The 56866-nt window shown below is 58.6% G+C and carries 52 protein-coding genes and 1 other RNA gene (1 of these 53 cut by a window edge); 32 read left to right on the top strand and 21 right to left on the bottom strand.

The genetic code is table 11. The features are described from left to right. Positions 1 to 645, bottom strand: the 5' portion of a protein-coding gene (locus tag ERE07_RS10330) for a M23 family metallopeptidase (protein ID WP_245153618.1). The gene continues 114 nt to the left of window position 1, outside the view; 645 of the gene's 759 nt are visible here — the first part of the coding sequence; it begins with the start codon at positions 643 to 645; its stop codon lies beyond the left edge, outside the window. 142 nt (positions 646 to 787) lie between these two features. On the opposite strand from ERE07_RS10330, the gene ERE07_RS10325 reads away from it, so the two are divergent. The 4 genes from ERE07_RS10325 (at position 788) to ERE07_RS10310 (ending at position 5246) form a co-directional block, all read left to right on the top strand. Further along, positions 788 to 1426, top strand: coding sequence for an FMN-binding negative transcriptional regulator (locus ERE07_RS10325; RefSeq protein ID WP_130008748.1), 639 nt, complete (start codon positions 788 to 790; stop codon positions 1424 to 1426). Between the two features lie 237 nt (positions 1427 to 1663). After that, positions 1664 to 2755 (top strand): TRAP transporter substrate-binding protein, encoded by a 1092-nt coding sequence (locus tag ERE07_RS10320; protein ID WP_130008747.1) that lies wholly within the window; start codon positions 1664 to 1666, stop codon positions 2753 to 2755. A 116-nt stretch (positions 2756 to 2871) separates the two neighbouring features. Then, a complete protein-coding gene (locus ERE07_RS10315) occupies positions 2872 to 3498 on the top strand; it encodes a TRAP transporter small permease subunit (protein ID WP_130008746.1) in 627 nt (208 codons plus the stop codon). Positions 3499 to 3500: 2 nt separating this feature from the next. Beyond that, positions 3501 to 5246, top strand: coding sequence for a TRAP transporter large permease (locus tag ERE07_RS10310; RefSeq protein ID WP_130008745.1), 1746 nt, complete (start codon positions 3501 to 3503; stop codon positions 5244 to 5246). A 67-nt stretch (positions 5247 to 5313) separates the two neighbouring features. Here ERE07_RS10310 and ERE07_RS10305 read toward each other — a convergent pair whose 3' ends face one another. Continuing rightward, complete coding sequence (locus ERE07_RS10305) at positions 5314 to 5793, bottom strand: hypothetical protein (RefSeq protein ID WP_130008744.1); 480 nt, start codon at positions 5791 to 5793, stop codon at positions 5314 to 5316. 250 nt (positions 5794 to 6043) lie between these two features. Here ERE07_RS10305 and ERE07_RS10300 point away from each other — a divergent pair, with 250 nt between their 5' ends. From ERE07_RS10300 to ERE07_RS10270, 7 genes are all read left to right on the top strand, one after another. Further along, on the top strand, positions 6044 to 7324 hold the full coding sequence (locus ERE07_RS10300; protein WP_130008743.1) for an arsenic transporter: 1281 nt from the start codon (positions 6044 to 6046) through the stop codon (positions 7322 to 7324). Between the two features lie 165 nt (positions 7325 to 7489). Further along, a complete protein-coding gene (locus ERE07_RS10295) occupies positions 7490 to 8293 on the top strand; it encodes a sulfite exporter TauE/SafE family protein (RefSeq protein WP_130008742.1) in 804 nt (267 codons plus the stop codon). Positions 8294 to 8395: 102 nt separating this feature from the next. Next, positions 8396 to 9238, top strand: coding sequence for a response regulator transcription factor (locus ERE07_RS10290; RefSeq protein ID WP_245153616.1), 843 nt, complete (start codon positions 8396 to 8398; stop codon positions 9236 to 9238). A 116-nt stretch (positions 9239 to 9354) separates the two neighbouring features. Further along, positions 9355 to 9825, top strand: coding sequence for a helix-turn-helix domain-containing protein (locus ERE07_RS10285; RefSeq protein ID WP_130008741.1), 471 nt, complete (start codon positions 9355 to 9357; stop codon positions 9823 to 9825). 369 nt (positions 9826 to 10194) lie between these two features. Further along, entirely contained in the window at positions 10195 to 16761 is a 6567-nt protein-coding gene (locus ERE07_RS10280; RefSeq protein WP_130008740.1) for a YadA-like family protein, read from the top strand. An 85-nt stretch (positions 16762 to 16846) separates the two neighbouring features. Continuing rightward, entirely contained in the window at positions 16847 to 17635 is a 789-nt protein-coding gene (locus tag ERE07_RS10275) for an OmpA family protein (protein WP_130008739.1), read from the top strand. A 285-nt stretch (positions 17636 to 17920) separates the two neighbouring features. Then, the gene (locus tag ERE07_RS10270; protein WP_130008738.1) at positions 17921 to 19183 is read left to right on the top strand and encodes a CynX/NimT family MFS transporter; all 1263 of its coding nucleotides are present in this window, start codon (positions 17921 to 17923) and stop codon (positions 19181 to 19183) included. On the opposite strand, the gene ERE07_RS10265 is transcribed toward ERE07_RS10270, so the two are convergent. Together ERE07_RS10265 and ERE07_RS10260 are read right to left on the bottom strand one after the other, a co-directional pair. Then, positions 19170 to 20075, bottom strand: a complete 906-nt coding sequence (locus ERE07_RS10265; RefSeq protein ID WP_245153614.1) for a DMT family transporter — start codon at positions 20073 to 20075, stop codon at positions 19170 to 19172. The genes ERE07_RS10270 and ERE07_RS10265 overlap by 14 nt on opposite strands. Further along, positions 20068 to 20520 (bottom strand): DUF2214 family protein, encoded by a 453-nt coding sequence (locus tag ERE07_RS10260; protein WP_130008737.1) that lies wholly within the window; start codon positions 20518 to 20520, stop codon positions 20068 to 20070. The genes ERE07_RS10265 and ERE07_RS10260 overlap by 8 nt, the downstream gene beginning before the upstream one ends. A gap of 317 nt (positions 20521 to 20837) precedes the next feature. On the opposite strand from ERE07_RS10260, the gene ahpC reads away from it, so the two are divergent. The 8 genes from ahpC (at position 20838) to ERE07_RS10220 (ending at position 30699) form a co-directional block, all read left to right on the top strand. Next, entirely contained in the window at positions 20838 to 21401 is a 564-nt protein-coding gene (gene ahpC, locus ERE07_RS10255) for an alkyl hydroperoxide reductase subunit C (RefSeq protein ID WP_130008736.1), read from the top strand. A 109-nt stretch (positions 21402 to 21510) separates the two neighbouring features. Beyond that, positions 21511 to 23106 (top strand): alkyl hydroperoxide reductase subunit F, encoded by a 1596-nt coding sequence (ahpF, locus tag ERE07_RS10250; RefSeq protein WP_130008735.1) that lies wholly within the window; start codon positions 21511 to 21513, stop codon positions 23104 to 23106. Positions 23107 to 23440: 334 nt separating this feature from the next. Next, entirely contained in the window at positions 23441 to 25651 is a 2211-nt protein-coding gene (locus ERE07_RS10245; RefSeq protein ID WP_130008734.1) for an AsmA family protein, read from the top strand. A gap of 121 nt (positions 25652 to 25772) precedes the next feature. After that, positions 25773 to 25964, top strand: coding sequence for a YqaE/Pmp3 family membrane protein (locus ERE07_RS10240; RefSeq protein ID WP_130008733.1), 192 nt, complete (start codon positions 25773 to 25775; stop codon positions 25962 to 25964). Positions 25965 to 26100: 136 nt separating this feature from the next. Then, the gene (locus ERE07_RS10235; protein WP_130008732.1) at positions 26101 to 27639 is read left to right on the top strand and encodes an ABC transporter ATP-binding protein; all 1539 of its coding nucleotides are present in this window, start codon (positions 26101 to 26103) and stop codon (positions 27637 to 27639) included. Then, positions 27626 to 28687 (top strand): ABC transporter permease, encoded by a 1062-nt coding sequence (locus ERE07_RS10230; RefSeq protein WP_130008731.1) that lies wholly within the window; start codon positions 27626 to 27628, stop codon positions 28685 to 28687. Before ERE07_RS10235 ends, ERE07_RS10230 begins: the two co-directional genes overlap by 14 nt. Beyond that, positions 28687 to 29604: an ABC transporter permease gene (locus ERE07_RS10225; protein ID WP_130008730.1), complete on the top strand. Its 918-nt coding sequence runs from the start codon at positions 28687 to 28689 to the stop codon at positions 29602 to 29604. Before ERE07_RS10230 ends, ERE07_RS10225 begins: the two co-directional genes overlap by 1 nt. Positions 29605 to 29613: 9 nt before the next feature. Next, complete coding sequence (locus tag ERE07_RS10220) at positions 29614 to 30699, top strand: BMP family ABC transporter substrate-binding protein (protein WP_130008729.1); 1086 nt, start codon at positions 29614 to 29616, stop codon at positions 30697 to 30699. A gap of 149 nt (positions 30700 to 30848) precedes the next feature. On the opposite strand, the gene ERE07_RS10215 is transcribed toward ERE07_RS10220, so the two are convergent. Together ERE07_RS10215 and ERE07_RS10210 are read right to left on the bottom strand one after the other, a co-directional pair. Continuing rightward, positions 30849 to 31844 (bottom strand): aldo/keto reductase, encoded by a 996-nt coding sequence (locus ERE07_RS10215; protein WP_130008728.1) that lies wholly within the window; start codon positions 31842 to 31844, stop codon positions 30849 to 30851. Between the two features lie 76 nt (positions 31845 to 31920). Beyond that, positions 31921 to 32364 (bottom strand): PaaI family thioesterase, encoded by a 444-nt coding sequence (locus ERE07_RS10210; RefSeq protein ID WP_130008727.1) that lies wholly within the window; start codon positions 32362 to 32364, stop codon positions 31921 to 31923. Positions 32365 to 32424: 60 nt separating this feature from the next. Between ERE07_RS10210 and ERE07_RS10205 the strand changes: the two genes are divergently transcribed. Together ERE07_RS10205 and ERE07_RS10200 are read left to right on the top strand one after the other, a co-directional pair. After that, positions 32425 to 32841 carry a hypothetical protein gene (locus tag ERE07_RS10205; RefSeq protein WP_130008726.1) on the top strand — a complete coding sequence of 139 codons (417 nt, stop codon included), beginning with the start codon at positions 32425 to 32427 and terminating at the stop codon, positions 32839 to 32841. A gap of 44 nt (positions 32842 to 32885) precedes the next feature. Beyond that, positions 32886 to 33482 carry a copper chaperone PCu(A)C gene (locus ERE07_RS10200; RefSeq protein ID WP_130008725.1) on the top strand — a complete coding sequence of 199 codons (597 nt, stop codon included), beginning with the start codon at positions 32886 to 32888 and terminating at the stop codon, positions 33480 to 33482. Between the two features lie 5 nt (positions 33483 to 33487). Here the strand turns inward: ERE07_RS10200 and ERE07_RS10195 are convergent, their stop codons facing one another. The 9 genes from ERE07_RS10195 to ERE07_RS10155 form a co-directional block, all read right to left on the bottom strand. After that, entirely contained in the window at positions 33488 to 34297 is an 810-nt protein-coding gene (locus ERE07_RS10195; protein WP_130008724.1) for an alpha/beta fold hydrolase, read from the bottom strand. Next, a complete protein-coding gene (gene ybgF / locus ERE07_RS10190) occupies positions 34297 to 34980 on the bottom strand; it encodes a tol-pal system protein YbgF (protein WP_130008723.1) in 684 nt (227 codons plus the stop codon). Before ybgF ends, ERE07_RS10195 begins: the two co-directional genes overlap by 1 nt. Before the next feature lie 70 nt (positions 34981 to 35050). Further along, the gene (gene pal / locus ERE07_RS10185; RefSeq protein WP_130008722.1) at positions 35051 to 35557 is read right to left on the bottom strand and encodes a peptidoglycan-associated lipoprotein Pal; all 507 of its coding nucleotides are present in this window, start codon (positions 35555 to 35557) and stop codon (positions 35051 to 35053) included. 32 nt (positions 35558 to 35589) lie between these two features. Beyond that, complete coding sequence (gene tolB / locus ERE07_RS10180) at positions 35590 to 36867, bottom strand: Tol-Pal system beta propeller repeat protein TolB (protein ID WP_167670843.1); 1278 nt, start codon at positions 36865 to 36867, stop codon at positions 35590 to 35592. Positions 36868 to 36913: 46 nt separating this feature from the next. After that, entirely contained in the window at positions 36914 to 38218 is a 1305-nt protein-coding gene (tolA, locus tag ERE07_RS10175) for a cell envelope integrity protein TolA (protein WP_130008720.1), read from the bottom strand. Then, positions 38215 to 38658 (bottom strand): ExbD/TolR family protein, encoded by a 444-nt coding sequence (locus ERE07_RS10170; RefSeq protein ID WP_130008719.1) that lies wholly within the window; start codon positions 38656 to 38658, stop codon positions 38215 to 38217. Before ERE07_RS10170 ends, tolA begins: the two co-directional genes overlap by 4 nt. Further along, complete coding sequence (gene tolQ / locus ERE07_RS10165) at positions 38658 to 39332, bottom strand: protein TolQ (RefSeq protein WP_130008718.1); 675 nt, start codon at positions 39330 to 39332, stop codon at positions 38658 to 38660. Before tolQ ends, ERE07_RS10170 begins: the two co-directional genes overlap by 1 nt. 2 nt (positions 39333 to 39334) lie before the next feature. Continuing rightward, positions 39335 to 39760: a tol-pal system-associated acyl-CoA thioesterase gene (gene ybgC, locus ERE07_RS10160; RefSeq protein WP_130008717.1), complete on the bottom strand. Its 426-nt coding sequence runs from the start codon at positions 39758 to 39760 to the stop codon at positions 39335 to 39337. A 64-nt stretch (positions 39761 to 39824) separates the two neighbouring features. Then, complete coding sequence (locus ERE07_RS10155; protein ID WP_130008716.1) at positions 39825 to 41558, bottom strand: proline--tRNA ligase; 1734 nt, start codon at positions 41556 to 41558, stop codon at positions 39825 to 39827. Positions 41559 to 41622: 64 nt separating this feature from the next. Between ERE07_RS10155 and ERE07_RS10150 the strand changes: the two genes are divergently transcribed. From ERE07_RS10150 to ERE07_RS10140, 3 genes are read left to right on the top strand one after another with little or no spacing between them, the layout of a single operon-like run. Next, complete coding sequence (locus tag ERE07_RS10150) at positions 41623 to 42186, top strand: RNA pyrophosphohydrolase (protein ID WP_130008715.1); 564 nt, start codon at positions 41623 to 41625, stop codon at positions 42184 to 42186. Then, complete coding sequence (locus ERE07_RS10145; protein WP_130008714.1) at positions 42167 to 42844, top strand: response regulator; 678 nt, start codon at positions 42167 to 42169, stop codon at positions 42842 to 42844. The genes ERE07_RS10150 and ERE07_RS10145 overlap by 20 nt, the downstream gene beginning before the upstream one ends. 48 nt (positions 42845 to 42892) lie before the next feature. Beyond that, entirely contained in the window at positions 42893 to 44386 is a 1494-nt protein-coding gene (locus ERE07_RS10140; protein WP_130008713.1) for a sensor histidine kinase, read from the top strand. Between the two features lie 127 nt (positions 44387 to 44513). Here ERE07_RS10140 and ERE07_RS10135 read toward each other — a convergent pair whose 3' ends face one another. From ERE07_RS10135 to ERE07_RS10125, 3 genes are all read right to left on the bottom strand, one after another. Beyond that, the gene (locus ERE07_RS10135; protein ID WP_130008712.1) at positions 44514 to 45416 is read right to left on the bottom strand and encodes an NAD(P)-dependent oxidoreductase; all 903 of its coding nucleotides are present in this window, start codon (positions 45414 to 45416) and stop codon (positions 44514 to 44516) included. A 239-nt stretch (positions 45417 to 45655) separates the two neighbouring features. Continuing rightward, on the bottom strand, positions 45656 to 47161 hold the full coding sequence (locus ERE07_RS10130) for a tripartite tricarboxylate transporter permease (RefSeq protein WP_130008711.1): 1506 nt from the start codon (positions 47159 to 47161) through the stop codon (positions 45656 to 45658). A gap of 13 nt (positions 47162 to 47174) precedes the next feature. Beyond that, complete coding sequence (locus ERE07_RS10125; protein WP_130008710.1) at positions 47175 to 47636, bottom strand: tripartite tricarboxylate transporter TctB family protein; 462 nt, start codon at positions 47634 to 47636, stop codon at positions 47175 to 47177. A gap of 326 nt (positions 47637 to 47962) precedes the next feature. Here ERE07_RS10125 and ERE07_RS10120 point away from each other — a divergent pair, with 326 nt between their 5' ends. The 4 genes from ERE07_RS10120 to ERE07_RS10105 all read left to right on the top strand — a co-directional run bounded on the left by ERE07_RS10120 (position 47963) and on the right by ERE07_RS10105 (position 49752). Continuing rightward, the gene (locus ERE07_RS10120) at positions 47963 to 48367 is read left to right on the top strand and encodes a hypothetical protein (protein ID WP_130008709.1); all 405 of its coding nucleotides are present in this window, start codon (positions 47963 to 47965) and stop codon (positions 48365 to 48367) included. Positions 48368 to 48371: 4 nt separating this feature from the next. Beyond that, positions 48372 to 48683, top strand: coding sequence for a cell division protein ZapA (locus tag ERE07_RS10115; protein WP_130008708.1), 312 nt, complete (start codon positions 48372 to 48374; stop codon positions 48681 to 48683). 74 nt (positions 48684 to 48757) lie between these two features. After that, positions 48758 to 48941, top strand: a non-coding RNA gene (ssrS, locus tag ERE07_RS10110) — 6S RNA. A gap of 49 nt (positions 48942 to 48990) precedes the next feature. Next, positions 48991 to 49752, top strand: coding sequence for an SIMPL domain-containing protein (locus ERE07_RS10105; RefSeq protein ID WP_130008707.1), 762 nt, complete (start codon positions 48991 to 48993; stop codon positions 49750 to 49752). Here ERE07_RS10105 and lgt read toward each other — a convergent pair. Next, positions 49703 to 50500, bottom strand: a complete 798-nt coding sequence (gene lgt / locus ERE07_RS10100; protein WP_130008706.1) for a prolipoprotein diacylglyceryl transferase — start codon at positions 50498 to 50500, stop codon at positions 49703 to 49705. The genes ERE07_RS10105 and lgt overlap by 50 nt on opposite strands. Positions 50501 to 50598: 98 nt before the next feature. Here lgt and ERE07_RS10095 point away from each other — a divergent pair, with 98 nt between their 5' ends. Beyond that, positions 50599 to 50964 (top strand): c-type cytochrome, encoded by a 366-nt coding sequence (locus ERE07_RS10095; protein WP_425330970.1) that lies wholly within the window; start codon positions 50599 to 50601, stop codon positions 50962 to 50964. Further along, complete coding sequence (gene msrA, locus ERE07_RS10090) at positions 50954 to 51508, top strand: peptide-methionine (S)-S-oxide reductase MsrA (RefSeq protein ID WP_425330969.1); 555 nt, start codon at positions 50954 to 50956, stop codon at positions 51506 to 51508. The genes ERE07_RS10095 and msrA overlap by 11 nt, the downstream gene beginning before the upstream one ends. A gap of 5 nt (positions 51509 to 51513) precedes the next feature. Here the strand turns inward: msrA and ERE07_RS10085 are convergent, their stop codons facing one another. Further along, entirely contained in the window at positions 51514 to 52431 is a 918-nt protein-coding gene (locus ERE07_RS10085) for a nucleoside recognition domain-containing protein (protein ID WP_245153612.1), read from the bottom strand. Positions 52432 to 52595: 164 nt separating this feature from the next. Then, complete coding sequence (gene hppD, locus ERE07_RS10080; protein WP_130008703.1) at positions 52596 to 53708, bottom strand: 4-hydroxyphenylpyruvate dioxygenase; 1113 nt, start codon at positions 53706 to 53708, stop codon at positions 52596 to 52598. Between the two features lie 228 nt (positions 53709 to 53936). On the opposite strand from hppD, the gene ERE07_RS10075 reads away from it, so the two are divergent. Both ERE07_RS10075 and ERE07_RS10070 read left to right on the top strand, forming a co-directional pair. Further along, entirely contained in the window at positions 53937 to 54413 is a 477-nt protein-coding gene (locus ERE07_RS10075; protein ID WP_130008702.1) for an Lrp/AsnC family transcriptional regulator, read from the top strand. 182 nt (positions 54414 to 54595) lie between these two features. Next, entirely contained in the window at positions 54596 to 56404 is a 1809-nt protein-coding gene (locus ERE07_RS10070; protein ID WP_130008894.1) for a GMC family oxidoreductase, read from the top strand. The last annotated feature ends 462 nt before the right edge of the window (positions 56405 to 56866 follow it).

Below are 56866 nucleotides of genomic sequence, written 5' to 3'. Positions count from 1 at the left end.
TTGCTTAACCCTTTGGCCTTCTTTCACGGCAAGGGCGCGATTGTGCGCATACACGCTCAGGAATTCGGAGGCATGGTGCACGATAACAAGGTTGCCGTAGCCGCGAAGACTGTTGCCCGCATAGACGACCTTGCCTTCTGCCACGGCCTTGACGGGTGTTCCCGCCTTGTTGACGATAAAGATGCCTTGAGGGCTTGGACCCTTGATGCTGCGGTCGGGATTGCCATCGGCCGGCCAAATGAGATTGATGGCGTTGGCCGGCCTCGGCCCTGGCGGCGGATAGCTCGCGGAAGGCGTGGAGCCGGCGGTTGAACCGCTGGCGGACGCGCTGCCAGTGCTTTTCTGCACGCGCAGCACTTGCCCGACCTTGATACGATTGGGATTGCTGATATTGTTCATGCGCATCAGCGAGCTGACACTTTGCCCATGCTGGCGGGCAATCTTCGTAAGCGTGTCGCCCGCCGCAACGCGATACTGGCCGGGCCCTACGGGCTTGGTGGTGCCGCAGGCAACCAGCAGCGACATCAGCGCAGCGATGATAAATAGACGAAAAAGGGTCGAGAGGCGTGGCGGCGTTCCAGCCGCGTTGGTTGGGTAAGGCAAGTTCGACAGCACAGTTTGATTGGTAGGCAGGCCTGGCATCATGACGCAAGCGTACCAAGAAATGCCGAGTTGTGCAGTGTGGCCGCGATTGGCATGCCAGCGTCGCCTGACGGCTTGACGGCCCGCACCAGCGCGCGCAGTGGTGTTTGATTATGATATGAGTTCCCCCCGGAACGGAGCCGCCATGTATAACCCCGAACATTTTGCCGAACACGATACGCAGGTACTTTGGCAGCTGATGGGCCGCTACCCGCTGGGCACGCTGGTGACGCATGGGGAAAATGGGCTGGACGCCAACCATCTTCCGTTCGAGTGCGATGCCGAAGAAGGAACGCTAGGCTGTTTGCGCGGGCATGTGGCCCGCGCCAATCCAGTCTGGCAAGATGTGCGCAACGGCGATGATGTGCTGGTGGTTTTTCGGGGGGCCGATGCCTATATCTCACCGAACTGGTATCCGAGCAAGCACGCGTTTCACAAACAGGTGCCCACGTGGAATTACGAGGCTGTCCATGCGCACGGACAAATCGTTGTTCACGACAATGAGCGCTTTGTGCGTGGACTGGTTGCGCGCCTGACACGCGCGCACGAGGCCGGCCAGCCTGTGCCATGGAAAATGTCAGACTCGCCCCGCGAACACATCGATATGTTGTTGACGCTGATCGTCGGCATCGAAATAAACATCTCGCGTTTGGTCGGCAAACGCAAGTTGAGCCAGAACAAGGACGCAGGCGACCGCCTGGGCGCGGGCAATGCGCTCATGCAAAACGGATGCACTGCGCTTGGGCAGGCCATGTTGGACACCGTTCACAACACGTCTTCCTGAAAAAAAGCTGAAGAACCGCTCGGCGACACCGTCTGCCTCATTCGGATTTTCCCGAATTTCCTGACGAAGTACTGGGCTGCGTAAGCCTCACGTCAGTTTCAAACAATATTTTGGCTCGCCCGCATCATTATCGTGATCCGCGGGTTGTGACTTGTATTGCCTGCCGTTTTCCGATCCGGAATGACGCAGCGGCAAGATCAAGACTTCGTTTTCCCTATCAAGGAGGAGTACCCAATTATGCAGCGACGTTCATTTCTCAAGAAGGCCGCCCTGGGCGCGGCAGCCGGAGGCGCCACGCTGGCGGCGCCCGCGTTCGCCCAGGACACGCCCACCATCTCCTGGCGTCTTGCATCAAGCTTTCCGCGCAGCGCCGACGCGATCTACAGCGGCGGCGAGAACCTGACCAAATTCGTTTCTGAGGCCACGGATGGCAAGTTTTCCATTCGCGCTTTTCCGGCGGGAGAGATCGTGCCGGCGCTGGCGGTGCTTGACGGCGTGCAGAACGGCACCATCGAATGCGGCCACACAGCGTCTTATTACTATTTCGGCAAGAATCCGGCCTTGTGCTTTGACAGTGCCGTGCCATTCGGCCTGAATACACGCCAGATGAACGCCTGGGTGAATCATGGCGGCGGCATGGATCTGTTGCGCGAAATGTACAAGGCTTACAACATCGTCAATTTCCCCTGCGGTTATACCGGCACGCAAATGGGGGGCTGGTTTCGCAAGGAAATCAAAACGGTGGGCGACCTGGATGGCCTCAAGTTTCGATGCAGCGCATTTGCTGGCGAAGTATTGTCCCGCCTTGGCGTCGTGCCGCAACAGATCGCCGGCGGCGATATTTATCCCTCGCTGGAAAAAGGCACCATCGACGCGGCTGAGTGGATCGGCCCTTATGACGATGAAAAGCTGGGCTTTCACCGTGTGGCGCCCTACTACTATTTTCCGGGATGGTGGGAAGGTACGCTCCAGGTTTCTTTGTATGTGAATCAGGACAAGTACAACAGTCTGCCCAAGCAATACCAGGCAGTTCTGGCGCAGGCCAGCGCAATGGCAACCAACCAGATGATAGCCACTTACGATGCCGAAAATCCCAAGGCGCTCAAACGCTTGATCAGCGAAGGCGCGAAACTGCGCGCATTTCCAAAAGAAGTCATGGAGGCTTCGTACAACGAGGCCAACAAGGTTTACGCCGACCTGTCAGCAAAAGATCCCGCGTTCAAAAAGCTCTACGAGAGCTATAAGGGCTTTCGCGATCACGAGATCCCATGGTTCCGTGTGGGCGAGGGCAGCTTCGACCAATTCATGGCCAGCGCAACGCATCGCTGATTCCGGGCGTAGGGGTGTACCGCGCCCCCCTGACAGGCGAGACCGCCGGAGAAGCTATCCGCTTCTCTGCGCGGCCTCGTTCCTGAGGTTTTCTTCTTCTACAAAGAAGTACATCAATGAAATCTTTACTCGCTTTGTCGCGCCTGATCGATACCGTGAACCGGTGTCTTGGGCGTGCCGTCACCTGGCTGATCCTGGTCGTTGTTGTCGTCAGCGCAACCAACGCCGTCGTGCGAAAATTCTTCAATGTCAGCTCCAACGCATGGCTGGAACTTCAATGGTATATGTTTGGCGCCATCTTTCTGCTTTGTGCCGGCTATACGCTCCTCAAGAATGAACACGTGCGTGTCGATGTCGTGGCACAGCGCTTGTCCCGTCGCACGCAGATCAAGATAGAAATTTTCGGCATCCTGTTTTTTTTGCTTCCGGCGTCTGTGCTCATTGCCTATTTGTCCTGGTTCATGTTCGCGGACTCCTGGGTCACACAGGAGTATTCGTCCAATTCGGGCGGGCTGATTCGCTGGCCGGCCAAGCTGTTGATACCAGTTGGGTTCTTTTTTCTGATTGCCGCTGGTATTTCCCACCTGATCAAGTGCATTGCCTTCCTGACCGGAGACGGCCCGGATCCCATGGAAAAACTGTCTGAAAAGTCGGCGGAAGCGTTGCTGGCGGAAGAGATCGCGCGCGAAGCAGCCGAACGCGATGCGGCAGCTCGGCACACTGGCACAACCACGGGGCACTGATCATGGATTTCTTCATTACAAACATGGCCCCGATCATGTTCGGGACGCTAGTGCTGTTTCTTTTGTTGGGCTTTCCGGTAGCGTTCGCACTGGCTGCCAATGGCATTTTCTACGGCTTGATCGGCATTGAGCTGGGACTGTTTTCACCGGCATTGTTCCAGGCCTTGCCGCAGCGTGTGTTCGGCATTATGGCCAACGATACCTTGCTGGCGGTGCCTTTCTTCACCTTTATGGGGCTGATTCTGGAGCGGTCCGGGATGGCCGAGGATTTGCTTGAAACGGTCGGCCAGTTGTTCGGTCCGCTGCGCGGCGGGTTGGCGATTGCCGTAATTTTGGTGGGGGCCATGCTCGCTGCGACCACGGGCGTGGTATCGGCATCGGTGATTTCGATGGGGCTTATTTCGTTGCCAATTATGCTGCGCTATGGCTATGACAGGCGGCTGGCGACAGGAGTCATTGCGGCATCAGGAACTTTATCGCAGATTATTCCGCCGTCGCTGGTGTTGATTATCCTGGCGGATCAGTTGGGCCGCTCTATCGGTGATATGTATCGTGGCGCAATTCTGCCAGGCTTTATCCTGACAGGTCTCTATATTGGGTATGTCGTCCTGGTATCCTGGATACGCCCCAAAGCGGCGCCCGCGCTGCCTGAAGAGGCTCGCAGCTTTGTCGAGCCCAATGGCGGTCGAGGATTGCCGTCTTTACTGGCCTTGATGGGGTTCTCGGTTGTGTGTTCACTGGCCTATGTCAAGCTGATCATGCCCGATGATGCTCCCGTGGATGAACGGATCGTGCTGGGGATTCTGATCTGGGGGTTGGTGGCGTTTATCGTGGCCATCATCAACAAGGTACTCCGTCTGGGCATGCTGTCGCAGATCGCCGAACGGGTCACCTTTGTCATGATCCCGCCGCTTGCATTGATCTTCCTGGTATTGGGCACCATCTTTATTGGCGTGGCGACACCCACCGAAGGTGGTGCAATGGGGGCGGTCGGCGCCATCATCATGGCCGTCCTGAGGCGGCGACTCAGCCTGAGCCTGCTGCGCCAGGCGATGGATACCACCGCGACGCTGTCGTGCTTTGTGGTTTTCATCCTGATAGGCTCCACAGTGTTTGGATTGACTTTCCGGGGCGTGAGCGGCGATCTGTGGGTAGAGCATCTGCTGATCGGTCTGCCTGGTGGGCAGATGGGCTTTCTGATCGTCGTCAGCCTGATGACTTTTGTGCTGGCCTTCTTCCTGGATTTCTTTGAACTAGCGTTCATTATCGTGCCGCTGTTGGGCCCTGTAGCGGACAAAATGGGTATCGACCTGATCTGGTTCGGCGTGCTGCTGGCTGTCAACATGCAGACCTCGTTCATGCATCCGCCGTTCGGATTCGCCTTGTTTTACTTGCGATCCGTGGCGCCCAAGGATGACTATCGCGACAAGGTCACCGGCAAGACAATAGCCAAGGTCACGACAGGCGAAATCTACTGGGGGTCCATTCCCTTCATCTGCATCCAGCTGGTAATGGTCGTTATGGTGTTGCTGGTGCCGGGCATCGTCACGCACTATAAGCAAGGCGTGGTCAAGGTTGATATTGACACCATATCCATTGATGTAGAAGGCGCCTACGGCGGTGAGGGCGGGTACAACGCGGATAATGGGTATTACAACGACGTGACTGTCGATCCGGGGCCTGAAGGCGTGTCGCATGCTGGCCAATCCGCAACGCCGGACGAGGAGTACAACAACTTGTTCAAGTAAGCATGCAAGGTCTTTGCCAGACGCACAAGGGCGGGTGCACCCGCCCTTGTGCGTTGCCCGAAGAGGATTAGTTGTTGTTGGAGCTGGCGCCGCTTGAGTGTCCCCAGCCGCCTATCGGAAAGCTTCTATTGCTGGGGCGGCTGCTCCAGCCGCGCCCCCGGTTGCTATCATTCCAGCTGCGGCTACGGTTGTTATTGTTCCAGTTGTGGCCGCGATCATGACGCTTGCTGCGATTGACATTACGGTGGCGATCATGACCTCTGCTACGTTTCCAGCCGCGATCCTGATCGTAACGGCGATCCCAGCCCCGTCCTCGACGGTAGCTTCGATCATCGCTGGTCAGTACATTGCCCAGCAAGCCACCTGCTGCCGCGCCGCCCAGCATGTACAGCGGGTCTCCGCCGGAGATGACGCCGCCTGCTGCAGTTCCCAAGCCAGCGCCCAATAGCGTATTGTCGGCACGTCGGTCATAAGTCGTACACCCTGCCAGTGCGACGACTGCTACACCCACGGCAAGAAGTCGTGCGAGATTGTGTCGTGCTTTCATGGCCAAGCTCCTGAAAAGTATTTCTGAACTCCAGCGTAGTAGGGTGGTTTGGCCCGCGCAAGCATTACCCGTGTATTTGCAGTGAACTGAAATAATTGGCGGATAGGCGGGCTATTCTGTAATAGTTCTGTATCGATTCTGATGCCATTGGGTTACAGATTGCACTGATCGATAAAGTGACTCATCATTCACTGCCTTTTCTGAACGTGTTGATTTTTCGTCGCCTCATTCGCTTCTCTGTTCGCCACTTATGCTGACCGCCGCTGCCATTTTTGTTTTTACCCTTGTGCTTGTCATCTGGCAGCCGCGGGGGCTGGGCATAGGCTGGAGCGCCTGTCTGGGCGCTGCGCTGGCGCTGGCTACCGGTGTGGTGCATCCGCCGGATATCGTTGTTGTCTGGCAGTTGGTGTGGAATGCAACGATCGCCTTTGTCGCCATTATCATCATCAGTGTTTTGCTGGACGAGGCAGGGCTGTTCGAGTGGGCGGCGCTGCATGTCGGGCGCTGGGGCGCAGGGCATGGAAAAAAGCTGTTTGTCCTGATCGTCCTGCTGGGCGCAGTGGTTTCGGCGCTTTTTGCCAATGATGGCGCGGCATTGATTTTGACGCCCATTGTCATGGCCATGCTCACGGCTTTGCGATTTGGGCCGGCTGCGACGCTGGCCTTTGTGATGGCTGCGGGGTTCATCGCCGATACGGCGAGTCTGCCGCTGGTGATCTCCAATCTCGTCAATATTGTGTCGGCAGACTTTTTCGAGATCGGCTTTAACCGCTATGCGGCGGTCATGATCCCGGTGAATATTGTCTCGGTCGTGGCTACGTTGCTGATATTGATGCTGTACTTTCGTCGCAGCATACCGCGCCGCTATCATGCAAATCTGCTCCGGCAGCCTGCGCTCGCCATTCGTGATCCCAAAACCTTCAAGGCGGGATGGGCCGTGCTTGGCCTGTTGCTCGCAGGCTTTTTTGGCCTGGAACCGCTTGGCGTGCCGGTGAGTGCCATTGCAATGACATGCGCGCTGCTGCTTTTGTTGATCGCTTCCCGTGGCAAAGTCATCAATACGACACGCGTGATAAAAAGCGCGCCTTGGCAGATCGTGATCTTTTCCCTGGGCATGTACCTTGTCGTGTACGGCTTGCGCAATGCGGGTCTGGTGCATTATCTTGCGCAACTGCTCAATAGCCTGGCCGGGCAGGGGCTCTGGGCGGCGACGCTAGGCATGGGCCTGCTGTCCGCTTTTCTTTCATCGATCATGAACAATTTGCCTGCAGTGCTGGTCGGCGTTCTGTCGATCGATGCCAGCCAGGCCGATGGGGTTGTCCGCGAGGCCATGGCATACGCAAACATCATCGGCAGCGATTTGGGCCCCAAGATCACCCCCATCGGCAGTCTGGCAACGCTGCTGTGGCTGCATGTGTTGCAGGGCAAGGGCCTGAAAATCAGTTGGGCCTATTATTTCAGAACAGGTTTGGTGCTGACCTTGCCTGTCTTGGTTGCCACGTTGGTGGCACTCGTTTTCAGGCTCAGTTGAATCCCGCGCGCCGGGCCGCGCGAAACGCGGTCGGGGGCTTGCCATTCCGGTGTTCATTATGAATAATAGCCATTAGCTTATTGTTATCTGTAATAAGGAAGCGATGCGGCTCTGCTCACGGCGTGTGTAGCGACGACGGCAGCGTTTACCCAACCTGGGAATGCAATGGTTCTGGAAAGTGTTTTAGGTACTGCAATTGGATTGGTAATGGGGCTGACAGGCGCGGGCGGCGGCATTCTCGCGGTGCCGGCGCTGGTTGTCGCCCTTGGGGTTGATATGGTCACGGCGGCGCCCGTTGCATTGATTGCGGTGGGGCTGTCGGCCATGCTTGGCGCGATAGATGGGCTTCGCCGTGGCTGGGTCCGCTACAAGGCAGCCATGCTCATGTCAGTCGTGGGAGGTCTGCTTTCTCCGCTGGGCGCGGCTATCGCACGGCTTCTGCCGGTGGGTTTGTTGATGATCATTTTCGGCTGCGTGATGCTGGTTGTCGCGTTCCGCAGCTATCAGAAGGCGACCTGTTCTGCCGATAGCGAAAACTGCGAGAACGCAAACAAGGCATGCATGCTGTCACCCAGCACAGGCAGGTTCATCTGGAATCGCCGCTCGGCGCTGACGTTGGCCGGTATCGGTGCCGTATCGGGGCTGTTTACCGGCATGTTGGGCGTGGGAGGCGGTTTTATTATTGTCCCGGCGCTCCAACGATTCAGCAACGTGAGTATGCATGGAATTGTTGCAACTTCTTTGATGGTTATTGGCCTGATCTCCGCTGTGACCGTCAGCCAGGCCGTTTCTCTGGGGCTTCAGTGGCCGACTCATCTCACCTGGTTTGTGGTCTTCGCGTTGGTTGGAATGTTCGCCGGTCGAGCGGTTTCTCCGCATTTACCGGCAAGAACGCTGCAAATGGCGTTTGCAATAGTGTGTGTAGGTGTTGCATTTATTATTCTCGCCAAAGGATTTGGCGTACTTTGATGCCAGCATTGTCAAGCTTTGACAAATATCCGGGTATTAAATAGACATATGTTCATGCGTGCAATATCGTAATAATAAGTTACGCATATTCATCGGCATGAAGTGAAAAAAGTCACCACAAAAGTCCAGCACATTTTGTTGGTGGACGATAACCCCGATCAGCTTCGTTTGCTTGTAGAGGCCTTACGAGAAGAGGGTTACCGTCTGACCATCGCCTTCGATGGCGCCCAAGGGTATGCCAGGGCGGTGGCCATGATTCCGGACCTGATCCTGCTTGATGTTCAAATGCCCAAGAAAGACGGGTTCGCGGTTGCGCGGCTGCTCAAGGCCGATGCGATCACCGCGCATATTCCGGTATTGTTTCTGTCCGCATCCGCAGATATCCAGGACCGGCTTACTGGCCTGCGGGCTGGGGCCGTGGATTACATCCTCAAACCGTTTCAGGCGCTGGAAGTTATCGAGCGTGTCCGCATACATTTGGGGCTTGCTCGCGATCGGCGTTGGTCCGATGCGACGGCGTGGCCTGCCATGGAAGCCGAAACTTCCGCGCGTTCCGGTCCGGAGCAGTCGGGTGCGCAAGCGGCCGGCGATTCCGCCAGCCGTTTCTCCGAGGGCGACATGGTGCTGTTGAGGGCGGCTCAGCGGTCCATCATCGATGCGCTGGATGACCCGCCCAAGGCTGCAGACCTGGCACGGATGCTGGGCGTTTCCGAGCGACGGATTGCCCATGTATTTGAATCCTGTCTAGGCATGACCTTGTTCGAATTTGTTCGGCGCGAGCGCATGCTCAAGGCGCAGTCTCTGCTGCAACGCACGTCGCTGAATATTGTCGAGATCGCCGCCGAGCTTGGATACTCAAGTGCTGCCAATTTTTCGACAGCCTTTCGGGATTACCTTGGCGAATCCCCTTCTTCATTCCGGAAAAATATGCGTAAAAGTAATTAGCACCGGGCCGGATTGAAAAAAAGTTGCCGAGATATCAAAGGCAAGGGCTCAACACCCATGTAAGCATATCTCGACAAGCACTTAACTCATTAATCATATGAATATCAGCAGGCGCCATGTCGACGCGAACCATGGATGATGTATCTTGGCCCGATGCCGGCCAGGATACGGATGATTATCCCGCCAGGAGGCTAATCGGGTACGGTGGGGCAGACCCCAGGCATATGGATGACGGATCTCTGGCGCGGCTTGCCAAGACGATGATCGGACGGCATGTGGCCAAGTTCTCGTCGGTGGATGACCTTGCCGCCACCCTCGTCGTGGATGCCGCGAAGCTGGAGCGGGCCTTCATGGCGATTTATGGCGCTCGCATAAATACCTGGATTCTGCAGGAAAAGTTCAGATGGGCTCAGCGGCTTCTGGTTGAAACATCTCTTGGTCTTCCTGATATTGCGGCAAGGGTGGGGTATACCCATCCGGCCCGATTCGTGACGGCATTTCGGGAGCACGTTGGCATCAGCCCCTGGTCGTTTCGCCAGCTTTCCTATGGCGAACAAATTGCAGCCATAGAGAACCTGAATATCTAGGTATTTTCGATTAAACAATTAGTTGTAATTATGCAAAAAAAGGCCGCTGCAATTGTTGCGGCTTTTTTTATGCTGGAACGTTTGTTGCCGGGCTGCGGAATTGCCAGGTTCGATCGAACATTTATATTCCCTTATTTGTGCCTATTTAGCCTTCTTTTTCATTGTTTACATTTCAATTATCCAAAAAAACGATTTTCAAATGTTTTTGCCGGAAAAACAAAAGCTCTGATATTGGGTCTGCCGCAAAGTGTCACTCGTTATGGGGTTTGGTTACATATTTGCGAATAACTTCTTACGTACTGCCCGACCACCTCTAGTCAGAAAAGGTCATTCCAGCACGTAAGCACGATCGATTATTGGGGAACATTTGTGAATCGTATCTACAAGACGGTATGGAATGAACAGACGGGGACTTTTGTCGCCGTTTCAGAGAACGCGCGGGGACGAGGAAAGCGCTCGGGTTCCAGCGTAGACGGGGGAATGGAAACAAACGCGTTGCGTGGCGCAGGCCAGGCTCGCCGGCTCATGGGAACCGCATTGTTCGTTGCCACCGGCATGTTGGGATTGGGCGGCCAGGCCTGGGCGGATGTCGACATCGCAGATTCCACCTCGCCTATTCATGCTGACGGCAATGACATCATCTTTTCGAATGGCGTCGGAAAGATCGAGTTTGTGAATGGAGGCCGGGTGGCCGGGCTGAACGATGGCGCGGTCAATGCGGGCAGCACGGACGCGGTTAACGGCCGTCAGTTGTTTTCGGTGCAGAACACTGCCCAATCGGCGGTGAACTCCGTGAACACGCTGACTGGCACGGTAAATGATCTGAGCGGCACGGTCGGTACGCTGAGTACCGATGTGAATAAAGGCTGGACGCTGAAAGGTGGCGCCGCCGATGCCGGAAAGGCGATCAAGCCGGGCGACGCGGTCACCATTGTGGGCGGCTCGAACATTGATGTGACGCGCAGTGACGGCACGATTACCGTCAAGACTAAGGACCAGATTCAGGCGCAGACGTTAACGAGCACAGGCGCGGCAACCATTGGCGGCCCGCTTGTTGTCAACGGACAAGCCACGCTGAACGGCGGCCTGAACATGGGCGGCAAGAAAATCAGCAATCTGGCCAACGGCGACGTTGCCGCCGGCAGCACTGAAGCGGTCACAGGCGACCAGCTGTACACGATGCAAAAAGATCTCTATGAAGATGGCAAGGGCATCAAGTATTTTCATGCAACATCGACCAAGGCCGACTCTGATGCCTCGGGCCAGGATTCCGTGGCCATAGGGCCCGAATCCATTGCCGCAGGCAAAGGCAGCCTGGCGGCGGGCGATGGCGCCACCGTAGCAGAGCAGGCAGAAGCTGGCATGGCGCTTGGCCAAGCTGCAACCGTCGGCGAGAAGGGCATAGGCGCCGTGGCCGTCGGGCGCAAGGCTCAAGCCAATGGCGCGGGCAGTATCGCCATGGGCGATCAAGCCACGGTGGCCTCGGAATTCGTGTCGAACTCAGTTGCGATCGGCACCAAGGCCACAGTGTCTGGACAATACAGCAGCGGCGCGATCGCCCTGGGCAACCAGGCGACTGCGGGTGCAGGCAATGCAACCGCCATTGGCAGCAGCGCTTCGGCTGATGGCGACGACGGCATTGCCTTGGGCACCCAGGCCAAAGCCAGTTCGACGAATGGCATCGCGGTGGGCAAAGGTGCGCAATCATCGACCCTGAACAGCATTGCACTGGGAACCGGTGCAGGCATAGGCACGATCGAGGGGCCGGTCAATCCCGGGCTGGACAAGACCTCGCATATTGCGATCGGCACCAATGCGGGTCAACGGGTCTCCGGCAATCAGAGCACTGCCATCGGTTATGGGGCGGGCTCAGACGTGTCCGGCGATTACACCGTTTCCATCGGCAACGACGCGGGTACCCGTCTGAATGGCAATCAAAACATTTCCATTGGCTACAAGGCCAATGAAAGCGCAGTCAGAAAGACGGTAGAACATGCAGTAGCAATTGGCGGGGAGAGCAGCGCCGAAAGTCATTCGGTGGCTGTCGGCAATAAAGCGAAGGCGCAGGGGACCTTGTCCACGGTCCTGGGCGCTAACGCTCAGACTAGCGGCGACTGGGGCGTGGCACTGGGCGCCAACAGCAGGGCCCAGGGCGACAGTGTCGCTCTGGGAACGAATTCTCAGGCTGCGTCCTCCAGTGGCGTAGGGTTTCTCACCGGCTCCAATGCGGCCGGCAATCCAATCGCCGTGGTGTCCGTCGGCCGCTCGGGCGGCGAGCGCCGCATTGTCAACGTTGCCGACGGTAGCGCAGGCACCGATGCCGTGAACGTGAGGCAATTGACCGCCGCGCAACAGAACCTGGCACAAGTGCTGGGCAATGGGACGCTGGTAGACGGCAAGGTCACCGAGTTTGAAGTGGGTGGCAAGAAATACAGCTCAGTGGCCATGGCCTTGACCGAACTTGGCAATGGCGGCACGGGCACGGTCATCAACGACGTAGGCGCGGTGCTCTACGATGGCGGCAGCAGCCAGCAAGTCGTCACGCTGGGCGGCGCTGGCGGCACCACGATAAAAAACCTGAAGGCGGGTGTCGACGATACCGATGCGGCCAACGTGGGCCAGGTCAAATCCCTGGTAGATGCTGAAAAAACGCGATACTTCGATGTCAACTCGACAGTGAGCGCCAATGAGGACAACACAGGCGCAACGGGTCTCGACGCCATGGCGATCGGTCCGGCTGCCGCGGCGTCCGGTGCTTCCGGCCTGGCCTTGGGGAATTCGGCACTGTCCACGGGACAGAGCGCCATCGCGCTAGGCAACGCGGTCAAGGCTGATGCCGATAGCGCGACAGCGATCGGGCACGGCAGCATCGCTTATCACGAGAGCACCATCGCCATCGGGAACGCAGCGCAAAGCCGTGGAGAGAATTCCATCGTGATCGGCACGCGTGCCGAGTCGGACGCCAAAGAAGGCAATGTCACCGTTGATAACGCGATCGTGATCGGTACTGATGCCGATGTAACGGCAGACAACGGTATCGCGATGGGTGAGCATTCGGTGTCATCCGCCAAACGTGGCGCGGCGGTTGGCTACCATGCTGCGGCTCGCGGACTCGACTCCCAGGCTTTTGGCTCCAATGCCCAGGCGCACGGCATCAACGCTGCGGCCAGCGGCACCGGTGCGCGCGCCATGGGCGCGAACAGCATAGCGTCGGGCACAAATGCGCGCGGCTATGCGTCCAACGGGATTGCGCTGGGCAGGGATGCGGTGGCGGGTATTGCCTCGCCCAAGCCCGGTGAAGAAGACAAGAACACCAATACCATCGCCATTGGTACCCGTGCTCATGCTCAGGCCATGAACTCGGTCGCACTCGGGTCGGATTCCAATACCGAATCTGCCTATGGCGCGACGGTCGCGCGCTATTCCAAGGTTGACCACAACGATGCGGAAACAGGGGTGGTGTCTGTGGGCAATCATGGCGGCCAGGATCGCACGGGCAGTATCGAACGCCGCATCACCAATCTGGCGGGCGGCATGGCGGACACCGATGCGGTGAACGTGAAGCAACTTCGCGCGGTGCGCGATACACCCTGGACATACACGGGCAACAGCGGCCAGACCAATCAGACCATGGGCTCTGCGGTTGCCATTGTCGGCGCCAACACCGGCGCGACTTCCGCACAGAACGTCAAGACCGTGGTTACCGGCGGCACCAAGCGGACCAATAGCGATGGCGACGTCGTCTACGAGGGCGGCAGGATTGAGATCCAGTTTGCGGAAACGCCGCAGTTCAAGGGCGCCGATATGGGTGGCAGGAAGATTACCAGCGTGGCTGAAGGTACGATCAGCGATACCAGCAAGGATGCGGTCAATGGCAGCCAGTTGTACAGCGTGAAGAACTCGCCGATCACGTTTGCCGGCAATACCGGCAGCGTGGCGCGTAAGCTGGGCGAGACGCAGGTCATTCGTGGCTCGCTGGGCAGTGGCGCAGCTGCGTCGTCGAGCAACATCCGCACGCAGGTCAATCCCGCAGGCGAGATGGAAATCCTGCTGGCCAACAATCTGACAGCAGACAGCCTGACGATCAACAACGGCGGGCCGGTGATCAACCAGGGCGGCATCGACATGAAGGGCAAGCGGATCACTCATCTTGCCAAGGGTATCGATGGCTCTGATGCGGTCAATGTCGATCAGTTGACCGAAGTCAGCAACGTGGCGAGCCAGGGCTGGAGACTGACGGCCAACAACGCCAATCAGACCAATGTGAAGCCCGGCGAAGTGGTTGATCTGGCCAGTGCGGCTGACGACAACATCGTGGTGAGCAAGGGCGATGCCGACCACAAGGTAACGTTTGGCCTGGCAGACAATGTGAACGTCACCAACAACTTCACGGTGGGCGGCAATACCAGCATTGCGCAAAATCTGAATGTAGGCGGCGATACGACCATCGTTGGCGTGACCAATATGAATGGCGGTGCGGTGATTAGCAATAATCTGACGGTCAGGCCGAGCACCAACGTCGACTTTGGTGGCAACAAAATCACCAACGTCAAGGCGGGCGACGTTACCAATACCAGCACTGACGTTGTCAATGGCGCGCAACTTTACGAACTGGCCAATACGCCGATCACGTTTGCCGGCAACACCGGCAGCGTGGCGCGCAAGCTGGGCGAAACGCAGGTCATTCGTGGCTCGCTGGACAGCGGTGCGGCCGCTTCGTCGGGCAACATCCGCACGCAGGTCAATCCCGCGGGCGAGATGGAAATCCTGCTGGCCAACAACCTGACGGCAGACAGCCTGACGATCAACAACGGTGGGCCGGTGATCAACCAGGGCGGCATCGACATGAAGGGCAAGCGGATCACTCATCTTGCCAAAGGTATCGATGGCTCTGATGCGGTCAATGTCGATCAGTTGACCGAAGTCAGCAATGTGGCGAACCAGGGCTGGAACTTGACAGCCAACGGCGCGAACAGCAGCAACGTCGCGCCAGGCGCGACCGTTGATCTGGCCAACACGGATGGCAACATCGTCGTGGCCAAGACAGGCAACGATGTGCAGTTCAACCTGGCGGATGATGTGGGCATCAAGAACAATCTGTCGGTAGGCGGCGCTTTCGCGGTGGATGGTCTGGCCGCGCTCAATGGCGGCGTCCTGGTCAGCTCTCAGTTTACGGTCACGCCGGGCACGACTGTGAATTTCGGCAACAACAAAGTGAGCGGTGTCGCGGATGGAGAAATCAGCAGTACGAGCACGGAAGCGATTAATGGTTCGCAACTGTACGGGGTTGCGAGCAGGCCCATCACCTTCGCGGGCAACGAGGGGTCGGTCGAGCGCAAGCTTGGCGAAACGCAGGTGATCCGCGGGTCGCTGGATGTCGCGCAGCCAGCCTCGTCCAGCAACATTCGTACTCAGGTCAATGCCGACGGCGAGATGGAGATTCTGCTGGCCAATAACCTGACAGCCGACAGCCTGACGATCAACCATGGCGGTCCGGTGATCAGCAAGGACGGCATCGACATGAATGGCAACAGAATCCGTAATCTTGCCAAGGGCATTGACGGCACCGATGCGGTCAACGTCGACCAACTGACGGAAGTCAGCGATGTGGCCAACAAGGGCTGGAACCTGACAGCCAATGGCGCGAACAGCAGCAACGTCGCACCCGGCGACACGGTGGACCTGGCCAATACCGATGGCAATATCGACATCACCAAGGCTGGCAACGACGTGCAGTTCAATCTGGCCAAGGACATCGCCGTAGATTCTGTCACGACTGGCGATACGGTGCTCAATACCGATGGCGTCACCATCAACGGCGGTCCCAATGGTCCCATCGTGCTGAACAACACGGGGCTTACGGCGGGCACGGTAATCATCTCGTCTGTTACCGGCATTAACGCCGGCGGTTTCCAGATCACGAACGTCAAGGCGGGCGTGGCCGATACAGACGCGGTGAACGTCAGCCAGCTCAAGGGTGTCCAGGACAATGTCGATAATCTCAGCGACCGCGCGGTGAAGTACGACGGCAACGTGGGCGATCCCAAGAACAGGGTCACGCTGGAGGGCGATGTCTCCACCGATGGCGGGCGCACTGGCGGCACGACAATCACCAATCTGGCGCGCGGCGAAATCTCCGAAAACAGCACCGACGCAGTCAACGGCAGCCAGATCCACGACATGGGCAACAGCATCGCCGATGGCATGGGTGGCAACTCCACGTTTGTCGATGGCAAGCTGGTGACGGAATTGAATGTGGGCGGCAACACCTACAACAACGTTAATGATGCGCTCAACGGCGTACAGACCGATATCGACAATGTTGCGGATATTGCCAACATGGGCTGGAACGTTCAGACCAACGGCGACACCGCAAGCAAGGTCGGACCGGGCGACACCGTGCAGTTCGTCAACGGCGATAACGTCGAAATCACCCGCGATGGCACCAATATCACGGTAGGCATGGCCAAGGATATCAAGGTCGACAGTGTGACGACCAATACCGTATCGGCCAAGGAGGTTGTCATTGAAAACGGACCGACCATCAATCAGGACGGTATCGACATGGGTGACAAGCAGATCACCAACCTTGCCGACGGCAAACAGGACAGCGACGCAGTCAACCTGGGGCAGTTGAACAGGGTGGCAGGCAACGTTGCCAACCACATCAATCGTCTGGATAGCCGTATCGATCGCGTGGACAATCGCGCCAGTGCGGGTGTGGCGGCGGCGCTGGCAACAGCGGGTCTGCCTCAGGCTTACCTGCCGGGCAAGAGCATGCTCAGCCTGGGAGGCGGTACATGGCGCGGTGAAAGCGGTTACGCCATGGGCCTGTCGACCATCTCGGATAACGGCAAATGGGTCGTCAAGGGTACCGCCAGCGGCTCATCGCGTGGAGACTACGGCGGCTCGGTTGGCGTGGGCTACCAGTGGTAACCGTGTTCTGTTGAAACGACCGAGTGCATGCATGCTGTGGCCGGTGCCTTCACCGGCCACAGCGAGAATCCAAGGATAAGAAGCTATGTTTAAGACATTGAAAACCTGCGCTCTGCGCGCAAGCGGCCTTGCCGCGGTGCTGGCCCTGGCTGCCTGCGGCAACCTGAGCCAGATCAGCGACAAGGGCACAACGGATGAGCCCGTCTGGCCGGATCCAGTGGATACAACGTTTGACACAGGCGCATACCCCACGCTTGATAGCCTGCGTCTCATGGGCCCGGGCATGACCAAGGATCAGGTCTACAGCCTGATCGGCCGCCCGCATTTCAGCGAAGGCTTGGCCGGCGTGCGCGAATGGGACTATCTCTTCCATTTTCGTACGCCGCGGGGCGACCTGACTTGCCAGTACAAGGTTTTGTTCGACAAGGACAAGCATGCCCAGACTTTCTTGTGGAAGCCCGAGGCTTGCGCCGATCTGCTCAATCCGAGAAAGCCGGCGCCTGCGCCTCAGGCCTTGTCTCTGAAAGGCGATGTGCTGTTTGCGTTTGGCAGCGCAACACTGACGGCGGCCGGGGTGGCCGAAGTCAATCGAGTGGCCGGCGCTTTGCCTCGCCAGGGCGAGGCGTCCATCGTGGTCACCGGCCACACCGATCATATCGGCAGCGACGCCAGCAATCTGGCGCTCTCCGACAGACGGGCACAGGCCGTGCGCAATCAGATGATCTCGCAGGGCATTCCCGCTTCCAGTATCCAGGCGCATGGCATGGGCGAGCGCCAGCCTGTTGTCCAGTGTGCGAACGGGCCGCGTGCGGCCTTGATTGAATGTCTTGCGCCCAATCGCCGCGTTGACATAACGGTAGCGCATCGCGGCTAGCCCGGCAGCGACTATCCGCCACGACATCAAGCGCGGCCTTTCGCAGGCCGCGCCGCGCATTGAAGGCCCAGTGACCAAGGGCGTGTTCAACATTCCGGTCGCTAGCGATGCGCAGGCCCTGGACATTGCGCGCCGTGTCGCGGGCCAGGCGAAGGCGGGTTGATCGTCGTTTGCCTGGCGTGAAACCAGACAGGGCTGATCGGTGCTGTCCGGACACTGCTTCGGCTTTTTCAGGGTCGCGAGTATGATCTTGGCTTTACGGTAGATTGCCGAGCTCGTTATTCCATGCCCTCTCCTGAATCTGGCCAGAACCCCTCGCTGAGCGCCAGCGCCGTCCCAGCCCGCAGCGTTGCCGCTCACCTCCTGCTTGGCGCCAGCCTGGTTCTGATCGCCTTCAACCTGCGTCCGCTTTTTTCCAGTCTGTCAGTACTGTTGCCCGAGATCATCCAGGCCACGCCACTCACCTCGGCTGGCGCCGGCTACCTGACAACATTGCCTGTGCTGTGTCTCGGTTTGTTCGCGCCAGTGGCGCCACGCCTTTCGCAGCGCATTGGGCCCGAGCGCTGCCTTTTGCTGGTTCTGTTGCTGCTGGCGATAGGCACCGGGCTGCGGGGCATGGGCGGGCTGTATGGCTTGTTTGCCGGATCGGCGCTGGCGGGTGCCGCCATTGCCACGGGCAATGTATTGTTGCCCAGCGTGGTCAAGCGAGATTTCCCGCAGCGCGCGGCGCTGATGACTGGCCTCTATACGATGGCGCTGTGTGGCGGTGCGGCGTTCGGCGCTGCGCTTACCTTGCCCATTGCCCATTATTTCAACGACGCCTGGCGCCTGGGTCTTGCCATCTGGGGCCTGCCGGCCGCCGTGGTGTTTTTCATGTGGGCGCCTCAGTCGCTGCGCAGCAAGGCGCCTTCGCGGCATATCCGGTATTCGGTCCGCGGCCTGTCGCGCGATCCGCTGGCCTGGCAGGTGTCGCTGTTCATGGGCCTGCAGTCCGCGCTGGCCTATTGCGTCATGGGATGGATGGCGCCTATTTTGCGCGCACGCGGTCTGGATGGCGTGCACGCCGGCTTCATGACTTCAGTCTCTGTCATGCTGCAAGTTGCCACCTGTTTGCTGGTGCCTGCGCTAGCAGTGCGCTTGCGAGACCAACGCATGCTGAACGCCGCTTTGGCGCTCATTGCAAGCGCTGCACTCATTGGCCTGTTGTTCGCTCCGGTCTCGACATTATGGTTCTGGGCGGTGATACAGGGCGTTGGGCAAGGCGGGCTGTTTGCGATGGCCATGACCGTCATCGTGCTGCGTTCACCCGATTCCCATGTGGCAGCCCATCTTTCCGGTATGGCACAAGGCATCGGTTATGTGCTAGCCGCCAGCGGTCCGCTTCTTGTCGGTATTCTTCACAGCGCCACGGGCAGCTTTGAAGCCACGGTATGGGTGTTTGCCGCCGTGGGCCTGGCAACGGCATTTAACGGTTGGGGGGCAGGCCGCTCTGCGCTGGTCAAGGCGCGAAGTGTGTCCCAGGACAACACGCCCGTCAGCGGCGCATGACCAGATAGATACCCGCCACCGCCAGCGCGATGCCGGGCCATGCGGCCCAGGCCAGCGTCTCGCCAAGCGCGATGAAGGCCAGTATGGCGGTGGCGGGCGGCACCATGAAGAACAGCGCAGACACCCGCGAGGCTTCGCCATGGCGTATCATCGCCAGCAGCAGCGAAATTGCGATAATCGAGTTGCCCAGCACCAGATAGCTTAACGACACAAGCAGGCCGGGTGTCCAGCTGATGCGCATGGGCTCGAGCCAGAAGGCTAATGGCGCGGTGACCAGGAGTCCGACCGTGTATTGCACCAGATTGGCTGTTACGGGGTGGGTTTCCGCGCCATAACGCTTTTCCCACAGGGTGCTGCCAGCCAGCGTCAGCAGCGCCATCACGGCGAAGGTGATTGCCCAGGAAGTGCCACTGCCGGTGATCGAGTTGGCCAGGATGACGATAGAGGCGCCCGCCACCCCCAGTACCAGCCCTGCCCACCGCACGCGCCCCACCGTTTCGCCAGCCAGCATCGGCGCCAGCAGCCCGACCAGAATCGGCTGTTGAGAAGTAATCAGCGCCAGTGTGCCGGCCGACATGCCCAGCTTGAGGCTCAGGTAGGCAAACGAAAAATAGCCAGCCTGCAACAGCAGACCCACCACGAGCAGATGCCGCCATGCGGGCCATCCGTTGGGCATGGGCGCGCGCAGCCAAAGAAAAGGCAGCAGAAGCAGCAGCACAACACAGGCATAGCGCAAGGCCAGGAAGGTCAGGGGGTCGGCATAGGCAAGGCCAAGCTTGAGAAAGACGAATCCCAGTGACCAGAGCAGCACGAACAGCGCCGGGCCTGCCCTGAGCCAGGCAGGCGCCGGATTGTTCGACGCCGCGTGGATCTCCCGCACGGGTTCAGGCAACGCTGCCTACGCCTCTGGCCATAAGCGCGGCGCAAAGAACCAGCAAGGCGACGCCCACCAGTTCGAGATTGATCGTACTGCGAATCTTTCGGATACGGGCGGGTTCCACCACGGGCAGCCTGCCAGCCTTGAGCGAGGCGCGCCACGACAGAAACTCTTTCGTGGGCCGTATGGACAACACGCCAACCAGCGCGAAAAGCGCAAGCTTGGCAATAAAAAAGACATTGCTGAAATAAAAGCTGGCGCCTTTTTCGAAATAGATGACACGCAAAAAGCCAACAATCAGTACTGCACCTGCGGCCATGCCAAACAGCGCGTCCGTTTTGAGCAGCTTGCGCGCGATGGTTTCTGAAAAAGGCTCCCGGATCAGGACGAACTCGATACAGAGTGTGGCGACCAGCAAGAAAGCGGCAAAATGGTGCAAAAAGGCAAACAGGGCGCTCATACTGCATCCTCGTTAGGCAGAATATATTCCCATCAATATAAAGCGGTTCCTGGCGCCGCAAGGAAAATTCTTTGTTACTTATCGTCCCGCCGCCGCGCGCGCGTGGGCTTGGAAAGCCGCGTGCGGGCGGTTAAAATAAACATTGTGGCAGGCGCAGCGCCGCCACATTCTCCCGAGGCCAAGCCTCGTTTTATTGAGCCAGGCGCATAGCTAATAGCTATCGCATCAATAATATTAATCAATTTTACAAATCAATAGTGTCTGCCTATACTGGCACTTGTACTTGGTTTTCATCAACACTTTTATAAGGAAACGCAATGTCCTTGATCAACACCAAAATCAAGCCGTTCAAAGCTACCGCCTACCATAACGGCAAGTTCATCGATGTGACTGACGAATCCATCGCCGGCAAGTGGTCGGTCTTCGTTTTCTATCCCGCCGATTTCACCTTTGTATGCCCGACTGAACTCGAAGATCTGGCCGAGCAATATGCAGAATTCCAGAAACTGGGTGTTGAGATCTACAGCGTATCCACCGACACGCATTTCTCGCACAAAGCATGGCATGACACCTCTGATGCGATCAGCAAGGTGACTTATCCCATGCTGGCAGACCCCACTCACGCGCTGGCCCGCAACTTCGAAGTGCTGATCGAAGAAGAGGGCATCGCCCTGCGCGGCACCTTCGTGATCAACCCCGAAGGCGAAATCAAGGTTCTCGAGATTCACGACAACGGCATTGGTCGCGTCGCGTCCGAACTGCTGCGCAAGGTCAAGGCAGCCCAATACATCGCTGCTCACCCCGGCGAAGTGTGCCCCGCCAAGTGGGAAGAGGGTGCCAAAACGCTGACGCCCTCTCTGGATCTGGTCGGCAAGATCTAAGTACTGCCCGCCTGCGATAGGCAGGTAGCGACGCAGTAAAAAAATACCGCGAGCCGGCCACAAGCCGGCCAGCGGTCCGATTCATCTTATCCATGAAGGTAGATACGTTATGTTGGACGCTAATCTCAAGACACAGTTGCAATCCTATATGGCAATGGTTTCCCAGCCTATCGAGCTGGTTGCCAACCTCGACAGCGGCGCCAAGTCGGCGGAGCTGCGCGAGTTGCTGCAGGAAATCCAACTGATGTCCGATCGCATTACGCTGACAGAACGCACCGATGCGAACGAACGCATCCCTTCCTTCAGCATCAAGCGCAGCGGCACCGATATCAGCGTCACGTTCGCTGGCATTCCCATGGGCCACGAGTTCACGTCGCTCGTGCTGGCGCTGCTGCAGGTCGGCGGCCATCCCATCAAACTGGATGCGTCCCAGATCGAACAAATCCGCAATCTCGATGGCGACTATAACTTCGAGACTTATTTTTCATTGTCCTGCCAGAACTGTCCTGATGTCGTGCAGGCGCTGAATGTGATGTCCATCATCAATCCGCGCATCAAGCATACGGCGATTGATGGGGCGCTGTACAAGGATGAAGTCGAGTCCAGGCAGATCATGTCCGTGCCGACCATGTTCCTGAACGGCGAAGTCTTCGGGCAGGGCCGCAGCGGGGTTGAAGAAATCCTCTCCAAACTGGATACCGGCGCCTCCTGCCGCAAGGCCGAAGAACTCAGCGAGCGCGAACCCTACGACGTATTGATCGTTGGCGGTGGCCCCGCAGGCGCGGCGGCGGCCGTCTACGCGGCGCGCAAAGGCATCCGCACAGGCATCGTGGCCGAACGCTTTGGCGGGCAGGTGCTCGATACCATGGCCATAGAGAACTACATCTCCATTACCGAGACCGAAGGCCCCAAATTCGCCGTGGCGCTGGAACAGCATGTCAAGGAATACGGGGTCGACATTATCAATCTGCAGCGTGCCGACAGTCTCAAGGCCAACGGCAAGCTGACGGAAGTCCAGCTGGCCAGCGGCGGCGTGCTCAAGGGCAAGACGGTCATCCTGTCCACAGGCGCACGCTGGCGCGAGGTCAATGTGCCGGGCGAGCAAGAATACCGTAACAAGGGCGTGGCATACTGCCCTCATTGCGACGGGCCGTTGTTCAAGGGCAAGCGTGTGGCGGTAATCGGCGGGGGCAACTCCGGTGTCGAGGCCGCGATTGATCTCGCCGGCCTGGTGCAGCACGTCACACTGATCGAGTTTGGCGATGCGTTGCGTGCAGACGCCGTGCTGCAGCGCAAGTTGCTCAGTCTGAACAACGTCACGGTTATCAAGTCGGCGCAAACCACCGAAATCCACGGTGATGGCCAAAAGGTGACGGGGCTTTCTTATAAAGACCGTCAAACCGGATCCATGCATAACGTGGCGCTCGAGGGGGTGTTTGTCCAGATTGGCCTGGTACCCAATACCGAATGGCTCAAGGGAACGCTCGATCTTTCCAGGCATGGCGAAGTCGAAGTGGATGCACGAGGCCAGACTTCCCTGCCGGGCGTATTCGCGGCGGGTGACTGTACCACGGTGCCGTACAAGCAGATCATCATCTCTGCCGGCGATGGCGCCAAGGCGGCCCTGAGCGCGTTCGACCATCTTATCCGCTCATCGGTCGAAGACGAGGAAGACGTGGCGTCACCCAAGGCCGCCGCAGCCTGACACAACGTCACTAGCTTGCACGTTCAAAGCCTGGGCTTTTGAACTGGCTCCAAGAAGTGGACAGTTCAACGCAACGAAACCAAGGCCTGAGCCCGGTACTGTACCGGGCTCAGGCCTTTTGGTTTGGTCTTGATGCGGTCGTGACTGTCGTGGTAGATGCCTCTTGCGAGTCAGGCTGTCTTTGCACGTAAGATAGTGACTTGCGCTTTGCGCATGACACAAACGCGCATTTGGTTGCGTTTGGTATAGCCCGGTATCGAGGTCTCCCGGAATCCTCTCTACAATAATCCAAGCGGTTGCGCAGCGCCGGTTGCCCACACAAAGAGGAGAAATCATGCCACGATATCTCAAGATTACCCTGTGGGTGCTGTTTTGTCTGGTCGCGTCGGCCGTGCTGGCCTTTGTTCTGCTCGCAACATTCAACTGGAATCACGCAAAGCCCTGGATCAACCGGCAGGCCACAGAGCTTGCGGGGCGACAAGTGGAGGTGCGTGGCGACCTGGATGTTCAGTGGCAGCGCTCGGGCGAAGCCGCGCAGGGCTGGCGCGGCTGGATTCCATGGCCGCGCATCACCGCCAGTGATCTGGTCATCGGCAATTCCCAATGGAGTACGGCAGATAGAAACATGGCCCAGGTGTCGCGGCTGTCCGCCGTCATCAATCCAGTGGCGCTGTTGGGGCATACCGTCCAGCTCGCTGAACTGGATATCGACAAGGCCGATATTTTCCTTGAGCGCAACCAGAAGGGTGACGCCAATTGGACATTCGAGCGCGCCGATGAACAACAGACACCGCCTTCGGACTGGACATTCGATCTGCAACAGTTGACCCTGAACAGCGTCAAAGCCCAGGTGGTGGATGCGGCCAGTAAGCTGGACGTCACGACACAGCTGGATACCCTGAGAGATCGTGCCGGCGATAGCGCTGCAACCACAACAGGCAAGGCCGCAACGAAGGCAGACAGCCCGGCCGGAGAGAATTCTTCTGCCGCAGGGCAGCGCAGCGCGCCACCAGCGCAGGATGCGCCGTCTCCGGAGTATGGCATCGGCTGGAAAGCCTCTGGCACCTACAACGAGGCCGATGTTGACGGGCAGGGGCGTATGGGCGGTATTCTTTCCTTGCGTGAAGGAAGCAAACCCTTTCCGCTGCAGGGCACGCTGGGCATAGGCAAAACCTCGGTCGAACTGGAAGGCTCGGTCACACGTCCGCAGAGTCTGGCTGCGCTGGACGTAAACATGAAGCTTTCCGGCGACAGCATGTCTGATCTCCTGCCGCTCATAGGCGTGGCATTGCCCGTGACGCCGCCCTACGCCACCGAAGGCCGGCTCAGTGCGGCGCTCGAAGGCGATGTGGATGTATGGCGTTACCAGAACTTCAAAGGACGCGTGGGCGAGAGCGATCTGGAGGGCTCGATCGAGTTCAGGCGCAGCAAACCGCGTCCTAAGCTCACCGGCAGTCTCACCTCGCATCTGCTCACCTTCAAGGACTTGGGGCCGCTCATCGGCGCGGATACGAGCGATGTGAAATCCGACGCGGCCAGCAAGGAAGGTAAAGCTCAGCCAAAAGGCAGGGTGCTGCCCGTGTCGCCGATCAATACGGATGCCTGGGGCGCCATGGATGCTCAAATCCATTTCAAGGGCGAAAAAATCATCCGCGACAAGGATCTTCCTCTCGATAATATCGACGCGCAGGTCAAGCTCGAGAACAAAGTGTTGACGTTCACACCGTTGAACTTTGGTGTGGCCGGCGGAACGATGGCCAATGTGATCACTCTGGACGGCAGCGGCAAGCAGATCACCGCGAAGCTGAAGACAGAAGCACGGCATCTCCAGCTTAAAAAGCTCTTTCCGGGGGCGGAGTCCATGAATGCCAGTTTTGGTGAACTGCATGGGGACGCACAGCTCGCCGGACACGGTGAATCCATCGCTCAAATGCTGGGTACGGCGGATGGGCAGCTCTCGGCGGTTGTCAGCCGCGGCACGATCAGTCATTTTCTGCTGGAGGCGGCTGGACTCAATGTTGCCAACATGATCATGCTCAAGTTGTTTGGCGATGAGCAAATCGTGCTCAACTGCATGGCCAGCGATTTCGGCGTCAAGAATGGTATTGCCACCGTGCGGACATTCAGGCTGGAGACAGACGACACTACTGTCGATATGTCGGGCCAGATCAATCTGCGCAATGAAACCATCAACCTGGAGGTACGCCCCGAAAACAAGACAGTGCGTATTTTTACGCTGCGATCGCCGCTCTATGCCAAGGGCACCCTGGCCAATCCTGATGTGGGGGTCGAAAAAGGCCCCTTGGCGGTACGGGCGGGCGCCGCGGTAGCGCTGGGCATCGTAGCCACGCCTTTTGCCGCCCTGTTGCCGCTGCTTAATGTCGGTTCCAACGACGAAACGGGTTGCCAGTCCCTGCGCGCATCGCCCGCGAAAACGGAGGGCAAGGGCGGTGCGCAGGCCAACGATAAGTCGGCGCGCGAGCAGCAACAGGAGAAAGAGCGAAAAGAACGTGAAAGCTGGCCGTCGTCCCAGGCTAAGCCCTGAGCCTTGACGGCGATGCGTGCGGTGACCAGATCGGGCCAGCGTCCAGCAGCGGCCATTATTTCTCCGGCGGTAGCGGTTAGAATAGCGGTCTTTCCATACTGAACGTGCTCGTTGACACATTATGAGACTGCTCATTGCTCTGCTGCTGCCTTGGCTGGCCTTTTTCACCATCGGACGCCCCATCGCCGGCATTATCTGCCTGGCTCTGCAACTCACGCTGATAGGTTGGGTGCCGGCTGCCATCTGGGCGGTCTATGCGCTCAGCCAATACAAGACAGACAAAAAAATCGAAAAAGCGCTCCAACAGCGCTGACGCGGAACGCGGCATCGGGGTAATCCCCGCCTTGCCGTGCCGCGGTTTGAGGCTAGAATTTTCCTGGGCCCACAGGCGCCGCGCCGTCATGGGCGGCAACCACGCATAACAATACCAACATGAGCATACGTCCGGCATGAGCCCTCGCCTCGCGCTGCAGCAGATCACCAAGCAGTATCCGGCCGTCGTTGCCAACGACGCTGTCGATCTGACGGTATTGCCCGGCGAAATTCACGCCGTGTTGGGCGAGAACGGCGCAGGCAAATCCACGCTGATGAAAATCATTTATGGCGTGGTAAGGCCTGACATGGGCCGCCTGTACTGGAATGGCCAGGAAACCCTCATCGCGAGCCCATCCGCCGCGAGAGAGCTGGGCATAGGCATGGTGTTCCAGCACTTTTCCCTGTTCGATACGCTGACGGTCGCCGAGAATATCGCCTTGGGCCTGCCCGGCGGCACACGCCTGGACGAGCTTGCGCGCCGCATCACGGAGACTGCCCATCAGTATGGGCTGGATCTCGAGCCGCAGCGTCATGTTCACACCTTGTCGGTGGGCGAACGGCAACGTGTCGAGATTGTGCGAGCCCTGCTGGGCAAGCCTCAGTTGCTGATTCTGGATGAGCCAACGTCGGTGCTCACGCCGCAGGCGGTGCAGCGTCTGTTCGATACCCTGCGCCAGCTCGCCGCAGAGGGTTGCAGTATTTTGTACATCAGCCACAAACTCGATGAAATCCGCGCGCTCTGTCAAACCTGTACCGTCATGCGCGCCGGCAAGGTCTCGGGCGTATGCGATCCGCGCAATGAAAGTGCTGCCAGCCTGTCTCGCATGATGACAGGCGCTGAACCGCCCGCGCTCCAACACCGGGACCAGCAGCCCGGCAAAGCGATACTGACGGTGCGCAACCTCAGCCTGCCTCGGGCGCATCCTTATGCCACAGAGCTCAATCATATTCATTTCGACGTGAGGGCGGGAGAGATATTGGGCGTGGCCGGGGTTTCCGGCAACGGCCAGCAAGAATTGCTGGCTGTGCTGTCCGGCGAAGATACGCGCGCGCGGAACGACGCCATTTTGCTGGATACGCTCCCGATAGGGCGGCGGTCTACAGCATGGCGGCGTGCGCGGGGCATTGGCATTGTGCCCGAAGAGCGGTTGGGGCGCGGTGCCGTGCCGGAACTCTCGTTGGCCCAGAATATTCTGCTGTCGCACCAGGGCGGCGCCACGGTGCGCCACGGGATGGTACGACGCAAAGCGCTTCTTGCCCTGGCGGGCGACATCATTGCCCGCTTCGGTGTCCGGGCGTCCGGGCCGATGGCGGCGGCGGCCAGCCTTTCCGGCGGCAATCTGCAGAAATACATCATTGGCCGCGAGATCACCCGCAAGCCCCGTCTATTGCTGGTGGCGCAACCCACCTGGGGTGTGGATGTCAGCGCTGCCGCGCGCATACGCGCCGAACTGCTGGCATTGCGCGATTCGGGTTGTGCCTTGCTGGTCATCTCCGAAGAGCTGGACGAATTGTTCGAGATCTCAGACCGTCTTGTCGTGATCGCCAAAGGCAAGGTATCGCCTTCAGTCTCGCGGGCTGAAGCGACCCGGGATCAGATAGGTCAATGGATGAGCGGGCTTTGGCCGCAAGAAGCAGCCGGCACGGGAGGACAGGCGTATGCTCAGGCTTGAGCCGCGCGCGGCGCCTTCGCCCTGGATGGCCTGGCTTTCGCCCGTTTTTGCGGTGCTGCTGACGCTGGTCTGCGGTTTCGTGCTGTTTTTGGCGGTAGGCAAAGACCCTCTGGCCAGTCTTGCGGTGTTTTTTCTGCAGCCGTTGAGCAGTCTGCATGGCTGGTCCGAAGTCGGTGTGAAAATGGCACCGCTGTTGATGATCTCTGTCGGGCTGGCCTTATGCTTTCGCGCCAACGTGTTCAATATCGGCGCCGAAGGTCAGTTCGTCGTGGGGGCCATCGCCGCTGGCGCACTGATTCTTTATTTCGACAATGACACCAATGGTGGCTTCTGGCTCATGACGCTGGCACTGCTAGCGGGTATCGCAGGAGGCATGTTTTGGGCCGCGATTACAGCATGGTTGCGGGATCGTTTTCACGCGAACGAAATTCTTGTTTCTCTGATGCTGGTGTATGTGGCGCAGTTACTGCTGAGCTACCTGGTGCACGGCGTGCTCATGGACCCGGACGGCTTTGGATTCCCCCAATCGCGTCTGTTCTCGGATGGCTTTTTGTTCCCGTCCATTCTGCCGGGCACGCGTTTGCATCCGGGTATTCTGATCGCGCTGGCGGCTGCGCTGGCAGGATGGCTGTACCTGTCCCGAAGCTTTTCCGGCTTCAGGCTGCAGGTAGGCGGCATGGCGCCACTGGCGGCGCGCTATGCCGGATTCTCATCGCGCGCGTCACTTTGGCTGGCCATGCTGGTATCCGGCGGCTTGGCTGGCCTGGCCGGCGCCTGCGAGATTATCGGCCCCATTGGGCAATTGACGCCATCCATCTCACCGGGCTACGGGTTTGCGGCCATTATTGTCGCCTTTGTTGGCAGGCTGCATCCGTTGGGCGTTGTGTTTTCCAGCTTCATCATGGCCTTGCTCTATATTGGCGGAGAGCTGTCCCAGAGCCGTCTCGGCATGCCCAGCGCCATCACCGGCATCTTTCAGGGCATATTGCTGTTCGCCTTGCTGGCTTGCGACGTGCTCATTCACAACCGCGTGCGCTGGAGAAAATAATGGATGCGCTTGCCCCTCTGATCGCATCGTCCATTATCGCAGGCACGCCGTTGATGCTGGCCGCGCTGGGCTTGTTGATCAATGAGAAGTCCGGTGTCATCAACCTGGGTTCCGAAGGCATCATGCTGGTTGCCGCGGTATCTGGATTTGCGGTTGCGCTGGATTCGGGCAGCCCGGCCCTGGGCTTTGCGGCGGGCGCGCTGGCCGGGATGGCGATGGCCGGTTTTTTCGCCTGGCTCACAGTGTGGCTGGGCGCCAACCAGGTTGCCACAGGTTTGGCGCTGTCGCTGTTCGGTGTGGGGGCATCGGCGTACATGGGTCTGTCCTATGTTGGCGCAACGCTGCAGGTGCACGCGTTCGGTATTCCCGTCCTGAAAGACCTGCCATTCGTGGGGGCCGCGCTGTTCCGGCATCATCCCATGGTGTATTTGTCCTTGCTGTTGTGCGCGTCCATTGCCTGGTTTCTTCATCGCACGCGCGCCGGTCTGGTGCTTCGCGCTGTCGGCGAGTCGCCGGCATCCGCGCATGCCCTGGGCTACAACGTCAGGCGCATACGCCTTGGCGCGCTGCTGTTCGGCGGCGCCTGCTGTGGGTTGGCCGGGGCGTTCATGTCGCTGGTCTATACGCCGATGTGGGTCGAGAACATGGTGGCCGGGCGCGGGTGGATCGCGCTGGCATTGACCACCTTCGCCACCTGGCGGCCCGCGCGCGTGCTGATCGGCGCCTATCTTTTTGGCGGGATCACGATACTTACTTTCCACATGCAGGCGCTGGGCGTACCCATCGCCTCGCAGTTGCTTTCCATGCTACCTTATCTTGCAACGATACTGGTGCTGGTGCTTATTTCTCGTAACGCCATATGGATAAGGCTGAACATGCCTGCATCCCTCGGCAAGAACTTCAATCCCCATACCTGAGGAATTCACATGTCTGCAAAACTGCTCCGCAAAGCGTTGCAATGGATGGTGCTGGCACCGGCCATGGCTTGCTCGTTCACCGCAATGGCCGATGAGCCGCTTAAAATTGGCTTTGTGTATGTCAGCCCCATTGGCGACGCAGGCTGGACCTGGCAACAGGATCTGGGCCGTCTCGAAATGGAAAAGGCGCTGGGCGACAAGGTCAAAACACAATACGTTGAAGATGTGCCGGAAGGCGCAGACGCCGAGCGCGTAATTCGCGACCTGGCGCAACAGGGAAACAAGCTGATCTTCACAACCTCTTTCGGCTACATGAACCCCACCATCAAGGTGGCCAAGCAGTTTCCAGACGTCAAGTTCGTGCATTCCACGGGGTACAAGACAGCGCCTAACGTCGCCACCACCAATGCCCGCTTCTACGAAGCGCGTTATCTCGCTGGCATCATTGCCGGCAAGATGACCAAGTCCAATATCGCAGGCTATGTAGGAGCCTACCCTATCCCTGAAGTGCTGCAAGGCATCAACGCATTCACACGCGGCATGCGCAGTGTCAATCCCAAGGCAGAGATCAGGGTCATCTGGGTCAACAGCTGGTTTGATCCAGGCAAGGAACGTGACGCCGCATTGGCGCTCATGGGGCAGGGCGCCGATATCGTCACGCACCACACCGATTCCACGGCCACCGTCCAGGCTGCGGAAGAAAAAGGCAAATACGCCATTGCCTACCACTCGGACATGAGCAAGTTCGGGCCGCATGCGCAGTTGGCTGCGGTGACGCACCATTGGGGCAAGTACTTTACCAAAGAGGCACAGGACGTCCTGGACGGCAGCTGGAAGTCCGATCAAACCTGGGGCGGCCTGAAGTCAGACATGGCGGCGATCGAAGGTTTCAATGCAGCATTGCCTGAAGACGTGCTCAAGCTCGTCAAAGAAAAGGAAGCCGAAATCATCGCCGGTACCCTGGCGCCCTTTGCGGCGCCCATCCACGACAACACCGGCAAGGTTGTGCTTGAATCCGGCGTGTTGGATGACGCCGGATTGAACAAAATGAATTATTACGTGCAAGGCGTGGCGGGCAGCCTGCCCACCAAATAAGCCAGCGCCACAGGATGGCTGCTGTCCAGACCGTCCAGCGCAACAACAAAGGCCAGCGTCCTGTGTCGCTGGCCTTTGTTGTTGGCGGCGGGGATCATGAGACGTGTTATGGCCGCCCGGCGCCGGTTGATCAGGACAGGCTGCTATTGTTAGCGCCCATGAAAAGGATAGTTGGGGTCAATGTAGCCGTGGGTGGAAGCATGTCCGGGAGGGACCAGGCTGTCTACCAGTGACTCGTCTTCGGTTGAGATTTGCACCTCGAGCGCAGGATAGTAGTCTTCCAGTTGGGCCAGAGTACGCGGGCCTGCAATCACGGCGCTTACATGCTTGTTGGCCAGCACCCAGGCCGTGGCGAAGTGGCCTAGTTTGATGTCTCGTTCTTCGCAATACTGTTGCAGCGTTTGCGCGATCTGCAAGGACTCTTCGCGAAACTCCGTCTGCAGAATACGCCGGTCGCCGCGTCCGGCCCGGGTATCGCCGGGAGGTTGCCGCCCAGGCGGATACTTGCCGGTCAATACACCCCGAGCGATCGGGCTATATGGCACGACGCCAAGCCCGTAATGCCCACAGGCAGGCAGGATTTCGACTTCTGGCCCGCGATTGAGCAGGTTGTAATAGGGTTGGCAAACAATAGGCTGCGGCACGGTGGCAAGCTGGCAGAGCCGGATGATTTCGGCGATGCGCCAGCCACGGAAGTTGGACAGCCCAAAAGCACGTATCTTGCCCGCGCTGATCAGGTCGCCCAGGGCGCGGACCGCCTCATCCAGGTTTTCGTCGCTGAAATCGCGATGCAGATACAGGATATCAATATGAGAGGTGCCCAGGCGGCGCAGGCTGTCGTCGACCGCTTGCATGATCCAGTGACGCGAATAATGGGAATGATTGGGCCGATCGCTCATGCGGTTGCCCAGTTTGGTTGCCAATATCCATTCGTTGCGCTGGTCGCCCAGCACCTGGCCGACCATTTCTTCGGAGCCGCCCGTGCTGTAGACATCCGCTGTGTCGATGAAATTCAATCCATGTTCGCGGGCAGAGGCAACCATGTCGCGGGCGACATCAAGAGGGGTTTGGTCGCTGAACATCATGGTGCCCAGGCACAAAGCCGAGACGCGCAGATTGCTATTGCCCAGGCGGCGATATTGCATGACGATTCCTTAGTGCGTACGGGAAGTATTATTGTGTTGTACTGACTTGAGTCTGTCCAGCCATGGCCGGGAGTGGTTACGCCTGCTTTGCTGTGGGGAGCGCCCAGGTGCTAATAGCTTGTGCGACAGGGTCTCCACCCGTGGCGGGCACCAATAACACCTCGCCGGCGGCGAGCCGGCCGGTTTTGAGTATCTTGGCATGGGCCAGCACCCCGCCGGACGGCGTCTTACGCAGAAAATTCATGGTCAGGCTGGCCGTAACGGCGTGCTCATTGCCGGTTGCACCCACGATCGCGGCATAAAGCGCGAGGTCGGCCAGACCCATGAGCATGGGGCCGGCGATCATGCCGCCCAGGCGCTGATGCTCGCTGCGGTCCGGCAGCCTGAGCGTGGCGGTGCCGTGTCCGATGTCCAGAATGTCGATCGCGAGAATCGATGCGAAAGGATGATGAGACTGCAGCAATTGCTGAAAGCCATCCACACTGATGGCGGGAGTCATGGCAGTGCTGGTTGTATTCATGATGAAGCGCAAAAGAGACTGGATGCTGACATAGTACACTTCGACTCAATGAGCAGGCACATGGGCTCCCTTCTTTCGCGAAAACAGCACACGATCGCTGTGCTGGCCCTCTTGTGCGCGTTTCTTTTGCGTGCCGTGATTCCTGCAGGCTATATGCCTTCACAGGGGGCTGATTCGAACATGGCGGGCCTGGGAGGCATGACACTCTGTGTGTCGGGCCTGCCATTGCCGGTCGTCACTACACTGGGCTTTCAGGGTCAGGATGATCATGCCGAACCGGTGATGCTGCACTGCGCGTTCGGCAGCGTCTCAAGCCAGGCATTCTTGTTGTTTGCCGTCCTGGGCCTCATTCTTGTTTTAGGTTACAGCAGTTGGCTGCCGCGGCGCGTGGTGGATGCAGGCAGCGAACCCATGATCCACGGCCCTCCTGTTGGTTCGAGAGCGCCTCCGTCCTGGTCGAGTCTTGCCAGACACTGAGCATTCGAGCATTACCAATCCATATATCGAACAAGAGGTTCATCATGAAGAAGCTTATGCTAGCAGGCATATTGGCGCTGAGCGGCGCGTCGTTGACCACGATCGCGTTCGCATCGGGCGATGGCCATGCAAAAAACGATGCACACGCGGGTCATGGCGGCGCAGCGCATGCCAGCGCCGATCAACCCGCCGCCGGACATGACATGCCCGGCGGTCATCACATGCCTCAGCACCAGGCCCTTGATTGGGACAGCGCCAAGGTCTCGGACACGATCGCCGTAACGGAATGCTGGATACGTTCCATACCGGCCCCCGCCCCCTCGGGCGGTTATTTTGTTGTGCACAACAAGGGCCAGGACGCAATCAAACTCATAGGGGCCGCCTCGCCTGCTTATGGCATGGTCATGCTGCATCAGACCACACAACATGAAGGCATGAGCAGAATGTCAGAAGCCGAGGACATCACAATTGCGTCGGGCGGCACGTTGGCGTTCAAGCCTGGCGGCTATCACGCCATGCTGGAACAGGCAGCCAAGGCGCCTGCCATCGGCAGCCAGGTGACGCTGGATTTTCTCTTTGACAATGGCAAGAAAGCCAGTGCCCAGTGCGAGGTCAAACCGGCCAACACACTGGTGCGCTGACCGTCTTATCCCGCATTGATCAGGAAGTCTGTCACGGTTTGATTAAAGGCGCGCGGATTGGCAAGATTCATGCCGTGCGCCGCCATCGGTATCGTGACGCGAGTCGCCTGCGGAAGCGCATCCTGCAACGCCCTCAGGCGGCTCGCATAACGTTCAGGGCTGTGAGCGCCGCCGATCAGCAATAACGGCGCATCGAGGGCCTGCACCTGATCCATGTTTACAGCGGGATGAGGCTCCTGCGCCTGCGACAGCAGGGTGCGGCTATTGTCTTTCACCATGGTTTTGAACCAACTGGTCATTTGTCGCCAGGTGCCAGCGCCGTTCGCCTTGTCGACAAAGCCCGATACGGCCGCTTCGATGTTCCCCTGCCGGAGGAGGGTTGCCATGTCGCCATGAAACGCGGGCGCGGCGGGTTCGCCTTCAAGACGAAAACCAGGGTCTGCCAGCGTCAGTGTGCGAACCAATGCTGGGGCCTGCAAGGCCAGTTCCAGCGCCACCTGAGCGCCACGCGAATGGCCCAGTATGTGCGCGGGGCGCCCGTTTCCCAAGTTCTGGATGAAGGCGGCCATGTCCTGTGCGTGCCGCGCAACACTGAACCGAGGGTCTGCCTGCTGTGAAGCCTGCGGCCAATACCCACGCAGGCTGGGGGCAACCACATGCCACTGCGCACTGAGCGCCGGCAATTGCCAGCGCCAATAGCGATAATCGCACAGGGAGCCGTGAATGAAGACCAGCATATCGCCGGCGCCCGCCTGGGCGTAATGAACCGTGTGGTCCTCAAGCGCACAGGCGTAATCGGTGGGCGGAAACTCCATTACTGCAACAGTTGCAGGCGGCTTTTTGCGGTTTCGGCGGCGGAGGTATCCGGATACTGCTTGACGATGCGCTGCAGGCTGGCCTGTGCGCCCGCCATATCGTTAAGTTCGATCTGGCTGGCTGCGATGACCAGGAGGGCGTCGGGCGCGCGAGGGTCGTCGGGCGAGTCGCGAACCATTTGCTGCAAACCTTGTATGGAGCCTTTGAAGTCTTTGCTCGCGTAGCGGCTGCTGCCTTGATAAAAGCGTGCTTCAGGACCGAGCTGGCTGTCGGGGTAAGACTGCAGAAACTGTTCGAAGCTGGACACGGCTTCTTTGTACTTGCCGTTGCGAAACAGGTCCATCGGACCTTCGAATGCCGCCTGTTCCTGGGGATCGGCAACCTGTTTGACAGCCGATTGATCCTGGCCGGCGCGCTGCTGCAGGCTCTGTTGCCAATTGAGCTGTTCCAGCTGCCCTCGCATTTTGGCCACTTCCTGCTGCAGCATTTCGATCTGGTCGGCCTGTTGCAGGCGCACGCGGCGGCTTTGGTCGGTAAGCTGCTTGATCTGTTCGCGCATGTCCAGAATGGCGCGGCGCGCCTCATCATCGGCAAACGCATGGGCAGGCGACGCAATCAAGGCGGATAGCGAGAGGGCAGCGCTGAGTACCTTGGTACGTAGCGACAGAGAGTAAACGCTCATTTTCGGTCCCGTCAAATAAAAAAGCCGCGGCGGGGAGCCGCCACGGCGTAGCTGTATCCCTTAGTGGATATTATCGCTGATAGACGATATCCGCACGACGGTTTTCAGCATAGTCGGCTTCGGTGTTACCCGTTGCGCGAGGACGTTCCTTACCGAAGCTGATGGCTTCGATCTGGTTGCTGTTGACACCCAGCAGCGTCATCATGCGGGAGACCGCATCGGAACGGCGCTGGCCCAGAGCAAGGTTGTACTCGGCGCCGCCACGGGCATCCGCATTGCCTTCGATGCGGATTTTCTGTTGTGCGTGGCTAGTCAGGTAGGACGAGTGCATTTCCACCAGGCTGCGGTATTGTTCAGGCACAGTGTAGCTATCGAACTCGAAGTAAACAGAGCGTTGCTGTGCCAGCGGGCTTTGCGGATTGAATGGATCCATGACCTGGCCAGTGGAGGCGGATCCACCACCCGTGCCAGCGGTACCGGACCCATTGGCCGATTCGTCCAGGGGTACCGAGCTGCAGGCAGCCAGCGAGGCTGCGAAAGCGACTACGGTAAGTGATTTTGCGATGCGCGAGCTCATTAAGGTTCCTTTGAGAAAGAGTCACACGAAAACTAATTTGTAAATGGTCCCCACGTCGGTTCACGTACCTTGCCATTGAGAGCCGAAAGCGTTTGGCGCACTCGACCATCTACAGAAGTGACGGCCAATACACTACGACCGCCTTGTACGGAACTATAGAGGATTTGCATTCCGTTAGGCGCAAAACTGGGCGACTCGTCATCGGGACCGGCAGTAAGCAGTTGTTCAGAGCCTGCCCCCATGTCCTGTAATGCAATACGGAATGCACCATCTCTTCTTGTAACGTACACCAGCTTGTTTCCATCTGGCGATAGGGCGGGTGAGATATTGTAACTCCCGTTAAAGGTCAGGCGCTGTGCATCGCCGCCACCGACAGCAACTTTATATATCTGGGGGTTGCCGCCACGATCGCTGGTGAAGATCAAAGAGCCGCCGTCGGCCGTAAATTGCGGCTCGGTATCGATCAGGGGAGAGCGCATGATGCGACGCAGCCCGGACCCATCCGCCCCTATGGTATAGATTTGGGAGATACCGTCGCGCGACAGCACCAGCGCCAGTTGCTGACCATTGGGTGCCCACGCAGGCGCGCTGTTGTTGCCTTTGAAGTTCGCAAGCGGCACCCGCTGGCCTGAGGCAAGGGTTTGGACATAGACCACAGGCTTGCCCAGCTCGAAGCTGACGTAGGCAAGACGCGTGCCGTCGGGGGACCATGCAGGCGAGATGATCGACTGTTTTGAACGCAACATCACCTGTGGATTCTGGCCGTCAGCGTCAGCAATTTGTAACTCATAAGTGTTGCCGGTCTGCAACACATACGCGATACGGGTTGAAAAAACACCCCTTACGCCAGTGATTTTTTCATAGATGCGGTCTGCGATTTGATGCGAAATGCGTCGGAGCTCCTTTTCGGTGCCCGAGAAGGCGACGCCATCCATCTGAGTGCGCCGGACGGAATCCACCAGCCGGTAGTTGACGTTGTACTGGCCCCCGGACTGTGTAATCGAGCCGTAGGCGAGGTAATCGGCGCCCCGGTTGCGCCAGTCGTCAAAGGCGATGCTGCTGTTGACGTCCAGATTGGCGCCTGTTGCGTTGATGAGCTTGAACTGCCCGGAGCGGGTCAGGTCAGCCCGAATGACTTCGGCAATCGCTTGTCCGTGCGCATCGCCGGCGAAGTCAGCGATGGCGATGGGGTATTGGGTGGCTCCGACGCCGGAGATGTCTACCCGTAACTGCGCCTGCGCGCTGCGGCCCGCAAGCAGCCCGGTCGCAGCCATCAGCAACCCGCAGGCGATTGCCTTCCAGTTGCGCATGGGGGCGCGTTTTAGTGAAGTGACAACTGCCATAACTGGTATCTCCTTAATCGTACATCCGATAGTCGCCCTCGATTTCCGAAGGATACTTGCCTGACGGCGGTTTGGGGAAGGGCGAGCAGGCCTGGAGGCCTTTCCTCACGGCATCGTCAAAGCCGGGAATACCCGAGGAACGCCTGATGCTTACATTCTTTACGGTGCCGTCCGAGTTCAGTTGTACCTGATATTTTACCGTGGGGTTGGCGGAACGGCGCGGCGGGACGTTGTAGATAACGCCAGGACGCACACATGCCCTGACCTTTGCGGCATAGCCGCCATCGCCACCACCGCCGCCGGCCTGGTTGCGATCCGCGGTGCCGCCCGCAATGCCCGCCGCGCCCAAGGCGTCGCTGCGCATGGCTTGGCGCAGTGCTTCCCGCTTGGCAGCCGCCGCTTTCTCTGCAGCAGCCTTCTTGGCGGCTTCTTCTTTGGCCTTTTTCTCGGCCGCGGCTTTTGCCGCTGCCTTTTTGGCGGCTTCTTCCTTGGCTTTCTTTTCAGCCTCGGCTTTTTCTGCGGCAGCCTTCTTGGCCGCCTCTTCCTTGGCCTTTTTCTCTGCCGCCGCTTTTTCCGCCGCAGCCTTTTCAGCGGCGGCTTTCTCTGCCGCGGCTTTTTTGGCGGCTTCTTCCTTGGCTTTTTCTTCAGCCTCGGCCTTTTCCGCGGCGGCTTTGGCCGCAGCCAGCGCCGCAGCTTCCTTTTCCTGGCGTGCTTTTTCTTCGGCCTCGGCCTTTTTCTGCGCTGCCTCTTCGGCTTTTCGCTCGGCCTCGGCTTTCTCTGCCGCCGCTTTTTCCGCCGCAGCCTTCTCGGCGGCTTTGCGTTCAGCCTCTTCCTTGGCCTGTTGTTCGGCAGCCAATTGGGCAGCCTTGCGCTCTTCCTCTTCTTGCTTTTCGCGTTTCTTGCGTGCTTCTTCGAGCGCGATGTCGGGATCGACCTCGGGCTCGGGAGGCGGCGCAGGCTGCGTCTGGGGCTCCGCAGGAGGCGTGGGCGGCTCTTGGGGCTGAGGCGGGGTTGCCTGGGGTTGAGGTTCCGGCTCGGGCTCCGGCTCTACCTCGGGTTCCGGCTCCGGGGGCGTAGGCTCTTCGACCACATCGGGTTCTGGCTGGGTTTCTGGCTCAGCCGCGGTTCGCGTGGTGCCTTCTGCCCATAGCTCGACCTGCACCGGGTTGGGTGTCTTGGGGGACGAAACCAGCCCTGCCAGCATCAGCAAAATCAGGGCGGCATGTATACCGACGGCAAACCCGAGGCCGCGACGATCGTCGCGCTGCTCGGGTGTGCGTATGCGTTTCTTGACGTTGCGGTTATGTTTCGGCTTCATTGCTGGGCATTGGGGGCCGACTTCTGATCGACCAGCAGCCCCAGCCTGCTGACGCCGGCGCTGCGCAGTTCGTCCATGACCTTCATGACGGTTTCATAGGGCACACGGCCGTCGGCCGAGATTACCACGGGTGTATCAGCCGTAATAAGCGACTGAACCTCGGCGACCAGATTCTCGCTGTTGATCTGCTGGAAGTCGGCGCCGGCATCGCGAACGCGTATGGACGTAATGCCATCCTTGTCCAGCTGGACTTCCACGGGTTTGCTCTGGACTTCGGAGGCCTGGCCGACGGTCGGCAGCTCGATGAGACCAGGTGTGATCATCGGGGCTGTGACCATGAAAATGACCAGCAGCACCAGCATAACGTCGATGTAGGGAACGACGTTGATATCATTTTTCAGGCGGCGGGAGCGGCCTGACGTGCCGCGAACGGATGGCATCAGCGCACCTGCCGTTGGAGAATATTGAGGAATTCGTCGACAAAGCTGTCGAACCGCAGCGACAGCCTGTCGATTTCGTTGGTGTATCGGTTATAGGCGATCACGGCAGGGATGGCCGCGAAAAGGCCAATGGCGGTTGCGATCAGCGCCTCTGCAATACCGGGCGCCACGGCGGCCAGGGTTGCCTGCTGCATGGAAGACAGCCCGATAAAGGCATGCATGATCCCCCAAACAGTACCCAGCAAGCCTATGTACGGGCTGACTGAGCCTGCGGATGCCAGGAAGTTCAGATGGGATTCCAGGCCGTCCATTTCGCGCTGGTAAGCCGCGCGCATGGCCCGGCGGGGACCGTCCAGTATGGCATCGTTGCTGGCGGCGCCGCGGCGCGCCTTGATGAATTCTGTCATGCCGGCATCGAAGATACGGGCCAGCGCACCGTGCTCTGCGCGGCGCGACGCCACGGCCTGTTGCAGCACGGTGAGATCGCCGCCCGCCCAGAAGTCGTCTTCGAAGCGGCGTGTCTGGTCGTTTGCGCGCTTGAGCGCCGTATACTTGCTGAAAATGTAGGTCCAGGACAGCACGGAAATGCCCAGCAATAGCAGCATGACGAGCTGAACCGGTACGCTGGCATGGGTGACCAGGGTAAGCAACGAAAGGTCGCTAGAAGCTTGCATGGTTAATTCTTGGCCTTTTCCAGTAGGGTTCTTAATTCAGTAGAGAAAGGGGTTGGCCGCAGCGTATCGACGTCGACGCAACAGACTTGGATATTGCTTTCGCACAACAGTTCCCCACCGCACATGGCGGATTGCCTGAAGCGTATCGAAGCGGGGCCAACACGGGTAACTGCGCTGCGCAGGGCAAGCAGGTCGTCGAGCCTTGCCGGCTTGCGATAGTGTAATTCAACATCCTTGACAACAAATATACGATGTTCCCTTGCGGCAAGTTCCGATTGATTGATACCAAGCTGGCGTAGCCATTCTGTCCTGGCGCGTTCAAAGAACTTCAGGTAATTGGCGTAGTAGACGACGCCACCGGCATCGGTGTCCTCGTAATATACGCGAATATCCATCTGGAAAGGCATCGCCCGTGTATCTGTCGACATGAGTTTCGTTAAGTGGTGTGACAGTAGCCCGGCCAGCGCCCAGCCCGGCCGGGCTACCGGACGACTACAGCAATTCTAGTTGTTCCAGCGCGTACTGGGCTGCTGATTCTACAGCGACCCTGGCTGCCTCGTCCTGGCGCCGCGTCTGGATCTCAACCACGCCATCCTTGAGCCCCCGGTCGCCGACGGTAATGCGCAGCGGTACCCCAATCAACTCCCAGTCGGCGAACATGATGCCAGGCCGGGTGTCGCGATCGTCAAGCATGACATCCACGCCTTTTTCCGACAATGCTTTGTACAGGCTTTCGGCCGTGTTGCGAACCGTTTCACTTTTATGCCAGCCCATGGGACAGATGACAATTTCATAGGGTGCGATGGCGCGTGGCCAGATGATGCCCTTTGCGTCGTGGTTCTGCTCGATGGCGGCTGCGGCGATGCGGCTGATGCCGATGCCGTAGCAGCCCATTTGCATCACGGCGGGTTTGCCGTCCGTTTCCAGAAAGGTGGCGTTCAAGGCCTTGGAGTACTTGTCGCCCAGGAAAAACACGTGCCCGACCTCGATACCGCGTTGTATGGCCAAATGGCCACCCTGAGGATCCGGGTCGCCCGCCACGACGTTGCGAAGGTCTGCAACGACGGGTTCAGGCAGATCTCTTCCCCAGTTCACGCCCGTGTAGTGGAAACCTTCCTCGTTTGCGCCACAGATGAAATCACTCATGTGGGCTACGGTACGGTCCGCGACGATAGTGATCGGGCGCACAGGATTGACGGGGCCGAGATAGCCCGGCACGCAGCCGAAGGTATCGAGGATTTCGGCTTCGGTGGCAAACCGGAAGCCGGCGTCCAGCCCTGGAATCTTGCTGGCCTTGATTTCATTGAGTTCATGGTCGCCCCGCAGCAGGAGCAGCCAGATCGTCGCTGATCCCGGCGCATCCGCGTTCTCGGTGGCCAGCACGATAGACTTAACCGTGTCGGACAGCGGGCGCTCGAGTTGCGCCGCAACCAGTTCGCACTTGGGCGCGTCGGGCGTCGCCGCTTTGACCAGCGCCCCTGCCGGTGCCGCGCGCTCGTTCAGCAGGCAAGGCGCTTCGGCAAGCTCGATGTTCGCCGCATAGGCAGAGTCCGGATTGTAGACAATCAGATCTTCTCCGGTATCTGCAATCACCTGAAACTCATGGCTGCGTGAGCCGCCTATGGCGCCCGTATCCGCGGCCACGGCTCGGAATTCCAGGCCCAGGCGCGTGAAAATGCGCATATAGGCATCGTACATGGCGTCGTAGCTGGCCTGCGCAGAGGCTTCGTCGCGGTCGAAGGAATAAGCGTCCTTCATGGTGAACTCGCGTCCGCGCATCAGCCCGAAGCGAGGGCGGCGTTCATCGCGGAACTTGGTCTGGATATGATAAAAATTCAGCGGCAACTGGCGCCAACTGTGGATTTCGTTGCGCGCGATGTCCGTGATCAACTCTTCGGATGTGGGCTGGAGCACGAAATCGCGCTGATGCCTGTCCTTCATGCGCAACAGTTCGGCGCCGTATTGTTCCCAGCGACCGGACTCCACCCAGAGCTCGGCAGGCTGCACCACTGGCATCAGCAGCTCAATGGCGCCGGCGCGGTTCATTTCTTCGCGCACGATGGCTTCGATCTTGTGGAGAACCCTGAGGCCCAGGGGCATATAGGTGTATATGCCCCCAGCCGCTTTCCGGATCATTCCGGCCCGCGTCATGAGCTGGTGGCTCACGACTTCGGCTTCTGCGGGTGCTTCTTTTAGTGTGTTGATGTGATACTTGCTTGCATGCATGGTGAGGATCTCTGCAGATACGTATAATCAGTGGTAATTGTATTGAATTCGCTTGAGGTGGCCCATGCTGGACCGAGAAGGCTACCGTCCTAATGTCGGCATTATCCTCGTAAATCAAAAGAACGAGGTATTCTGGGGTAAACGTATCCGTGAGCACGCTTGGCAATTCCCCCAAGGGGGCATCAAGTACGGGGAAAGTCCGGTACAGGCCATGTTCCGCGAGCTCCACGAAGAAGTCGGGCTGCTGCCAGAGCATGTTCGCATATTAGGCCGGACGCGTGATTGGCTGCGCTATAACGTACCGAATAATTTTATTCGGCGCGAATCGCGTGGCCACTATAAAGGACAGAAACAAATCTGGTTTCTGCTGCGGATGCTGGGTCGCGACTCCGACGTCAGCCTCAGGGCCAGCGACAGCCCCGAGTTCGATGCCTGGCGCTGGAGCCCCTACTGGGTGCCCTTGGATGTCGTGATCGAGTTCAAACGCGAAGTCTACACCCTCGCGCTGAACGAGCTGGCCAACATTCTGTTCAGGCGCGGTCACGAGTCCCGTTATCTGCGTCAGCGCGTGCAGCACCAGCGGGCGTTGTTAACTAACGGCAAGCCACATGCGCGTACTGCTGGTTGAAGACGAGCGGGATATGTCCGCCTGGCTTGAGCGCGCGCTTGCGCAAAGCGGCTTTCTGCCAGAGCCCGCGTTCGATGCGGCCACGGCGGAGCACATGCTGGCCGAAAACGCATACGACGCGGTCATCATGGATCTGCGGCTTCCGGACAAGCACGGGCTGGTGCTGTTGCGCGAAATGCGCAATCGCGGCGACGTCACGCCCGTCCTGATCCTGACGGCGCAAGGCGCGCTGCAGGATCGCGTGCGCGGGCTCAATCTGGGGGCGGACGACTTTCTCACCAAGCCCTTTGCCCTGGAGGAACTCGAAGCCCGGCTGACGGCGCTTGTCAGGCGCAGCCGCAGCCGCAAGACATTGCACATGCGTTGCGGTACGCTCGTCTACGACAGCGAAAGCCGCGCCTTTTCGCTTGATGGATCCTTGCTGCATCTGACGCCTCGGGAACAGGCAGCGCTTGCCGTGCTCATCACCCGTAGTGGTGCGCCTGTCGAGAAAAGCCAGCTCTACAGCCGCGTCTTCGATCACGACAGCGAGACCAGCCTGGATGCCATCGAGGTCGTATTGCATCGCCTGCGAAAAAAACTCACAGGCAGCGATGTGCGTATCGTGACTGTAAGAGGCTTGGGCTATATGCTGGAAGGTATCGATGGCTCATCGTGATCGCGCCATGATGCCTGTCGCATGCCTTTCCGTTCTGGCGACGCAGGCATGGTCCGCCTAACCCGCAAGCCGCGGGGCAGCATGCACTTCTGGCTGCTGGTATTGCTCATACCAGGCACCATCGCCTTGCTGTTGATCGACAGCTGGAACGACTACAAGGCCGTCAGTAAGGTTACGCAGCAGGTCTATGACAGCGCCTTGCTCGAGCCTGCCAAGGTGCTCGAGACCAGCGTCGAGTTCAATAGCGATGGCAGTCTGCGCATCGACCCGCCCTTTTATGCGCAGGTTATGCTGGAATCTCGGGCCGGCAATCGCAAGTATTTCCGTGTAGAGGAGATTGATCCGCCGTTGCTCAATCTTGCGGGTGTTGCAGGGCAGCAGATCAATGGGCGCACGATGATAGGCATGCGCGGGCTGCCGAGGCCGCCTGCATTGGCCGACAACGAAAGCATGCCGGTTTTTTACACGGCAATTTATCGTAACGACGAAGTTCGCATGGTTGCCTTGTGGCGAGACCTGTATTACGAAGGCTTGCACAAACAGGTGTTGATCATGGTCGGCGAGAGCGTCGACATGCGCCTGCGCACGCAACAGGACGCTTGGCGGCAAGGGCTGTTTCGGGATGGCCGCATGCTGATTCTGGCAGTGCTGCTGGTGTGGTTCAGCGTGGAGTGGGCGCTGCGGCCACTGGTTGAGCTGCGGCGGGAGATCAAGGCCCGCGATGTGGACGACCTGACGCCGCTTGATGTCGAGCAAGTGCCCCGGGAAATTGTTCCGCTGGTGCGAGCGGTCAATCACCACATCGAATTGTATCGGCAGGTGCTCGACAAGCAGGCGCAGTTCCTGGCCGATGCCTCCCACCAGTTGCGCACTCCCTTGGCCATCATGCGAACGCAAGCGCAATATGCCAAACGCGAGCCTGACATAGGACGCGTTCGCGAAAGCCTCGAGGCCATTATCCGCCAGCTGGGCCAGACCTCCCGCCTCACTGAGCAACTGCTGTCGCTCGCACACGCCAGCCGCAAAGATGTCACACCCCAGGCAAGGCTGGATCTCAACGTTCTGGCGCGCGAGGTAGTGTTGCAGTATCTCCCGCTGGCGCGCGAGCGGCGTCAGGATCTCGGGTGGATAGATTGCAGGGATAACGGCGGCGGTATTTCTTCTGGTGTATGGGTGCTGGCCAGCGACGCCGAAATTCACGAGGCAGTCGCCAATCTGGTGCACAACGCCATCAATCACGCAGGCGATGGCAGCACGATTACCGTCTCGTCCGGCCTTGAAGACGACTATGCCTGGATCAGCGTGTGCGACAACGGGGTGGGCCTGGACCCTTCATTCAGAGAAAGTGTGTTTGTACGCTTCGACCGCGGCGGTCCGGCGCGAAAAGGCGCGCGGGGCAGCGGTTCTGGACTGGGATTGGCCATTGCGCTGGCTTATGCCGAGCGCAACCGCGGTACCATCGTGCTGAGCGATGGGGATGCCTCGCCGGGGGGCGGGGTGGGCCTTTGCGCCATGCTGCGCTTGCCTCGCCACAAGACATAGCGGCGCGCCCTGTTTCCGCGTGCAGGGCTGTCGTGGAACGAGGCGGCAAGACGGCTTGCGGGTGGAACACGTTGTCGGTCAGTGGGCAGGGCAGGATCTGCCTGCCCCTTCCGAGCCCTGGATTCGCCTAGCGCAGCCGCTTGATGAGGCTGGACGTATCCCAGCGATTTCCTCCCATCTTCTGCACATCGGCGTAAAACTGGTCCACCAGCGCCGTTACGGGCACGCGCGCGCCATTACGGCGGGCTTCATCCATGACCAGCCCCAGATCCTTGCGCATCCAGTCCACCGCAAAACCAAAGTCAAATTTGTCTTCGACCATGGTACTGCCGCGATTTTCCATTTGCCAGCTTTGCGCCGCCCCTTTGCTGATCACCTGCAGCACCTGGTTCATATCCAGATCGGCAGCCTCACCAAAGGCGATCGCTTCGGACAGGCCCTGGACCAGGCCGGCGATGCAGATCTGGTTGACCATTTTGCAGAGCTGGCCGGCGCCCGGTCCGCCGAGCAAGGTTACTGCCTGGGCGAAGTTAAATGCCAGTGGACGAACAACATCAAAGTGCGCCTGCTCGCCACCACACATCACCGTAAGCTTGCCGTTTTCGGCACCCGCCTGGCCGCCGGACACCGGCGCATCGACAAAACCTATCTGGCGGCTGGCGGCCTCTTTGTGCAGCTCGCGCGCCACCTCGGCCGAAGCGGTCGTGTGGTCGACAAAGATCGCGCCGGCCTTCATGCCTGCCAGCGCCCCATCGTCACCCAGTACGACGCTGCGCAGGTCATCATCGTTGCCCACGCAGCAGAAAACCACGTCTGCATCCTTGGCTGCCTCGCGGGGCGTGCGGGCGGCGTCGCCGCCGAACTCTTTGGCCCAGGCCTGCGCCTTGGAGAACGTGCGGTTGTAGACGGTGACCTGATGGCCTGCTTTGGCCAGATGGCCGGCCATGGGGAATCCCATGACACCCATGCCGAGAAAGGCCGTGCGCTTTGAGGGTTGGGGTTCGTAATCTCTGGCATTGATGGAAGCCATAGTGTGTATCTCCATAGAAAACTGCAATGCGTAATCGTCTGCGACGCCTTATAGATTAACCGATGGCGTTTTGACGTGATGCCCAAACGTAAAGCTTCAGCACGTTGCCGCAAGGCGCCGAGGCAGTTTACTGTTGTGCTTGTAAAAAAAACCACCGCCTGAGCAGTGGTTTCCGGACGCGATCCAGCGGCGTACGACGCTGCGCCCGAGGCCCTGGCGGGCCACCGGGCGGTGTTGCTTCAGTCTTCCTCGACGAAAGCTTCTTCGCGTTTTTTCTTGACCGAGGGCAGCGCAACGAGCACCACCAGGATCAGCGCCATGACCAGCAGCGACAGCGAGAGCGGGCGCGTGACAAAGGTCGTGTAGTCGCCTCGTGCCAGCAGCAGGGCCCGGCGGAAGTTTTCTTCCATCATGGGGCCGAGCACCAGGCCGAGCAGCAGCGGGGCGCCTTCGCACTTGAGCTTTGCCCAGATGTAGCCGATCAGACCAAAAGCCGCCGTCATCCAGATATCGAACACGTTGTAGTTCAATGAATACACACCGATCGTGCAGAACACCAGAATGGCCGGGAACAGAATGCGATAAGGCACTTTAAGCAGCTTGACCCACAAGCCGACCAGCGGCAGGTTCAGAATCACCAGCATCAGGTTGCCGATCCACATCGAAACAATCAGACCCCAGAACAGATCAGGGTGACTGGTCATCACCTGGGGGCCAGGCTGAATATTGTGGATGGTCATCGCGCCGATCATCAGCGCTGTCACGGCGTTGCCGGGAATACCCAGTGTGAGCAGCGGGATAAAGGACGCCTGCGACCCTGCGTTGTTGGCGGATTCTGGGCCTGCCAGACCGGCGGGGTGCCCCTTGCCGAAACGCTCGGGGTTCTTGGAGACCTTTTTCTCAACGGTGTAGGAAGCAAACGACGACAGCACCGCACCGCCACCAGGAAGAATACCGAGCGCGCAGCCGATTGCTGTTCCACGAACAACGGCGGGCCATGCTTCTTTGAATTCCTGCTTGTTCGGATACAGCGTGCCAACCTTGCCGGTGATGTCCACGCGCTGGTCGCGCAATTCCAGATTGGCCATGATTTCGGCAAAGCCGAACACGCCCATCGCGACGACAGCGAAGTCGATACCGTCCTGCAATTCAGGGATGCCGAAGTCGTAGCGCGCAACGCCCGAGTTCACGTCGGTGCCCACCATACCCAGCAACAGACCCAGCAGAATCATGCAGATGGCCTTGGGCAACGAGCCAGAGGCCAGCACCACGGCCCCGATCAGGCCCAGCACCATCAGCGAGAAGTACTCGGCAGGGCCAAACTTGAAGGCAACCTCCGCCAGCGGTGGCGCGAAGCCTGCAATCACGACAGTGGCTACGCAGCCTGCAAAGAACGAACCCAGGGCAGCAATGGCCAGGGCAGCCCCGGCGCGCCCATTGCGCGCCATCTGGTGGCCATCCAGAACGGTCACCACTGCGGACGTCTCACCGGGCAAGGCAACAAGAATTGCCGTGGTGGATCCGCCATAGGCAGCGCCGTAATAAATACCTGCCAGCATGATCAGGCCGGCCACGGGCGGCAACACATAGGTAATAGGCAGCAGCATGGCGATAGTGGGAACCGGGCCGATGCCAGGTAGCACACCAATCAGCGTGCCAAGCAAACAGCCCAGCAAGCAATACGCGAGATTTTCGATCGTTAGCGCAACCGAAAAGCCGAGGGCCAAATGTTCAAAAATTTCCATTTCTTATATTCCCTCAGTTTCCGATAAAGCTGGGCCACAGCGGAAAAATCAGACCAAGCCCCTTGATAAAGGCCAGCCAGACAAATGCGACAAGACCGACGGCGGTAATGATCGCGATTTTCCAGCTGAATTCGTGACTGGCAAAACTGCTCATGACGACCAGCAGGAAGACAGTGACATATACGCCCAGGTAATCAAGCAGGCTGCCTGACAGCGCGACTGAACCAATCACGATGATTGCTATTTTGTAGTCAAATTTTTCCAGTTTGGCTTCGGTCGCTTTGCTGGATATTCCGCCCAGCGCCACCACTACGCCAAGCACGGCCAGACAGATGCCGAGCCAGAAAGGAAAGTAACCCGGTCCCATGCGCGCTGCGGTGCCCATCGAATAATTTGTTGCACCCAACGCGAATCCGGCACCCAAGGCAATGAACATCACCCCCGACCAGAAGTCCTGTTGATTTTTGAGCTGCATGTTGGCGAATTCTCCCTTATGGCTTTTTCGATTGAATTTTTCAGGCTCTCTTGGTCACCGCCTGCGGAACATGCGTGGCAATGGTGAGGGCTTAAAAGGTGAGAAATGGTAATGGACACATGGGGGGCTGAAAACCCCGATTTCCCCGCAGTCGTTCAGGGTTTACCCCCGAAGCGGGTGTTTTTTTGATAACGAGGTCGATAAAAATAGCTGGAGGTATGGAAAATGAAAGAATAATGAAAGGTACTGGAAAGAGCCATGAAAGGTTATGATAGCTTTTCATTTTTACACCCCATGCTCAGTCTGGATGGTTTACGATAACGCCCATGTTGCAAGATCTTGACTCCCTCGCAGCCCGCATCGGGCAATTAGTGCAGTTCACTCAGCAATTGCAGGGCGAACGCGCTGCCATGCAGGCGCGCCTCAAAAGCCTTGAGCAAGAGCGCGACGTCTTGCGCGATCAATTACAGCTTCGCGAAGCCGAAATCGCTTCTGTCGCAGAAGTCAGCGCCGACCACGAAACGCAGCTCGAAGCGCTGCGTGCCGAGGCCTTGGCCGCCCAGTCTCAGCTGCAGCAGGATGTCGTCCGCTACAAGGCCGACTACGAAACCATCAGGCAGCAGCTGCAGGCCAGTCAAAATGATTCGTCTCGCCTTCGCGGTGCGGCAGACAAGGCGCGCACACAAATCGACTCAATCTTGATGCGCCTGCCCGGCGCAGCGCAGGAGTAAAGCCATGGAACGCATCGATGTCTCCATTTTGGGCCGTGACTACTCCCTGGCATGCCCTCCGTCGGAAAAAGACGCTCTGCTGGCTGCGGTACGTCATGTCGACCAGCGCATGCTGGGCGTCAAGGGTTCCGGCAAAGTAACCAGCAATGAGCGTATAGCAGTTATGGCCGCTATACAGATCGCTAACGAGCTTTTATCCATGCGCGCACCCGATGGTCCGCTCGGTGGAGTTGCACTTGGCGATTTCAAGCGTAAAATTGATGCCATGAACGACATGCTTGACCAAGTCCAGCCGGTTGTTCAACAATCTCGCTGATTTAACTCGGCGCCATTCAATAAGCAGCTTGCTGCATCGTTTTGGGGTGTTTGCTTTTGTGGGCGCCCAACCGTTTGTCCCTGCCGTGTTCGTGACCTGGCCATACATTCCTTGAACCAATGCTATTGGCATAAGGTTGCTGGATTGACAAGTAGGAGAGATCTCCACCTCGGTGGAGAACCCGAAGCTTGACTGAAGGCGACCACCTTGAACCTCAGGTTCCAGGATGCCGGCCTAGACGGCACATGCGGGGCATTTCCAAAAAAGCTCGTCTTCGGACGAGCTTTTTCCTTTACGAGGGATGAATATGTATCTTTCCAGGCAGAAAAGTAATTGGGTGTTAGCCGTGGCCCTGGCCGCCTGCTCTGCGGCACTTGCGCTGCCCGCATATGCTCACGAGGGCGGGTCTGGTCAACAGCGCGTGGAGCGCCATCAGAAATGGCCGCAGGCGTCGCTGCAGGCCGAAGCTGTCGCGGAAATATCGCAGGATACGGTGCGCATCACCCTGGCGACTGAGGTCAGCGACGCGACACAGTCCGCGGTTGCGCAGGCATTGAGCAAAACACTGGAAGAGGTCATGCAGCAAGCCAAGGACAAGGTCGGCGCCAACGACAAGATCAAAATCAGCTCAGGCAATTATCATGTCTGGCCAATGAATGATCGGGATGGCCAGATCACCAACTGGCGTGGCCGCGGCGAAATCATTCTGGAGTCCACCGATTTTGCTGCTGCCTCCGATATTGCGTCGTCATTGAGCGATCGCATGCCGATTGCCAATCTCGTATTCTCGGTGTCGCCCAAGGTACGTGCGCAGAAAGAAGCAGCGCTGCTGGAGCAGGCTGCGCAGGCTTTTCGTGATCGTGCGCAAGCGCTGACCGACGCCTTCGGTTACGCCGGCTACGATATCAAGGAAATCGATCTGGGCGGCGCGGGGGCGCGATACGAATCGGCAGCCCCGCGCGCCATGGCCATGGCAGGCAGCCAGGCCAAGGTGCCACTGGAATCCGGCACCGAAATGGTTACGGTGTCGGTACGTGGTTCGATTTTTTTGCGCTCAGATAAAAAATAACGGCACCGACAACAATCATCGGTAACGACAGCAGTTGCCCCATGGTGAGGCCGCCCGCGAGCAGGCCGAGAAAATAATCCGGCTCGCGGGTGAACTCGACCAGAAATCTGAAGAGGCCATATCCCATCAGAAACACGGCACTCACCTGCCCGACTGGCCTGGGTTTGCGGGCGAACCACCACACCAGCGCAAACAACGCAAAACCTTCCAGGCCCATTTCGTACAATTGCGAGGGATGGCGCGCAATGCTGTCATTGGTTTGAGGGAACACCATTCCCCAAGGCAAAGACGTGGGGCGGCCCCATAGTTCTCCGTTGATGAAGTTGCCCAGCCTGCCCGCGGCCAGGCCAAGCGGAATCAGTGGAGCAACGAAGTCGCCGATCTCGAGCAGCTTTCTGCCCCGGTTGCGGGCGAAGATCAGCAGCACGATGATCACGCCGATCAGGCCGCCATGGAATGACATACCCCCTTGCCATACGTAGAAGATTTCGATCGGATTGGCGAGATAATCCCCTGGCTTGTAAAACAGCACGTAGCCGAGCCTGCCGCCAATCACCACGCCCAGCACGCAATAAAAAATGATGTCTTCGAGGTCCCTCAGCGTGAGCGTGGTCTTGCCGTTGCGGATCCGCCAGCGGCCCAGCACCCACACCAGCGCAAAGCCGATCAGGTACATGAGCCCGTACCAATGCACGGCGATAGGGCCTATCTGTAACGCAATAGGATCAAATTGGGGATACTGAAGCATGGTGGGTTGTCGTCCTGTTGACCGAATATCGTCGATAATACCTGATGCGCATGTATGCAAGTATCGAGGTCTAGTTCATGTTTTTGAGGTTTTCAGTAATGTTTCTTGGCCTGGCGGCCTTGGCGGGTCAAGGGTCAGCGATCGCCCTTGCCGCCCAAACCACCGGTCTTGAACTGGCAAGGGCAAACAATTGTCTGGGCTGTCATCAGGTTGACAAAAAACGCGTAGGCCCGCCGTTCGCGGCCATTGCCGAGCGCTTCGCGCCCATCGCCGGCGCGCAGGAACATCTGGCCACCGTTATACGCAGCGGCAGCCGTGGCAGTTGGGGAGCGGTGCCCATGCCAGCCCAAACGCAGGTAAACCAATCAGATGCCCAATTTCTGGCAGACTGGATACTGTCGCTTTCCAGGCCTGAAACACAGGCGCAGGCCATTGCGGAACCTGCACCCAGGAATGAGCGCTAACTATAAAGGAATGATCATGTCTGAAACTGTGATGCTCGGTGGCGGCTGTTTCTGGTGCACCGAGTCTGTTTTCCTGCCGCTGCGTGGCGTGCTCCAGGTTACCCCCGGCTATGCCGGCGGCCATGTCGACAACCCCAGTTACGAACAGGTATGTGGCAAGCAGACGGGGCACATCGAAGTCGTGCGCGTGGAATTCGACCCGAACATCATCGACCTCGAAACCCTGTTGCAGGTATTTTTTGCAACGCATGATCCCACCACCGTCGACAGGCAGGGTGCAGACGTTGGCCCGCAGTACGCATCCGCCATTTTTTGCCAGAATGCAGCTCAGAAAGAAACCGCGCAAAAGGTGATCGACGCGGTTGCGCAACAATTGGAAGAGCCCGTTGCGACACGCCTGCTGGACGCTGCGCTGTTCTGGCCGGCCGAGCAATACCATCACAACTTCTATGCGCGCAATCCTACGCAAGGTTATTGCCAGGCGGTCATTTCACCCAAGCTGGCCAAGTTTCGCAAGCGCTACGCCAGCCTGCTCGCCGCCTGAAGCGTTCAGGATTGGCGTGCTGCCGAGCCGGCGACACGCCAGTCTCCACTGTTCGTAAGATTGGCCAGGGCTGCCACAATCAACAACGTCAGGATCACTCTGCCGACCAGTACCACCCAGATATTGGCCCCCAGCGCCAGAACGAGCAGCGTGTCCTCGATCAGAGAGTGTGACAACGACAGCCAGGACAAGGCCAGAAACCGCGTGCGCGCGGAAAAATTCTGTTTCTTGGCTTCTTCAATGATGAGCGCGCCGCCATAGGTCAGGCCCAGCAATACTCCCACAGTTGTTACCGGGGCGACCTGCGCATTCAGCCCCGAGAACTTGAGCAGCGGCATCATGGCTGCCGTGATGCGGCGCGTCACGCCCAACCGTTCCAGGGCATCCAGGGCGGCCGCCAAAATCGTGATGATCACGAACACCAGGAACATCGAGTAGGCGGTGGACGCCATCCACGCCACGATGCCGCTGGGCGCTGCGCCCGCGGCGAACGCTGACGTGGTCATCCATTCAAAAGAAATGCGTGAGTCCAGCACGCCAGTCCATTGGCTTGCCCACGACACCATTCCGCCATAGAAAACGGCCGTTCCCAGCCTCAAGGCGGCGGTGGCCCAGAAACTGGCGCCCGCCTTCCGCACAATGGCCTGTTCTACCGGGATGGCATGTGAAAACAGCATCATTGCGCAGAGCGCGCTGAGCTGCGCGGAGGTCATGTCCAGAGAGGGCGCCAGGGTGGCAAGGGTGGCGATTCCCCCAAAGATGCCGGTGAACACCGTGGTAGCCCAGATAATACCTGCCTCGGGTGGTAGGTTCAGCAAAGACATCGCCGGCGCGATCCATTGGCCGGCAAGGGCGACCAGGCCAAACTGATCCGCCAGATGAACCACCAGCATGACCGGCACCATGAGTTTGGCGACGGTCATGAACATGCGCCAGCAGCGCTGCAACAAAATCACAGGATAACTGCCTCGCATAGTCCCTCTCTTGGCAAGCATGTTGCGCTTGAATGAAGCGCCTGTTGTCCATATTGGTTATTTGGATGAACGAGGGATTATAGGCCCCGGTGCGGCCGGGGCCGAAAAAGACGTCAGTCGACCGATTTCACGACACCACGCCGCATTTGGTCCAGCTCAATGGATTCGAACAGTGCTTTGAAATTACCCTCGCCAAATCCATCATTGCCTTTACGCTGGATGATCTCGAAGAATATCGGCCCGATCTGATTCTCGGTAAAGATCTGCAGCAGCAATCCACCGTCGGGCGCGCCGTCCAGCAAAATGCGATTCTTCTGCAGGCGCGCAACATCCTCGCCGTGATTGGGCAAGCGCCGGTCGAGCAGCTCGTAATAGGTTTCCGGCGTATCCAGAAAAGTCAGACCGCCGGCCTTCAACTGTTCCACGGTTTCGTAGATATTGTCCGTTGCCAGCGCAATATGCTGAATGCCTTCTCCACGGTACAGATCCAGATATTCCTGTATTTGGCCTTTTTCTTCAGTGCCTTCTTCGTTGATGGGGATGCGTATATTGCCGCAAGGCGATGTCATGGCCTTGGACTTCACCCCTGTTACCTTGCCCTCGATGTCGAAATAACGCGCTTCGCGGAAATTGAAGAGGCGTTCGTAGAACTCGGCCCATTCAGCCATGCGACCTTTGTGCACGTTATGTGTCAGGTGATCCACCAGTGAAAGTCCCGCGCCCTTATAGCCCAGATCAGCCTCGGCGGATGTCTTGTCTATGGGTTCGAAGTCTACGTCGTAGATGCTGATATTACCGATGCCGCCATGACCATTCTTGCCGCGCCAGCGATCCACCAGATAAATGAGCGAGTCGCCAATGCCTTTGATGGCCGGAATATTCAGTTCCATGGGGCCGCTGCCCGAGTCAAAACCCCACGCGCCCAGTTCCAATGCGCGTTTGTAGGCTTGAGCCGCATCTTCGACGCGAAAAGCGATGGCACAGATAGAAGGGCCGTGCAGGCGGGCAAAGCGCTGTGCAAAGGAATCCGGTTCGGCGTTGATAAGAAAATTGATGCCGCCTTGACGGTAGAGCGTCACATCCTTGTTGCGATGGCGGGCAATCGCCTTGAAGCCCAGCGTTTCGAAAACTTTGCCCAACGCAACGGGATCTGGCGCCGTGTACTCGATGAATTCAAAACCTGCTGTGCCCATGGGATTATCCCAGGGAGTGAAAGAAGTGTTCATAGCTCGCTCCAGTAACAAGTACTGCGTCAGTGTGCTTGACGTCAATATCGATAGACAGATGCGCCCTGGATTACTCAGGGCGTTGTGCGGCGCATGGATATTTTCTTGCATCCCGGCCTTGAACAGTAAATTTTAAGAAAAATCAGGGGGCAAGAGATTGCAAAAATGGCGCTAGAAAGGCATATTCGAGCTATTAAATAGCTATATATAAACAAATCAGGGTGGAATATGTCTCAAAATGAACTTGACCGGACAGATAGGCGCATTCTTGCCGAATTGCAGCGCAACGGCAGGCTCAGCAATCAAGATCTCGCAGAAAAGGTGTCGCTGTCTCCCAGCCCTTGTCTGCGCCGGGTGCGCAGGCTGGAAGAAGCGGGCTATATCAGGAATTACGTTGCGCTGGTCGATCCTGAGAAAGTAGGGCTCAAGTTGATGGCCTATGTGTCGATACGCCTGAACAAGGTTTTGAGATCCAGTCATGCTTCCATGTCCGATTTCGCCCGGGATGTGCAGCATTGGCCCGAGGTTGTCGAGTGCTATGCCATGTCTGGCGACATGGATTATCTGTTGCGAGTGCAGGTGGAAGACCTCGCCAGATTCTCCAGCTTCGCCATGGACAAGCTCATGCAGCATCCCGCCGTGGTGGATATGCGCTCAAGCTTTACCTTGCAGCGGATCAAGGAAATTACCGAGATACCGGTGTAGGCCACGGGGTTGGCGTCGGGCGTGCATGCGTCCAGGCCTATGGTGGCATTCGCCCCGGCGCTTGTGATTGCCGCGTGCGCACGCTAAACGCGATAAGGGCTGGGTATGCGCCTCACATGGATTTTTGATGATGCACCTGATAATCTAGGTTGCTGGAGAAAATCATGAAGACGAGCACAACAATGTCGGATCTGGAGTTTGACTACATCATTGTCGGCGCCGGCACGGCCGGCTGCCTGTTGGCCAATCGCCTCAGCGCAAGGTCCGCTTATCGTGTGCTGCTCATCGAGGCCGGCGGCAACGACAGCTATCACTGGATACACATCCCGGTCGGCTATCTTTATTGCATCGGCAATCCGCGCACAGACTGGCTCTACAGCACCATGCCCGAGCCTGGGCTGAACGGCCGCTCCTTGCGCTATCCGCGTGGCAAAACGCTGGGCGGGTGTTCCAGCATCAACGGCATGATCTATATGCGGGGCCAGGCCCGCGACTACGACGGCTGGGCCAAAGAAACGGGCGAGCCTGCCTGGTCCTGGGAGAGCAGCCTGGCCGACTTCAAGAAGCACGAAAGTCATTACCGCATGGATAATATGTCGTCCACCTCGGCCGCAGAGAAGGCGAGGTCAGCGCGGGCGTCGTCGGCGGTGGGCGCGTCAACAGAGATCGCTGCGCCGGCAGGCACCTCGAGGGCGGACCACCTCCTGGATCCCTCAGGCCCGGATGCGGCCGGGTTGGGCTCAGGGGGTGACAGCACGTTTTCGCGCTTTCACGGCGGTGGGGGCGAATGGCGCATCGAAAAGCAGCGTTTGCATTGGGACATTCTCGATGCCTTCGCCCAGGCAGCCGAACAGGCCGGCATCCCGCCGACCGACGACTTCAATACCGGCATGAATGAAGGGGTGGGCTATTTTGAGGTCAATCAGAAGAACGGTTGGCGCTGGAATGCCGCCAAGGCATTTCTGCGGCCCATTTGCATGGGAAGATCCAATTTTTCGCTTTGGTCAGACAGCCACGTTACAAAGCTTGATCTCGTTCGCCGCCCGGACGGCGAGCTGGCCTGCAAAGGCGTCGATGTTGTTCGCAATGGCCGCAAGCAGCATGTGCGCGTGCGCCGAGAGGTGATTCTCGCTGCGGGCAGTATTGGTACGCCCCAGTTGCTGCAGTGCTCGGGTATCGGACCCGCTCCCCTGCTGCAAAAGCACGGCATTGACGTTGTGCTGGATAAACCCGGCGTGGGCGCCAACTTGCAGGACCATCTGCAAATACGCACGGTCTACAAAGTGGAGGGTGTCAAGACGCTGAATATGCTGGCGGCCAGCCTGTGGGGCAAGGCCATGATCGGCCTGGAGTATGCGTTCAAGCGCAGCGGCCCCATGAGCATGGCGCCCTCCCAGTTGGGGGCGTTCACGCGCAGCGACCCCTCTCGCCCTTACCCCAATCTCCAGTACCACGTACAGCCACTCAGTCTGGAGGCGTTCGGCGACCCATTGCATCATTTCAATGCCTTCACGGCCAGTGTCTGCAATCTCAACCCCACCAGCCGCGGCACGGTTCATATCCAGAGTCCTCGACACGAAGATGCGCCCGCCATTCGGCCCAATTATTTAAGTACAGAGGAAGATCGCAAGGTGGCGGCCGACTCCCTGCGGGTGACACGCAATATTGTTTCCCAGCCCGCCTTGGCTTCGTACAAGCCATTCGAACACAAGCCGGGAACCCAGTTCCAGACGGACGAAGAGCTCGCCCGGCTGGCTGGCGACATCGCAAGCACGATTTTTCACCCGGTTGGAACGGCGAAAATGGGCCGTCCCGATGATGCCATGGCCGTCGTGGATCCGCATTTGCGTGTTTATGGGGTGCAAGGGCTTAGGGTTGTAGACGCGAGCATCATGCCTACGATAACAAGCGGCAATACCAATAGTCCGACGCTGATGATCGCAGAAAAGGCTGCCGGATGGATACTGGAAGAAAGCCGGCTGAATAACTGACTACTGAAGAGATGGGCGAACATTCGCCTGAAGAATCGCTGTCGGGCAAGCATTGCACGAGCGCCGCCAAAACAGCGGGCGAGACAGCATGGCGAGATGGGGCGTCCCTATATGCGGGAGAGGGGCGGCGCATGTCTTATGTCTATATAGAGGGACAAGTCGCATAGCTATATACCTATATGGCGGGATTACTATATGGCTATATGCGAGATCAGTCGCATATCTACACCGCGATCTGCCTCGTTAACTCACCGCGATTTGCCGCGGTAATTCATTTTCATGGGGCGGTTTAAGGGTAAAAAACCTTAAAACCTCCCTGTGGCGCGCCGATTATCAAGGGCGGCCAAAATATTTTTTCTCTCGCTCAAAAAAACATTTCAATTATGTTTCAAAGGCTTGCTGCAAAGACAGGGTATTTTTGGGTGCGGCCGGCGTATTTGGCGGGGTAAATCGACTTGCGCG

Origin of the sequence: Allopusillimonas ginsengisoli (assembly GCF_004153455.1) — a bacterium.
GTDB lineage: Bacteria > Pseudomonadota > Gammaproteobacteria > Burkholderiales > Burkholderiaceae_B > Allopusillimonas > Allopusillimonas ginsengisoli.
This window is presented reverse-complemented; position numbering and strand designations above follow the sequence as displayed.

What these genes read in the sequence shown, in the direction of transcription:
- ybgF (WP_130008723.1), bottom strand. Translation starts at nt 34,980, where the DNA reads ATGAGCGTTTACTCTCTGTCGCTACGTACCAAGGTACTCAGCGCTGCC.
- ERE07_RS10305 (WP_130008744.1), bottom strand. Translation starts at nt 5,793, where the DNA reads ATGAAAGCACGACACAATCTCGCACGACTTCTTGCCGTGGGTGTAGCA.
- ybgC (WP_130008717.1), bottom strand. Translation starts at nt 39,760, where the DNA reads ATGTCGACAGATACACGGGCGATGCCTTTCCAGATGGATATTCGCGTA.
- ERE07_RS10095 (WP_425330970.1), top strand. Translation starts at nt 50,599, where the DNA reads ATGTTTCTTGGCCTGGCGGCCTTGGCGGGTCAAGGGTCAGCGATCGCC.
- ERE07_RS10245 (WP_130008734.1), top strand. Translation starts at nt 23,441, where the DNA reads ATGCCACGATATCTCAAGATTACCCTGTGGGTGCTGTTTTGTCTGGTC.
- ERE07_RS10295 (WP_130008742.1), top strand. Translation starts at nt 7,490, where the DNA reads ATGGTTCTGGAAAGTGTTTTAGGTACTGCAATTGGATTGGTAATGGGG.
- ERE07_RS10150 (WP_130008715.1), top strand. Translation starts at nt 41,623, where the DNA reads ATGCTGGACCGAGAAGGCTACCGTCCTAATGTCGGCATTATCCTCGTA.
- ERE07_RS10220 (WP_130008729.1), top strand. Translation starts at nt 29,614, where the DNA reads ATGTCTGCAAAACTGCTCCGCAAAGCGTTGCAATGGATGGTGCTGGCA.
- ERE07_RS10105 (WP_130008707.1), top strand. Translation starts at nt 48,991, where the DNA reads ATGTATCTTTCCAGGCAGAAAAGTAATTGGGTGTTAGCCGTGGCCCTG.
- tolA (WP_130008720.1), bottom strand. Translation starts at nt 38,218, where the DNA reads ATGAAGCCGAAACATAACCGCAACGTCAAGAAACGCATACGCACACCC.
- ERE07_RS10215 (WP_130008728.1), bottom strand. Translation starts at nt 31,844, where the DNA reads ATGCAATATCGCCGCCTGGGCAATAGCAATCTGCGCGTCTCGGCTTTG.
- tolB (WP_167670843.1), bottom strand. Translation starts at nt 36,867, where the DNA reads ATGCGCAACTGGAAGGCAATCGCCTGCGGGTTGCTGATGGCTGCGACC.
- ERE07_RS10300 (WP_130008743.1), top strand. Translation starts at nt 6,044, where the DNA reads ATGCTGACCGCCGCTGCCATTTTTGTTTTTACCCTTGTGCTTGTCATC.
- lgt (WP_130008706.1), bottom strand. Translation starts at nt 50,500, where the DNA reads ATGCTTCAGTATCCCCAATTTGATCCTATTGCGTTACAGATAGGCCCT.
- ERE07_RS10320 (WP_130008747.1), top strand. Translation starts at nt 1,664, where the DNA reads ATGCAGCGACGTTCATTTCTCAAGAAGGCCGCCCTGGGCGCGGCAGCC.
- ERE07_RS10310 (WP_130008745.1), top strand. Translation starts at nt 3,501, where the DNA reads ATGGATTTCTTCATTACAAACATGGCCCCGATCATGTTCGGGACGCTA.
- ERE07_RS10270 (WP_130008738.1), top strand. Translation starts at nt 17,921, where the DNA reads ATGCCCTCTCCTGAATCTGGCCAGAACCCCTCGCTGAGCGCCAGCGCC.
- ERE07_RS10240 (WP_130008733.1), top strand. Translation starts at nt 25,773, where the DNA reads ATGAGACTGCTCATTGCTCTGCTGCTGCCTTGGCTGGCCTTTTTCACC.
- ERE07_RS10140 (WP_130008713.1), top strand. Translation starts at nt 42,893, where the DNA reads ATGGTCCGCCTAACCCGCAAGCCGCGGGGCAGCATGCACTTCTGGCTG.
- ERE07_RS10260 (WP_130008737.1), bottom strand. Translation starts at nt 20,520, where the DNA reads ATGAGCGCCCTGTTTGCCTTTTTGCACCATTTTGCCGCTTTCTTGCTG.
- ERE07_RS10205 (WP_130008726.1), top strand. Translation starts at nt 32,425, where the DNA reads ATGGGCTCCCTTCTTTCGCGAAAACAGCACACGATCGCTGTGCTGGCC.
- ERE07_RS10210 (WP_130008727.1), bottom strand. Translation starts at nt 32,364, where the DNA reads ATGAATACAACCAGCACTGCCATGACTCCCGCCATCAGTGTGGATGGC.
- ahpC (WP_130008736.1), top strand. Translation starts at nt 20,838, where the DNA reads ATGTCCTTGATCAACACCAAAATCAAGCCGTTCAAAGCTACCGCCTAC.
- ERE07_RS10195 (WP_130008724.1), bottom strand. Translation starts at nt 34,297, where the DNA reads ATGGAGTTTCCGCCCACCGATTACGCCTGTGCGCTTGAGGACCACACG.
- pal (WP_130008722.1), bottom strand. Translation starts at nt 35,557, where the DNA reads ATGAGCTCGCGCATCGCAAAATCACTTACCGTAGTCGCTTTCGCAGCC.
- ERE07_RS10325 (WP_130008748.1), top strand. Translation starts at nt 788, where the DNA reads ATGTATAACCCCGAACATTTTGCCGAACACGATACGCAGGTACTTTGG.
- ERE07_RS10275 (WP_130008739.1), top strand. Translation starts at nt 16,847, where the DNA reads ATGTTTAAGACATTGAAAACCTGCGCTCTGCGCGCAAGCGGCCTTGCC.
- ERE07_RS10315 (WP_130008746.1), top strand. Translation starts at nt 2,872, where the DNA reads ATGAAATCTTTACTCGCTTTGTCGCGCCTGATCGATACCGTGAACCGG.
- ERE07_RS10085 (WP_245153612.1), bottom strand. Translation starts at nt 52,431, where the DNA reads ATGACCGTCGCCAAACTCATGGTGCCGGTCATGCTGGTGGTTCATCTG.
- ahpF (WP_130008735.1), top strand. Translation starts at nt 21,511, where the DNA reads ATGTTGGACGCTAATCTCAAGACACAGTTGCAATCCTATATGGCAATG.
- ERE07_RS10155 (WP_130008716.1), bottom strand. Translation starts at nt 41,558, where the DNA reads ATGCATGCAAGCAAGTATCACATCAACACACTAAAAGAAGCACCCGCA.
- ERE07_RS10075 (WP_130008702.1), top strand. Translation starts at nt 53,937, where the DNA reads ATGTCTCAAAATGAACTTGACCGGACAGATAGGCGCATTCTTGCCGAA.
- ERE07_RS10115 (WP_130008708.1), top strand. Translation starts at nt 48,372, where the DNA reads ATGGAACGCATCGATGTCTCCATTTTGGGCCGTGACTACTCCCTGGCA.
- msrA (WP_425330969.1), top strand. Translation starts at nt 50,954, where the DNA reads ATGAGCGCTAACTATAAAGGAATGATCATGTCTGAAACTGTGATGCTC.
- ERE07_RS10285 (WP_130008741.1), top strand. Translation starts at nt 9,355, where the DNA reads ATGTCGACGCGAACCATGGATGATGTATCTTGGCCCGATGCCGGCCAG.
- ERE07_RS10120 (WP_130008709.1), top strand. Translation starts at nt 47,963, where the DNA reads ATGTTGCAAGATCTTGACTCCCTCGCAGCCCGCATCGGGCAATTAGTG.
- ERE07_RS10130 (WP_130008711.1), bottom strand. Translation starts at nt 47,161, where the DNA reads ATGGAAATTTTTGAACATTTGGCCCTCGGCTTTTCGGTTGCGCTAACG.
- ERE07_RS10200 (WP_130008725.1), top strand. Translation starts at nt 32,886, where the DNA reads ATGAAGAAGCTTATGCTAGCAGGCATATTGGCGCTGAGCGGCGCGTCG.
- ERE07_RS10070 (WP_130008894.1), top strand. Translation starts at nt 54,596, where the DNA reads ATGTCGGATCTGGAGTTTGACTACATCATTGTCGGCGCCGGCACGGCC.
- ERE07_RS10225 (WP_130008730.1), top strand. Translation starts at nt 28,687, where the DNA reads ATGGATGCGCTTGCCCCTCTGATCGCATCGTCCATTATCGCAGGCACG.
- ERE07_RS10235 (WP_130008732.1), top strand. Translation starts at nt 26,101, where the DNA reads ATGAGCCCTCGCCTCGCGCTGCAGCAGATCACCAAGCAGTATCCGGCC.
- tolQ (WP_130008718.1), bottom strand. Translation starts at nt 39,332, where the DNA reads ATGCAAGCTTCTAGCGACCTTTCGTTGCTTACCCTGGTCACCCATGCC.
- ERE07_RS10125 (WP_130008710.1), bottom strand. Translation starts at nt 47,636, where the DNA reads ATGCAGCTCAAAAATCAACAGGACTTCTGGTCGGGGGTGATGTTCATT.
- ERE07_RS10145 (WP_130008714.1), top strand. Translation starts at nt 42,167, where the DNA reads ATGCGCGTACTGCTGGTTGAAGACGAGCGGGATATGTCCGCCTGGCTT.
- hppD (WP_130008703.1), bottom strand. Translation starts at nt 53,708, where the DNA reads ATGAACACTTCTTTCACTCCCTGGGATAATCCCATGGGCACAGCAGGT.
- ERE07_RS10135 (WP_130008712.1), bottom strand. Translation starts at nt 45,416, where the DNA reads ATGGCTTCCATCAATGCCAGAGATTACGAACCCCAACCCTCAAAGCGC.
- ERE07_RS10170 (WP_130008719.1), bottom strand. Translation starts at nt 38,658, where the DNA reads ATGCCATCCGTTCGCGGCACGTCAGGCCGCTCCCGCCGCCTGAAAAAT.
- ERE07_RS10230 (WP_130008731.1), top strand. Translation starts at nt 27,626, where the DNA reads ATGCTCAGGCTTGAGCCGCGCGCGGCGCCTTCGCCCTGGATGGCCTGG.